Origin of the sequence: Micromonospora sp. NPDC048170 (genome assembly GCF_040652795.1) — a bacterium.
Taxonomy (GTDB): domain Bacteria; phylum Actinomycetota; class Actinomycetes; order Mycobacteriales; family Micromonosporaceae; genus Micromonospora.
On sequence record NZ_JBEZMR010000021.1, the window covers coordinates 1 to 57324 of the forward strand.

Consider the following 57324-nt stretch of genomic DNA (forward strand, 5'->3'; position numbering starts at 1 on the left):
GCCGACACCGGCGCCGTCGCCACCGCGCCCCGCCCCGGACCGGCCCCCGGCACCGAGGCCGGGGAGGCCGGGACCGGGCCGCTGGAGGCACGGCTCAGCGACCTCGTCGACCGCCGCCACCGGGCCGAGCGGGCCCGGATCATCGACCTCCTCGACGGCCTGTGGGTCTCCGGCGACGACGTACGCGGCTGCCTGCGGGTGCTGGACACGCTGCCCTTCCTGGTCGCCCGCAGCCTGGTGCACAGCCTGCCCGCGCCCCGACGCACCGACCTGGGCCGCACCCTCGACGACGGCCACCACCACCTCTACCCGCGCGCCGCCCTCGCCGCCCTCGGCGGGCAGACGCCCTACCTGCTGCGCGAGCTGGACGCCGGCAACGTGCACGGGCTGGACACCGCGGGGCTGGGCCCCGTCGAGCGGCGCACCGCGCTGGACGTGCTGCGCGCCCTGCGCACCAGCGTCCTGCGGGAACTGCTCACCGGCGACCGCAAGGCGCACTTCCGGGAGCTGCTGACCGGGACGCCGCCGCGCGGCACCGACGCCGACGCCCTGCGCGAGCAGATCGCGGCGCTCGGCGGGACCGACGCCGAGGCCGGCCGCCTGGACCAGGACACCGGGCTGCGTGACCAGCTGCGCCGCGTCGAGCGGCTGATCGGCCAGCGGCAGGGCCGCCAGGCGCTGGAACTGCTGGCGGGGCTGGCGCCGGCCCCACCCACCGCCGGCGACCCGGCCGGCACCGCCACCGCCGGCCCGCCCGAGCCGGGCACCCGGCTGCGCCACGTGGTCCACCGGCTCGACGAGGCCGGCCGGATCGACGCCCTGCTGGGAGAGCTGCCGTGGGAGGAGAAACGGGTCGGGGCGCCCCTCGGCCCCCGGCTGCTCGTCGTACTCGCCGCCCGGGAGGAACACCAGAACCTCACCCGGATCGAGGGGCTGTTGTCGTACGGGGTCTTCGACTGGGCGGTGCGTGACCACGAGGCCCGCTTCGCGTACCTGCTGGTGCGCAGCCTGCCGCTGGCCGCCCAGGACCGGTGGCGGCGGCGGGAACAGGGCCACTGGTTCGCGCGGCTGGAGGAGAACATCCCCGCCGAGGACGTCCTCTCCGGCCGGTACGCGGGCGTCGGCAGCCTCGCCGAGCCCCTGGACCGGGCCCGCCGCAGCGCCGGACAGGTCGACGCGGACGCCATCGTCGCCGACATCCACCGGGTGGTGCGGCACGGCCTGGACGGCGTCACGTCCGTGGAACTGGTCCGCCGGTTGATCGGGTACCAGCACCCGACCGGCACGGCGACGGCCTCGGGCCGGGAGGCCCTGCGGACCGCCGTGCACCGCCTCGACGCGCTGCGCGACCTGGACCGCATCCTCGACGCGCTGCCCGACGCGTACCTCACCCACGAGATGTGGCGGGCCGAGCTGCTGGACCTGCTCGCCCTGCGCGACCCCGCCCACCTGGAACGGCAGGCCCGCCAGCTGCTCGCCATCGGCCTGACCGACTGGGCGGTGAACCCCCGGGAGGCGTGGCTGGCCTTCCAGTTGGTGCGTAACCTGCCGGTCGCCGACCAGGCCCGCTTGGAGGCGGAGGATCCCGACCGGTGGGCCCGGCTGCGCTCGGCGATGACGCCGCAGATGCGGGCCTCCCTGGCGGTCACCGCGATCTCCGGGCCCCGCCGCGTCGAGGCCCGCGACCAGCTCCGCGACCGGCTGCGCGACGACCGCCTGTGGCGGGCCGACCGCGCCACCGAGCTGCGCTCGCTGATCGTCCAGCTGTACGCCCTCGACGACCGCCGTTGGGTGTTCCTGCGCTCCCGCGACGTGCGTGCCGACCGGGTCCCCGGGCTGGCCACCCTCGTCGACGAGCTGCGCCTGCACCACCCCGAACGCCGACCCTCCTTCGACCCGGAGACGCTGCGCACCGACGACGCCCCGACCGTCGTCGGTGACCTGGCCCGGCTGGTCGCGGTCGGGCTGAAGCTGCTCTTCCTCAGCCGTACCGGCCTGAGCCTGTTCACCCGGGAGGTGACGCTCCGCGAGTTCGACCTGCACGACGCGCAGTGGATCAGCGGCGACCTGGGCGGCGCCCGGCTGCGCGACACCGACCGCGAGCACACCAACCGGCTGTCGATGTCGGTCGACGCCCGGCAGGGCATCCTGCGCATCCGGCTGCCCCGCCTGGAGCTCGACGGGTTCAACCGGACGTTCACCGGCAGTTCCCTGCGTACCGGCCGGGTCACCCTCACCGACCTGGACGTCGTGGCGTCCTTCTCCGACCGGGGCTACGAGCGGCCGGTCGGCGCGCAGGCCGGGGTGGGCGGGCTCAGCGTCTCCGACGTCGTGTACGCCGGCGATTCCCTGCCGGGCGGGCTGCTCGGGCTGACCAGGTTCGGCCTGTCCAGGCTGTTCTTCCGGACCGGGGCGACCGGCCGGGAGGACGTCACCGAACCGGGCCGGCGGGGCTGGATCGGCATCCCGCTGATCGACCCGCTGATCCACCTGCTGCACAACGTCATCTCGTTCTACGGCGGGCTGCCGTTCCTGTCGAAGATCAGCGACGCGTTGCTCGCCCCGTACACGGCCGGCGCACCCTTCCTGGCCCGGCAGTTCACCTCGCTGACCGCCGGGGAGCTGTTCACACCGCTGGCCAACGCCACCCTCGGCCTGCTCACCGACGGGGTGTTCCGGCCACCGCGCACGGTGGGCGAGCGGGCCACCGACGCCGTCGCCATGCTGCACTCGCTCCAGGTCAGCTTCGCCAGCGCCACCGCCGAGGGGCTCTCCTTCGCCGGCATGCAGCAGATCGGCCGGATCGAGGTCGGCCGCACCCTCATCGGCCTCGGCAACAGCCTGCCGGCCCGGCTGCGCGCCGAGCAGCGGTCGCTGCGGGAGCGGCTCGGCCGGGCCGCCGGGCCGGAGCGCGCCGCGCTGGACCAGCGGCTGGCGGCCGTCACCACCGAACTCACCGCGCTGGAGCCGCTGGAGCGGGAACTGCACGCGCTGGAGGCCCGGCACCGCTGGCACGCCGACTCGCTGACCGAGGCGGAACGGCGACGGCTGATCGGCCTCTCCGACCAGCTGCGCCGGTCCGCTGGCGGCACCGTCGACGTCGGCGGCATCCGGGTGACCGGACTGACCGGCCGCGTCGAGGCGGCCGGTCTGGAGATCGACCCGATCCACGCCGAGGGGTCGCTGCCTTCCCGGTCCGGGGAGTACCTCCCCGACGACGAGCTGATCGACCGGTTCCGCCGCGACCGTACCCCCGCCGACCCCGCCGCCGTGGCCCGCGCCAGCACCGCGTCGGCCAGCGTCGCCGGCGTACGGCTGCTGCCCGGCCCCGCCGGGGAGCCGGCCCTGCGGATCACCGCGACGGACCTACCCACCCGTGAGCAGGTCGCCGAGCAGTTGAGGGCTCTGCCCGACGAGCCGCGCTGGGCTGCCCGGCGGGCCGAGCTGACCCGCTGGCTGACCGACCTCGACCGGCTCCGGACCCTGGAGTCGCTGCCCGCCGAACCGGTCGACGCGACCGGGAGGTACCTGCCCCGACACCGCACCGCCGCACAGGAGCGGGAACTCCAGGAGCTGCGGGAACGGGCCCGCCGGTACTTCGGCCTGTCGGTCGGCGGGCTGACCGCCACCGGGCTGAGTGCCACGCTGGCCCCGGACACGCTCGGCGCGGAACTGCGGCTGGCCGAGGTCACCGCCACCGACCTGCACAGCGGCGCCACACACGTCGAGCGGATCGAGGCGCACCGGCTGCGGGTTCGCGCCGATCTCGACGTCACGGGCGGCGGAGCGCTCCCCGCCGAGTTGGCCGGCGCGGCCGCCGCGCAGGGGCTGCCGGCGGGCCGTACCGCGGTCGGTTTCGGCGTCGGCGACCTGACCGTCACCGGCCTCTCCGGCCCCGGCGCCGAGGCCCGCCGGATCGCCTTCACCGCGCCCACCCGCGCCGACGGCCGACCCGGCGAGGCCATCCACGGCCGGGTGCTGCCCGACGGCGACGACCTGCGCCTGCCCGACCTGGTGGTGGAGCAGACCGAACTGGCCGGGGTCGGCTTCCACTCCCCGGGCCGCAGCCTCCACTCCCGGGGCAGCACCCGGATCGGCCGGATGAGCCTCGACGTACGGGTACGCACCGGTCCCACGGCCGCCGGCCGGCAGGTGCGCGGCGCACTCGTCCGCAGCATGGTCATCGACCGGATCGACGCCGACCAGATCGGCATGGACGTCACCGACCCGGCGCCCGGCTACTCCGTCGAGGTGGTCTCCGGTTCGCTGGTCGGCGTCCGGCTGCGCGACCTCGACGTGGACCTCACCGGCGCGGAGCTGACCTACGCCGGCCGGCTCACCGTCGGCCAGATCGACCAGCTGCGGTTCAGCGTGCTCTCCCGCGCGTTGCAGGGCCCGCCGACCACGATCACCGGCACGCTCGACGGCCAGCCGGCCGGCCCGGGCGCCGCCGCGGTCACCGTCGACCTGATCCGGGCCGGCGCGCACCAGGTCGACCCCGCCACCGGCCGGATCGTCAGCGACCCCACCGACAGCCAGCGGATCCAGCTCGACGGGCTCACGCTCACCGACACCACCGTGCGTACGCCCGACGGGGCGGTCACCGTGCGCCGGGCCGGACTGGGCGGCAGGATCGTCACCGAACGGGCCGGCGGGCTGCGCTTCGAGGACGTCGGTCCGGCCCGCGTCGAGCTCGGCGCGATCGACTGGCGGGCCGGCGACGGCCGGATCGTCTCACGCGGGCCGACCGTGCTGGACGGGCTGACCGTCAGCGGCCGCTGGGACAGCACCCCCGAGGGACGCGACGCCGCCGGGCGGGTCGTCCCGTCCACCGCCGAGCTGCACGTGCAACGGCTGCGCATCGACCGGGTCACCGGCCGCGACCTGCGCTACCGCGATCCGACGCTCGACGTCGGCCTCGGCCGCGCGGAGCCGGTGCCCGCCGGGGAACCCGACCTGCCGCCGTTGGAGATCCTCGACGTGGACCTGCGTGGCCTGCGCTGGTCGCGGGCGGCCGGGCTGACCGCCGGCCGGCTCACCACGGGCGCCACCCGCCTGGAGATCGCCGGCCGGGTCAGCGACGCGCTGCACGTCGACGGCGCGCTGTGGGCCGCGCAGCTCACCCTCGCCTTCGGCCGCGGCGGGCGGGTGCAGGCCCGGGTCGTCGGCGGCGAGGGCCACCTCGGCGTCGGCCCCCGGCCGGGCGAGCACACCCAGCACGTCGGCATCCAGGGCCTGGACACCGGACTCATCAGCATCGGCCCGGACCGCATCGAGATCGGCCCGGACGGCCAGCCGGGACTCAGTCTCGCCAGCGTCTCCGTGGACGCCCTCGACTGGCAGGGCGAATCCCTCGGCCTGCGGATCCGCCCGGGCGAGGGGGCGATCACGCTGCTGGGCGTCACCGCGCGGGCCCGGGTCGACCTGCACCCGGCCGGCACCCCCGGCGGCCGGTTCCGCCGGCTGCTGCTGCGCGAGCTGGTGGTGCAGCAGACCCGGGCCAGCGGCCTGCTGGTCGACCTGCACGACGGCAACACCATCCGGCTCAGCCCGGAGATCGAGGCCGTCCTCGGGGAACTGCGGCTGCGTCCCGCGGCGGGCCAGGAGGGCTTCCTCGTGGAGGCGACCCGGACGGCAGCCGGCATGCGGATCCTCGGCGGCCTGAACATCGGGGCGATCGACGCCGCCCGCGTCGGCTTCGACATCGGCACCTTCCTCTCCGGCGGCTCGGCCGACTTCGCCGCCGCCGGACTGACCGTCGACTTCCTCGACCACGGCGGTCTGCGGCTCAAACTGGCCGATCCCTCCCTCACCGGGATCCGGGCGCAGGTCACCGCCGACGCCCGCCGGGAGCTGCGGTTCCTCGGCGCGCCGGCCGGCCGGCCCGAGTACGGGCTGCGGTTCACCTCGATCGGCTACGAACAGGATCCGACGGCCCCGGACAGCACCACCGCTCCCAGCCGCCGCGTCTCCGTACGCGGGGGCGAGGCCACCGGCCTGACCTTCACCGACACCGGTCTCGGGCTGCACATCTTCGTCGAGCAGGCCCTCCTCGGCGACATCACGCACGACCTGAGCACCGGCGGCGGGGAACTGCCGTCGCTGGACATCCGCAACGCCACCTTCAGCCTGGACCTGGCGACGCTGCTCGGCGGTGCGGCCCCGGCCGCGCCGACCCGGACCACCAGCGCCCGACGGCGGGCCGCCATGGCGTCCCAGTGGGACGCGCTGCTGCGGATCCTCGACACCTACAACCTGAGCGAGGTCATCGACAGCCTCAACGGGCACGTCGACTTCGACGTCGCCCACGACGGTTTCCTCTGGGGCACCCGGACCTGGGAGGTTCGGCTGGCCCTGCGCGACGGCGCGGTGGACCACCGGCGGCTCACCGGGGCCCTGCCGTGGTGGACACCGGGCCGGTTCGTCGTCGAGGGAAACGCCCTCGTCTACCGGGTGCACGTGCCCGCCATGGCGCCGGAGGGGGCGCCGCCGCCGGACACCGACATCGACGTGCTGCGCTGGCAGCTCACCACCGGCGAGGTGGAACAGGCCCGCACCGCACACCTCGTGCGGCTCAACCGGCTGCTGCGGCCGCCCCCCGGATCCCGCGACGACCTGTTGCACACCATCGCCGACCTCGGCGACGACGAGCCCTCGACCGACCCGCCGGGCCGGCTGGACATCCGCAACGTCGACGTGGACCTCTCGATCGACAACCCGCGCGAGATCACCCTGCCGCTCGGCGGGAGCAACGAGATCGTGCTGGCCCCCGACGCGCTGCTCCACCTCACCGTCGGCGGCGGGATGCGGCGCGCCGCCGGTGGGGCTGGCCGCCCCGGCGCACTGCGCCCGATCGCGCTGGAGCGCGCCACCGTGGCCCGGATGAACCTGCTCTTCGACTCCGTCGGCGTGTCCACCGGGCAGATCCGGATCACCGACCTCACCGACGCGCGACTCACCTTCGACGGGCTCACCCCGCAGCTGCTGACCGGACGGATCACCCGCGCCGTCGCCGAGCGGATCCGCTGGCGGCGCACCACCGCAGGAGGCACCCCGTGACCAGCCCGCTCAGCCCCCGCCTGCTCCGCGCCGGCCTGGTCGTCCTCGACCCGGACAGCGGCCGGACCCGGCGCGTGATCACCCTCCAGTACAACCCGGACGCGCTGACCCGGGGCTTCCAGCTCAAGACCGGCGGCGCGGAGGGCGGCGCGAAGGGCGAGGCGCTGCGGATCACCGGCCCACCCGTGCAGACCCTCACCCTGGAGGCCGAACTCGACGCCGCCGACCAGCTCGCCGAACGGGACGTCACCGAACTCGGCCTGACCGCGCAGCTCGCCGCCCTGGAATCACTGGCCTACCCGAGCCTCGCCGCCGTGCAGGACGCCGCCGCGCTGCTGGCCGCCGGAACCCTGGAGGTCGTACCCCCGCCGGCTCCGCTGCTGCTGCTGGCCTTCGGGCGACGCCGGCTCTGGCCCGTACGCATCACCGAACTGACCATCACGGAGGAGGCGTTCGACCCCATGCTGAACCCGATCCGCGCCAAGATCCGGCTGGGTCTGCGGGTGCTGACCGTCAACGACGTGGGCACCGCCGGGCGGGCCGGCGGCCTCGCCATGGCCGCCCACCAGCAGCTCGAACAGCTCGCCGGCCGGGCCCGCGGCGGCCGGCTGGGCGACCTCGGAATCGACCGGCTGCCGTGAACGGGCCGAACGACACCGACCCGGCCCTGGTGGCCGCCCACAGCCGCGTCGCGGAGACCCTCTTCGCCGCCACCGGCACCGGCGGCGTCGGCGAGCCGTCGCCCGGGGCGATCCCCCCGCAGAGCCGGTACGCGGGCGTCGGCACCACGGTCACCGTGGACCCCGACACCGGCCAGGAGATGGTCCACCTGCGCCGCCGGTTCGTGCCGCCCGCCGAGCGGCTCGCCACCGCCGGCTGGGAACAGGTCGCCGACGGTGACCGGGTCGACCTGCTGGCCGCCCGTACCGTCGGCGACCCGACCGCCTTCTGGCAGCTCTGCGACGCCAACGGCGCCTTCGATCCGGCCGAGCTGGAGCAGCCGGGCCGGGTGGTGCGGGTGGCGCTGCCCGAGGGCTTCCCGGGAGGCGGCGATGTCTAGGGGCGTACGCCTGCAACTGCTGGTCGGGCCGCTGACGTTCCGCCCCGCCCCGTACGGGCTGGTGGAGGCGTTGCAGGAGGCGCAGGTCACCCAGAACGCCGGGCAGCGTTCCGGGTTCCAGCTGCGTTTCGCCCTGGGCCGGGGCTCGCTGGTGGAACGGATGCTCGCCGACGGCAGCCTCGACCCGCCGACGCGGGTGCTGCTGGTGCTGCACCTCGACGGCCGGCCGCAGGTGCTCTCGGACGGGGTCGTCACCCGGCACGACGTGGCCAGCAGCAACGACGCCGGGGCGTCCACGCTCACCCTCACCGGCGTCGACGTGAGCCAGATGATGGACCTGATCGACCTGTCGGACCTGCCGATGCCGATGCCGGCGGAGGCCCGGGTGCTGACCCTGCTGGCCCCGTTCGCCGCGTACGGGGTGATGCCGATGCTGGTGCCCAGCGTGCTGGTCTTCGCGCCGAACCCGATCCAGCGGATCCCGGCGGTACGCGGCACCACCTTCGCGTACGTGTCGCAACTGGCCGACGAGGTCGGCTACACCTTCTACGTCGAGCCGGGGCCCACGCCCGGCATGAACACCGCCTACTGGGGGCCGGAGGTCCGCGCGGGCCAGCCCCAGCCGGCGCTGACCGTGAACGCCGACGCCGGGTCCAACGTGGAGTCGCTGTCGTTCTCGTTCGACGGGGTGCAGAAGAGCCTCTACCTGCTCACCATCTTCCCGGAGCAGGTCCGGGTGCCGATCGTGCTCCCGGTGCCCGACGTCACCCCGCTGAACCCGCCGCTGGGCCGCCGGATCCCGATCCCGCTGTCGTACCGGCGGATGAACGTCGGCCGGTCGAACGCGAGCGGCACCGACGACGCCACCGCCCGGATGGACGTGGTGCAGACCCTCGCCCGGGGCCTGGCCCGCGCCGCCCAGTCGGCGAACGTCGTCACCGGCTCCGGCTCGCTGGACGTGCTGCGCTACGGCCGGCTGTTGCAGTGCCGGCGACTGGTCGGGGTGCGCGGCGCCGGGCGCGCCTACGACGGCGAGTACGTGGTGAAGAGCGTGACCACGACCGTCAAGGCGGGCGAGGTGAAGCAGCGTTTCACCCTCGGCCGCAACGCCCACATCTCCACCTCCGGGAGGGCACAGGCATGACGACCAGGTACTACGGCAAGTATCGCGGCACGGTGGTGAACCACATCGACCCGTTGCAGCAGGGCCGCATCCAGGTGACCGTCCCGGACGTCACGCTGCCCCCGTCGAGCTGGGCGATGCCCTGTTTCCCGCTCGCCGGCATCCAGGCCGGCGTGTTCACGGTGCCGCTGCCCGGCACCGGCGTGTGGGTGGAGTTCGAGCAGGGCGACGCCGACCACCCGATCTGGACCGGCTGCTGGTACGGCTCGAAGGCGGAGATTCCCGCGCTGGTGGCCGCCGCCCCGCCGCCCACCCCGCCGATCGTGTTGCAGACGCCCGGCCAGGCCACCCTGATGATCTCGGACGCGCCCGGCCCGGCCGGCGGCATCCTGCTCAAGACGCTGACCGGGGCGATGATCTCGATCAACGACACCGGGATCGTCATCTCCAACGGCAAGGGCGCCTCGATCACGCTGGTCGGGCCGACCGTGGCCGTCAACCAGACCGCGCTGACGGTGACGTGATGCCCGGCCCGCTGCTGCACGTCGCCGCCGTCGTCTCCTGCCCGCACGCCGGGCCGGTCACCGCGCAGACCGGCAACTCCCGGGTGCTGGTCGGCGGGATGCCGGTGGTCACCGCCGCCGACGCGTACCCGGTCGGCGGCTGCCCGTTCCAGGTGCCGGTCGGCGCCGGCACCAAGCCCCAGCCGTGCGTGCGAATCCAGTGGACCACCCCGGCCGCCCGGGTGCTGGTCAACGGCCAGCCGGCGATGCTCGCCACCAGCGTCGGGCTGGCCGTGAGCGCCGAGGGCATCCCGCAGGGACCGCCCACGGTGGCCGGGTTCCAGGTGAGGGCGGTGGCGACGTGACGTACCCGGCCTTTCCGTGGCGCCCCGACAACCGGGGCCGCTCCGGGCTGGCCGGCCCGGAGCGGCACGTCGCCGACCTGGTGGAGGCGGTCCTGTTCACCGCGCCGGGTGAACGGGTCAACCGGCCGGACTTCGGCACCGGTCTCGGCCAACTTCTCTTCGCCCCCGTCGACGAGGCGGTGGTGGGGGCCGCCGAGTTGCAGGCCCGCAGCGCGTTGCAGCGCTGGCTCGGCGAGCTGATCGAGGTGGACGAGGTCCGCGTCGACCTGGCCGAGGCGGCCGTACGGGTGCACGTCGGCTACCGGTTGCGCGCCACCGGCCGCCCGGCGCGGGTGCGGATCTCGAGGGGGACCGGATGAGCGTGCGGTGCACCGACGACGAACGCCGGGCCGAGGTCGCCCGCCCCGGCAGCGCCTTCAACGGCGTCGACTGGGTCGAGGTGGACGCGGCCGACCAGAAGCTGCTGCGGGTCGGGTTCCTGCACCCGCTGCCCGGCCAGTCGGGCGGCGTGCCCGGCGGCGCGGCGCTGGTCGCCGGCAACGTGGTCGTCGACGGGGGCGTGCGGATCACCGGTGTGCGGGTGCTCACCGTGGCCGCCGCCGGGGCGGTGCTCACCGTGCGGGTGGACCGGGCCGGCGACTTCTCCCCGTACACGCTGCGGCTGGTGCGTTCGGCGGTGGACGACCGGGTGCCGCCCGGGTTCGATCCGGTGCTGGCGGCGGCCAGTTTCTCCTTCAAGGCGAACTGCCCCAGCGACCTGGACCCGGCCCCCGCCGCGCCGGCCGTGCCCGCGCCGCCGGCATCCCCCGCGCCGACCGACTACCTCGCCAAGGACTACGCCGGCTTCCGGCGGCTGATGCTCGACCGGCTCGCGGCCCTGCCCGGCTGGGCCGAGCGCAACCCGGCCGACCCGCTGATCACCGTGGTGGAGGCGTTGGCGCACGTCGCCGACCGGCTCTCCTACCGGCAGGACGCCGCCGGCACCGAGGCGTATCTCGGCACCGCCCGCAGCCGCGTCTCGGTGCGCCGGCACGCCCGGCTGCTCGACTACGCCGTGCACGACGGCTGCGCCGCCCGGGCCTGGCTCAGCGTGCGGGTCGCCGCCGGTTCCGACGCCGAGAGCCGGGGTGTCCCGGCCGGCACCCCGGTCCTGGCCGCCGACCGGGCCACCCCGGCCCTGCCGCCCGACGACGCGGCGCCGCTGCTGGCCGACGGCGCCACCGGCTTCGAGACGCTGACCGCGCTCGCCCCGCGCGCCGCCCGCAACGAGATCCCCCTGCACGTCTGGGGCGGCCGGGACTGCTGCCTGCCGGCCGGCGCGACCCGGGCCACCCTGGTCGACCAGCCGGCCACCGGGCTGGCCGCCGGCGACCTGCTGCTGCTGGAGGAGGTGCTCTCCCCCGCCACCGGCCGGCGCGCCGACGCGGACCCCACGCACCGGCAGGTCGTCCGGCTGGTGTCGGTGCGTCCGGGCACCGACCCGGTGGAGGGGGTGGACGTGCTGGAGGTGCGGTGGAGCGCCGCCGACCGGCTGGCGTTCCCGCTCACCGTCACGGCATCCGTCGCCGGTACGGGCACCGGCCAGCTCGTCACCTGCGCGGTCGCCCGGGGCAACGTGGTGGCCGTCCAGCACGCCATCGCGGTACGCGGCCAACTGCCGCCCGCCGCAGAGGCGCGGTGGCGGCCGGTGCTCACCGCCGAACCGGTGGCGGCGGCAGCCCCGTTCCCGGTGGACGCGCCGGCCAGCCAGGCCCTCGGCCAGGACCCGCACGCCGCGCTGCCGCTGATCCGGCTGGAGACCGCCGAGGGCAGTTGGCGGCCCCGGCGGGACCTGCTCAACGCCGACCGGTTCGACCAGGGCTTCGTCCCGGAACGGGAGCGTGACGGCCGGGTCGGCCTGCGCTTCGGCGACGACGTGTCGGGCCGCCGGCCGCCGGCCGGCACGGTGTTCCAGGCGACCTGGTGGCGCGGGGGCGGCGCGGCCGGCAACCTCGGCCACGACGCGCTGACCACCCTGGTCACCGACCGCTCCGGTGTCCTCGGCGTGACCAACCCGCTGCCCGCCGTCGGCGGCACCGACCCGGAGGACATCGAGCACGCCCGCCAGCACGCGCCGGTCGCCTTCGCCACCCAGCAACGCGCGGTCACCACCGCCGACTGGGTCGCCGCTGCGCTGCGGCTGCCGGAGGTGGCGGGCGCCACCGCCCGGATCCGCTGGACCGGTTCCTGGTGGACGGTGTTCCTCACCCTCGACCTGCTCGGCGGCCAACGGCTGGCCACCGAGGCGGGACTGGCCCGCCGGCTGGCCGGCCGGCTCGACCGGTTCCGGGTGGCCGGGTACGACCTGCAACTGCGTGACCCGGTGGACCTGCCGGTGGAGCTGCGGCTGTGGGTGTGCGTGACGCCCGGGGCGTTCCGCTCCGACGTCCGCCGGGCACTGCTGGAGCTCTTCTCCGACCGGGACCTGCCCGGCGGGCGTCGCGGCTTCTTCCACCCCGACCGGTTCAGCTTCGGCACGCCGCTCTACGTCAGCCAGTTGCTCGCCGCCGCGGTGACCGTCCCGGGCGTCACCGACGTCCGGGTCACCGAACTGCACCCGGTGGGCGTGGCACCGGGCGGCGAGCTGGCCGCCCGGGTGCTGCGTACCGGCGGCACCGAGGTGATCCGCCTCGACAACGACCCCAGCGTGCCGGAGCACGGCATCCTGCACCTCGACCTGGTGGGTGGACTGTGACGACACGAGCGGGCCGGGGGCCCAACCCGCCCGGCCGGGGCGGCATCGACTACCGCCTCGGCCGGCAGGCGGACTTCGTCGCCGACATGCTGGCCCGGCTCGGCACCCGGCCGGAGCTGGCCGGGCTGACCACCCGCGAGGCCGACGACCCGGCCGTGGCCCTGCTGCACGCCTGGGCGGGCACCCTGGACGTGCTCGCCTTCTACCAGGAGCGGATCGCCAACGAGGGCTTCCTCGGCACAGCCACCGAGCGCGGCTCGGTGCTGATGCTGGCCCGGGCCATCGGCTACGAGCTGCGTCCCGGGGTGGCCGCCACCACCTGGCTCTCCTTCACCGTCACCGCCACCCCCGGCGCGCCGGACGGGGTGCCGGTCCCGGCGGGCAGCCAGGCGCAGAGCGTGCCCGGCCCCGGCGAGCTGCCCCAGGTCTTCGAGACGGTCGAACCGCTGCTCGCCCGCCCCGAGCTGAACGCCGTGGGGCTGCGCGTCACCGAGCCGCGCGCCCCCCGCCCCGGGGACGACACCCTCTTCCTGGCCGGCACGGACACCGTGCTCGTCCCCGGCAACGCGCTGCTGCTGCTCGGCCCCGACTGGTTCGACGTACGCCGGGTGCGGGCCGTCACGGCGGTGCTGCCGCAGGCGGCGACCGCCCTCGACGGCGGGCAGGTGGTGCCCGCGTACACCGTGGTGGGGTTGGACGCGCCGGTCACCGCCCGGCTCCTCGGGGCGGAGCTGCGCCACCAGGTGCCCGGGGTGCAGGTGCACCTGCTGGCGCAGCGGGCCGCGCTGTTCGGCTACCAGGCCCAGCCCTGGTCGGCGCTGCCCGTGGCGCTAAGGGGGGGCGAGCTTGACCCGGGCACCAACCAGGTGCTGCCCGGGGCGTACGCGAACCGGGAGGCCAGCTGGGTGGACGCCCCGTTCGCCGCGAACGTCCGCGAGCTGCACCTGGACCAGTCGTACCCGTCGGTCGTGGCCGGGTCGTGGCTGGTGCTGGAGACCGGCGGGACGCCCCAGCTGCGCCGGGTGGGCGCGGTCGCGGAGCTGCCGGTGGCGGACTTCGGCATCGCCGCCCGCACCACCCGCGTCACCGTCACCGGCGGCGACTCGGACACCTTCTCCCGCCGTTCGACGACGGTGCTCGGCGACAGCCGGCTGCTCCCCCTCGCTCCGCTGCCGCTCACCGCACCGCTGGCCCGGGCGTCGACCCTGGAGCTGGCCCGCCCGACGCCCGGGCTGGAGCCCGGCCGGCGGCTGGTGCTCACCGGCGTCGACCCGGCCGGCGCGGCGGTCTGCGAGGTGGTCACCGTGCAGCGGGTCCGCGACGCCGGCACGGTCGACCTCGAGGCGGGCGTCGCGCACACCTACCGGCGCGACAGCGTCCGGGTGCTGGGCAACGTGGCGAAGGCAACCCACGGGGAGAGCCGGGCCGAGGTGCTCGGCGGCGGCGACGCCCGGCAGGCGTTCCAGCGGTTCGCGCTGCGGCACGCGCCGCTGACCCACGTCTCCGCCGCCACCGCCAGCGGGTCGCGCACCACTCTCGCGGTCTGGGTGGACGGGGTGCGCTGGCAGGAGGTGCCGGCCCTGCTCGGTCAGCCCGCCACGGCCCGGGTCTACACCGTGCGCCGGGCCGACGACGGCACGGTCACCGTCACCTTCGGCGACGGCCGGACCGGGGCGCGGCTGCCCACCGGGCAGGACAACGTGGTGGCCACCTACCGGTCCGGGATCGGCCGCCTGGCCGACCTGGCGCCGGGCCGGCTGACCATCCCGCTGTCCCGGCCGCTGGGCCTGATGGAGGTCACCAATCCGGTGCCCGCCGCCGGCGCCGACGACCCGGAGGGCGTGGACCGGGCGCGCCGCAACGCCCCGCTGGCCGTACGGACCCTGGGCCGGGTGGTCTCCCTGCACGACCACGCCGACTTCGCCCGCGCGTTCGCCGGGATCGGCAAGGCCCGCGCGGACCTGGTCTGGGACGGGCACCGGCAGATCGTCCTGCTCACCGTGGCCGGCCCCGACGGCGCGGTGCTCCCGCAGGACGCACCGGTGCGCGCCGACCTGCTGCGCGCCCTCGACGCCGCCCGGCAGCCCGCCGTGCCGGTGCGCATCCTCGGCCACCGCCGCCGCCGGGTCGCCGTGTCCGCCCGGCTGCTCGTCGCGCCCGGGCACCGGTTCGCGGCGGTCGCCGCCGCCGCCCGGTCGGCGCTCGTCGCCGGCCTGAGCTTCGACGCCCGCGACTACGCCCAGCCGGTACGCGCCAGCGAGGTGCAGGCCCTGCTGCACACGGTGCCCGGGGTCGCGGCGGTGGTGCTGGAGCTGCTGTACGACGCCGAGCAGCCCCCCAGCCGGGCCGAGGTCATCGCCGCCGCACCGGCGCGCCGTACGGGCGACCTGCTGCTCCCCGCCGACCTGCTCACCGCCGACGCCGGTGACGTCACCCTGTTGGAGGCATCGTGAGGGCCGAGGAGATCTGGGCGCTGCTGCCGGCCGCCCTGCGCAGCCAGGACGAGGCGGCCGGCGGGGTGCTGCGGGCCCTGGTGGAGGTGATGGCGGAGCAGGCCGCCGCGCTCGCCGCCGACGTCGACCAGCTCTCGGACGACTGGTTCGTCGAGACCTGCGCCGAGTGGGTGGTGCCGTATCTCGGTGAGCTGGTGGGCGCGGGCCGGCTGCACCCGCTGGCCGACGGCACCGGGTTCTCCGACCGGGCCCGGGTGGCCGACACGATCCGGTTCCGGCGGCGCAAGGGCACCACCGCCGCGCTGGAGGAGCTGACCCGGGCGAACACCGGCTGGAGCACCGCCGCCGTCGAGTTCTTCGAACGCCTGGTGACCACCCAGCACGTCAACCACGTCCGGACCGCGCCCGCCACCGCCGCGATCCGCGACGCCGGGCCACTCGAACTGGTCGGCGGCCCGTTCGAGCCGGTCTGCCGGACGGTGGACGTGCGGGCGATGGACGCCGGGCAGGCCCGCCCCAACATCCCCCACATCGGCATGTACGTGTGGCCGCTGCCGTCGTACCGGCTGGACCGGGCCACCGCCGCCCCGGCCGCCGACCCACCGGACGGCCGGTGGTGGATCGACCCGGTCGGGGTGGGCCGGCAGCTCACCGGGCCGACGGTGACCGAGCCCGACATCGACCACCGCGCCGACGAGGCCAACGTGCCCGGTCCGCTGCGCCGCCGCCCGCTGCGCGACGAGCTGGCCGCGCTCGCCTCCGCCGCCCCGCCCGCCCCGCAGGAGCTGCGCTGGTTCCGGGAGGACGACCCCTCCTTCGTCGTGTGGATCCAGCCGGCCCCCGGCGACGAGCTGCGCCCTATACCGCTGGAACACCTGCGGATCTGCGACCTGGCCGGCTGGGAGCGGCCGACCGGCAGCCTGGTGCGGGTCGACCCGGTGCGCGGCCGGGTAACGGTCGCGGCCGGCCGGCCCGTGCACCGCCTCGCGGTCTCCTGGTGGTACGCCTTCGGCGCCGACGTGGGCGCCGGCCCGTACCCCCGGCGGGGCGACCTGGGCGCGGCCGACGGCCCGGTCGACTGGCAGCTCGCGGTGAGCGTGACCGAGCCGCCGCGCCCCGGCGAGGTCGTCGCCTCGATCGGGGAGGCCGTCACCGCCTGGCACGACTGGCAGGCTGCCCACCCGGGCACGGCCGGGCGGATCGTGCTCACCGACAGCCACCGCTACCCGGAGGACCTGACCGTACGGGTCGGGCAGGGCAGCCGGCTGAGCCTCCTCGCCGCCCGGTGGCCCCGGCCGCCGGACCGGCCGCGCCGGCAGGCCGACCTCGACCCGGTCGGCGTCCGGCCCTGCCTGCTCGGCGGCCTGTCGGTCGCCGGCACCGGCACCGGCGAGCGCCCCGGCGAGCTGGTCGTCGACGGGCTGCTGCTCTCCGGGCCGGTGACCGTTGCCGCGCCCGCCGACGGCGGACCCGGCCTGGGCCGGATCGAGCTGCGGCACTGCACGGTCGGCCCGGCGGCGACCGGCCTCACCGTCGCCGCCGGCAACGACCGGACGCGGGTGGGCGTGCACCGCTGCGTCACCGGCGCGCTGGCCGCCGGCGACGGCCCGCTCACCGTGGCGGACACCCTGGTCCACGGCGGGATCGCCGCCCCGGACGCCGAGGCCGACCTGGCCGGGGTGACCGTTCTCGGCGGCACCGACGTGCGGGTGCTGACCGCCACGGACTGTCTCTTCGACCAGCCGGTCACCGTGGCGAGGCGGCAGCAGGGCCACGTCCGCTTCAGCTACCTGCGGCCCGGGTCGGTCACCCCGCGCCGCTACCGCTGCCAGCCGGACCTGGCCCAGCAGGCCCACCCCGGCGACCCCGACGTGGCCACCCGGGTCGGGCCGGCGTTCGCCAGCACCCGCTACGGCGACGCCACCTACGGCCGGTTGGCCGGCTCCGCCGCCACGGAACTGCACACCGGCGCGGAGTCCGGCGCCGAGATGGGCGCGTTCCGGCGCGCGGCGACCCCGCAACGGCTCAACAACCTCGCCCTCGCCCTGGCGGAGTACCTGCCGCTGGGGCGGGTGGCCGCTGCCCTGCCCGTCCTGCCGACCGGAGGAACCCCATCATGAAGGGCGACATCAGCCGCTCCACGTTCGACCAGCGGCGGCACGCGACGAGCGTACGCAAGCAGCAGGGCCGGGTGGACCTGGACGCCGACTGGAACGAGCAGCAGGACATCCAGGCGCACCTGCGGGCCACCGCGCTGACCGACGTGGTCGGCCCGGTCGGCGCGCCGCTGGCCGGCGGGGCGTTCGCGCTCACCGGCGGGGCCGACCTGAAGCTGTCGGCCGGCCGGTACTACCTCGACGGGGTGCTCTGCGAGAACGACGCGCAGGTCTCCGTCCTCGCCCAGCCCGACCTGCCGGCGGCCGGCCCCTTCGTACGCCGCCTCGACGGCACGTGGCTGCCCACCGGCACGCCGGTGCCCGCCGGCGTCTACGTCGCCTGGCTCCAGGTGTGGCCGCAGCACGTGACCGCCATCGAGGACCCGGGTCTGCGCGAGGTCGCCCTCGGCGGACCGGACACCGCCACCCGCCTGCGCACCGTATGGCAGGTGCGGCTGGTGCAGGCCGGGCCGCCGGGCACCCCGGTCGGCTGCGCGGACGCCCCGCCCGGCTGGGCCGAGCTGACCGCCGCCTCCACCGGCACCCTCGCCGTACGCGCCGACCCGACCGGCGCCGCGGGCGGCGACTGCGTCATCCCGACCGGCTCGCCGTACACGGGCCTGGACAACCAGTACTACCGGGTGGAGATCCTGGCCGGCGGCGGCCCGGGCGCGGCCACCTACGTCTGGTCCCGCGACAACGCCTCGACGGTGGCGACGTGGGAGAGCATCGACGTCGACGTGCTGACCGTGAAGGTCCCCGGCCGCGACGGCAGCGCCGGCTTCGCCAACGGATCCTGGGTGGAGCTGACCGACGACGGCCGGGAGCAGAACGGCCTGCCCGGCACCCTCGTCCAGGTCGACCGGGTCGAGGGTGACCGGATCGTGATCCGCCCCGCCACCGCCACCGGCAGCCTCGACCGGGCCGGTTTCCCGAGCCGGCCGCGGGTGCGCCGCTGGGACGGGCGGGGCACCGTGCCGGCCGGCGGCGCCGAACTCGACCTGGAACTCGGCATCAGGATCCGCTTCGGCGCGTCGGGCGGCTACCGCACCGGGGACTGGTGGTCGTTCCCCGCCCGGGCGGCGGTGCACGACGTCCAGTGGCCGCGGGTCGGCACCACCCCCGTGCCGCAGACCCCGCACGGCCCACGCCGCTCCCACGGCCGGCTCGGCGTCGTCGCGTACGACGGCAGCCAGTGGAGTGTGCTGCGCGACTGCCGGCCGGTGTTCGCCCCACTGACCGGGCAGCTCGCCCTGAGCCTGCTCGGCGGGGACGGCCAGGAGGCCGTTCCGGTGCCGGCCGGCCCGGCGACCCTGGTGCCGCTCGGCCACGACCTGGTGGCCGGCGTCGCCGTCGGCGGCCGGCCCGTCGCCAAGGCCCGCGTCAGGTTCAGCGTCACCATCGGCCAGGGCCGGGTGACCTCCGGCGCCACCACCGCCGCCACCGTCACCGTCGAGACGGGCACCGACGGGCGGGCCCGCTGCGCCTGGCAGCTCGACTCCGCCGCCGCCACCCAGGAGGTCACCGCCGTCCTGCTCGACGAGGCCGGGCAGCCCACCGGCCTGCCCCTGACCTTCACCGCCGCCCTGTCCCGCGCCGACCGGGTGTCGTACGACCCGACCGGGCACCCGGCGCTGGCCGGCTCGGCCACCGTGCAGGCCGCCATCAACCAGCTCGCCGCCGCCACCACGGGCGGCTGGGCGACGGTGACGGTCCGGCCGGGCATGGACTGGGTGCAGGCCCTGAACACCCTGCCCGCCGGTGACGTGCTGATCTGCTTCGCCCCCGGCCTCTACACCAGCAACACGCCGGTCACCTTCACCGGGCGGGCCAACATCCGGCTGCTGGGGAGCGGCCCGGCCAGCCGCGTCCGGGTGCAGGGCCACGAGCACGCGCTGATGTTCGTCAACTGTGGCACCGTGTCGGTGGCCCAGCTGGCGGTGGAGACCCCCGGCCCCGCGTACGACTCGAACCGGCTCGGCCCGGTCACCGCCGTGAATTGCGCCGAGGTCAGCGTCGAGCACGTCCAGCTCACCGGGGTGGCCGGCGCGTCACCGCAGAGCACCTGCCTGACCGTCCGCAACGACCAGGGCACCCCGCCGGGTCGGGTCCGGGTGCTCGACTCGGACTTCCGCATCGGCCACGGCCAGCAGGGCGTGCTGCTGGTCAACCCCGACCACGCCATCGTCACCCGCTGCCGTTTCTCCTGCCCGCCCCGCCCGGCCTCGCTCACCCTGGCCGAGTTGGTCAAGGACGAGAAGTTCCGCAGCCAACTGGCCACCCAGCTCGTCGGCCGGCTCGCCCTGGACCGCGACGACCGGCTGGAACGCGGCGAGTGGAACACCGTCGTACGGGTCGGCCAGTGGGGCGTACGGATGAACTCCACCGTCCCGGAGAGCGAGTGGCGGACGCTGACCACGCTGCACCCGCCCACGGCCGAGGACCTGCGCGGCGAGGAGGCCGCCGGGGCGTACGTGCTGCGCCTGGCGGACCAGGCCACGCAGGACCCGAGCCGGCTGCCCAGCTACAAGCGGCAGCTCACCTCGCTCAAGGGACGCCTCGGCGAGGGTGCCGGACGGATCTTCGACACCGACGAGGGCCGCCAGACGCTGCGCGACTACCTGGTCGGCGAGGGGGTCGACGTGCGGCGGGCCGACGACATCGCCCGGGACCGCCGCGAGGTCGCCCTGCCCGCCCCGGGCGCCAGCCTGCGCTTCGACTCGGCGCTGGGCCAGGGCGCGTGGGAGGCCGCGGTCGCCGCCTCGCCGCCGTCCCGCCCGGTGCAGACGCCCTCCGCCGCCGCCCGGCACCTGCGCAGCGTCGCGAACCGCATCCTGGTGGAGCCGGCCTTCGGCGACAGGTACGCCCGCGCGTACCGGCTGGAGCTGGCGGCGGCGGCCGAGACGTCGGTGGGCGCCTGCGGGGTGGTGATCGGGGGCGGAACGGCCGTCGGGGACGTCGAGGTCTCCGACTGCCGCTTCGACCAGGTGGCCGAGGGCATCCACATCGGGGTGTCGTACCGCCCAGGGCCGCCCATCCACGGCCGCACCGTTCGGGTCACCGGCAACGACATCCACCTCTACAAGGCCTGGTGGCGCGGCTCCGGCACGATCCGCGGCATCAAGATCGGCAACCTGCGCCACGTGTTCGTCTCCGACAACCGGATCTCGGTGGCCGCCGGCACCGGTCTCGGCGTCTGGGCGTACGGGGCCGGCGGTCCGATCATGGCGATCCGGGACAACCTCGCACAGAACTGCGACCCCGGGATCATGTGCAACCCGTCCTGGTCCGGCGCACCGGCCAAGCGCCTGTGGTCGGTCACCGACAACGTCTCGACGGACGGGCCGATCCTGGTCGGCGGCGGTGCGCGGAACTCGGGCAACGTGAGCTGAGCTGTCACCTGGGCGACTGCGCGGTCGTCCGGTCCGGCCTACGCTTTCGGTGACTGCCACTCAGCACGGTTGCAGATCGCGGATGTGGTCTAGGGGTTCAAATCCTCTGGTAGTCGTCAACAGCGGCAAGGCGGGTCCTCACGGGCCCGCCTTGTCCCTTTGTCCGTCACCTTCATCCCACCCGTGCCCTGCTGTCCGGGCAAGGTGTGCTCGGGTGGCGTCACGCTCCGGGCGAGCCGGGCCGCGCGACAGCATCCAGCCTGCGTCGCAGCAGGGCGCGTTCGGGTTCGGTGCCGGCCAGGGCGAGCGCCGCCCGGTACGCCTCGGCGGCCTCGGCGTGCCGGCCGAGCCGGTGCAGCAGGTCGCCCCGGGCAGCCGGGTACGGGTGGTAGGCCCGCAGCAACGGCTCGTCGGCCAACTCGTCCAGCAGCGCCAGACCCGCCTCCGGGCCGTCGCGCATCGCCACGGCGGCGGCCCGGTTCAACGCGACGACCGGCGACGGCGTGAGGGCGAGCAGCACGTCGTAGAGGGCCACGATCTGCGGCCAGTCGGTGGTGGCGAGTTCGGCCGCCTCGACGTGCAGGGCGGCGATCGCGGCCTGCACCCCGTACGGGCCGGGTGGGCCGCCGGTCAGCGCGACGGGCACCAGGTCGAGGCCGTCGGCGATCATCGGACGGTCCCAGCGGCCGCGGTCCTGCTCGTCGAGCAGCACCGGTTCGTCGTTCGGGCCGGTGCGGGCGTCGCGCCGGGCGTGGATCAGCAGCATGAGCGCGAGCAGCCCGGTGACCTCCCGTTCGGCGGGCAGCAGCCGGCGCAGGATCCGGGCCAGCCGGATGGCCTCCTCGGCGAGGTCGAGCCGTTGCAGACGCGGGCCCCCGCTGGCCGCGTACCCCTCGGTGAAGATCGAGTACACCGCCTGGAGCACTCCCGGCAGCCGCTCCGGCAGTTCCGGCGCGCTGGGCACACGGAACGGAATGCGGGCCTCGTGGATCTTCTTCTTCGCCCGCGTGATCCGCTTGGCCATCGTCGCCGTCGGCACGAGGAAGGCCCGCGCCACCTCGGGCGTGGTCAGTCCGGCCAGGTAGCGCAGGGTCAGCGCCCCACGGTCCTCGGCGGCGAGGGCCGGATGCGCGCAGGTGAAGAAGAGCTGGAGCCGCTCGTCCGGCAGGTCGTCGCCCGGCTCCGGCGCGGGGGCCGGGCCCGCCCGGTCCGCCTCCGCCTGGAGGATGGCCAGCCGCGCGGCGAGGGTCCTGTCCCGGCGCAGCCGGTCGACCGCCCTGCGGCGTGCCGTGGTCATCAGCCAGGCGCCGGGCCTGGGCGGAACGCCGTCGACCGGCCACCGCGCCAGGGCCGCCTCGACGGCCTCGGAGGTGACCTCCTCGGCCAGGTCGAGGTCGCCGAAGCGGCGGACGAGGGCCGCCAGCAGCCGGCCGTGTTCCTCGCGGAACACCGCCTCCACGACTGCCGCCGGCGCCTCGTCCGTCCCCCCGTCGCCGGCGGGCGCTCCGCCCACCGCGCTCAGCCTCCGAACTCGGCGACCGGCCGGACCACGACGGAGCCGCCCCCGCGCGCGCCGGGGCAGCGCGCCGCCCAGTCGAGCGCGACGTCGAGATCCGGCACGTCGATCACGTAGAAACCGCCGAGGACCTCGCGGGTCTCCGCGAACGGCCCGTCCGTGACGGTCCGCCTGCCGTCCTCGCCGACCCGGACCGTCGTGGCGGTGACCAGGTCGGCCAGCGACTCGCCGGAGACCAGGATGCCCGCCTCCCGCACCTGCTTGTCGTACGCCATCCAGTCCCCGACGTCACAGCCGGCCGCCCCGCCGTCCTCGCCGACCGCACCGGCGTTGATGAGCATCATGTACTTCACGATCCGACTCCCTCGATGTCGTCCCACCCTCGTACGGCGCGACCGCCGTACGCCATCACGACGGACGGGAAGCCGTCGAATGGACACACCCTCCCAAGATTTTTGCGCCGTCGCCCGGCGGCCCTCCCTCCGGCGCTCCGGCGGGCCCCGGGCCGGCGGCTGGACGGCCGGTGGCTACGGTGACCGGATGGCCGTACCCCGACTGATTCCCATTGCCCACGAGCCCGACCACCGCACCGACCGGATCGGCCGGTACGACGGCGGAATGTTCCTGGCGTCGGCGTGGGACCACCACGCGTACGTGCACCTCTTCGACCACGACGGCGCGTACCGGCACTCGACGGTCCGGCGGGTCACGGACCGCCGCACGCTGGACGACGCGGTCGCGGAACTCGTCGCGGACCTGCCGGGCCGGGTGTACGGCGACATCGCGGTCCAGCTGTTCCAGACCCGGCAGGACGGCGTTCTCTTCGGCCTGGTGGACGAATCCGGCGACCGGGCCGGCGACGGGGGCCATGTCGACTGGGTCGAGTTGTATCCGGACCGCCTCGGCTTCGGCGCGCCGTGGGACGGGCTCTACGACACCTGACTTCGCGCGGCTGCCGACGTCGGGCGTCGCGCCGCACGGCGGTCCTTGACCGTGCCGGCCGATTGGTCGTAGGTTCCAGCCTTACATCGACTTCCATAAGTCGATGTAACCGGTGTCCCGGCCCGGTTTCCCACGTCCGCGGCCCCACGGGACCCCTCGCGACAAGGACGGCCATGACCATCACCCGCCGCTCGCTGCTCGGCACCCTCGCCGCAGCCGGTGTGGCCACGGCCGTCGCGCCGGCCCTCGCCCCCGGCACGGCTCACGCCGCCACCTGGAAGAAGCGCCTCACCGGCGCCGACCTGGACACCAACCACCGGTGGCGGGTCGCGGGCACCGATCTCGGCATCCCGTACGTGCTGGAGAACGGCTCGATCGGGTACCTGTTCGGCGACACCTTCGACACCCCGTGGCCGGAGGGCCCGCCGGTGCCCAACGACTGGCGTTCACCGGTGATGCTGCGTTCCAACGTGCATCCCGGCGACGCCGGCGGGGTCGTCTTCGACAGCGCCGCCCGCGTCGCGGGCAACGGCCGGGCCCCGGAGCTGATGCACAACGGCCACCACGGGATCGGCATCGACGGTCTCTGGGAGGTGACCGTCATCCCCAACGACGGCATCGCCTTCCCCGAGACCGGTCGCCAGCTCGTGTCGTACATGAGCATCGAGAACTGGAACTCCGCCGGCCCGGCTGGGCCGCACTGGCGGTCGCGCTACGCCGGGCTGGCCTACAGCGACAACGGCAACGACTTCGTCCGTACGCCGCTGAAGTGGTGGAACGACGGCACCAACACCGACCCGTTCCAGATGTGGACGATGCAGCGCGACGGGGACTGGGTGTACGTCTTCTCGGTGCGTTCCGGCCGCCAGCACGGGCCGATGATGCTGCGCAGGGTCCGCTGGGACCGGCTGTTCTTTCCCGAGTCGTACGAGGGCTGGGGCTTCAACGGCAGCGACTGGGGCTGGAACCGCCCGTGCACGCCCATCCTGACCGGCCGCTTCGGCGAGCCGTCGGTGCGGCGGCTCGCCGACGGCACCTGGGTGATGTCCTATCTCAACTGCGCCACGGGGTGCATCGTCACCCGCACGGCGAGCGGGCCGGACCGGGTCTGGACGCCGGAGAAGATCCAGGTCACCTCCTGGCAGGAACCCGGCCTCTACGGCGGCTTCGTCCACCCGTGGTCGAGCCGGCGGGCCAACGACCTGCACCTCATGGTCTCGAAGTGGACCAGGACGCCCGACAACCGGAGCACCGCCTACCACGTCAGCCAGTTCGCCGGATCGGTGTGAGCGGGCCGGCGCCACCCCGCGACGGGCCGGCGCCACCTCGCCGGTCAGGCGACGACGGGCAGCGCCGGAAAAGATGCCGACAGCATGTTGGTACGATCCTGACATGCAGTCGATAAAAGCTGGCCCACGGTGGTGGGCATGTTCCTAGCGGTACGCGAACTTCGGTTCGCCAAGGCCCGGTTCGGCCTGATGGGGGCGGTCGTCGCGCTCATCGCGGTGTTGGTGGTGCTGCTGTCGGGGCTCTCCTCGGGCCTGGTGAACGACGGCGTGTCGGGACTCCAGCGCATCCCGGCGACCTCCTTCGCCTTCGCCGACGGCGTGCAGCACGACGCGGCGTTCTCCCGCAGCGTCGTCGACATCTCCGCCGTCGACTCGTGGAAGGCGCAGCCCCGGGTCGCCGACGCGGCACCGTTCGGCAACGCCCTGATCAACGCCCGCAGCGGCTCGGGCGTGGAGATCGACCTCGCGTTGTTCGGCGTGCCCACCGACTCGTTCCTGGCCCCGCCGGTGGACGAGGGCTCCCGGCTCGGTGCCGCGAACGGCATCGTGGTGAGCCGGACCGCGATCGACGCGGGGCTGCGGGTCGGTGACACGGTGACCGTCGACCGGATCGGCACCCGGTTGACGGTGGTGGGCGCCATGGCCGACCAGCACACGTTCGGTCACGTCGACGTGGCCTACCTGCCGCTGCCGGTCTGGCAGGAGATCAAGGCCGGCGTACGCCCCGGCGAGTCCGTCCCGGACGGCACCTACGACGAGATCACCGCCGTGGCGGTGCGGAGCGTCGACGGTGCCGAGGTCGACCTGGCGGCCGGCGACCGGGCCGCCGGCACCGAGAGCCTGACCCGCACGGAGTCGTTCGGCGCCTCGCCCGGCTACACCGCCGAGACGTCGACCCTGCGGCTGATCGAGTGGTTCCTCTACGCCATCTCCGCGCTCGTGGTCGGCGCCTTCTTCACCGTGTGGACCATCCAACGCCGCGCGGAGATCGCCGTGCTGCGGGCCATGGGCGCCCCCACGGGCTACCTGCTGCGCGACGGGCTGGCCCAGGCCCTCGCGCTGCTGCTGCTCGCCGTCGGCGCGGGCGTCGCGGTCGGCACGGCGGCCGGCAGCCTGGTCGGCGGCGGCATCCCGTTCGCGCTCAGCGCGCCGGCGATCGCGGTGGCCGCCCTCCTCCTGCTCGTCCTCGGCCTGGCCGGAGCCGCCGTGGCCATCGTCCGGATCGCCGCAGTCGATCCGCTGACCGCACTGGGAGCGAACCGATGACCGACACCGGCCTGGTCATGCGCGGCGTGACCCTGCGCTTCGGCGACGGCGACGACACCGTGCTGGCGCTGGACGGGGTCGACCTGACCGTCGCCCCCGGGCAGTTCGTCGCGGTGGTCGGCCCCTCGGGGGCGGGCAAGTCCAGCCTGCTCGCGGTGGCCGGCGGGCTGACCGTCCCGACCTCGGGTTCCGTCACTCTGGCCGGGCAGGACATGACCGTGCCGAGCGCACGGGCGCGGGCGGCCCTGCGCCGGGAGTCCGTCGGCTTCGTGTTCCAGTCCGGCAATCTCATTCCCGCGCTGACCGCCGTGGACCAGATCCGGCTGCCGGCCAGGTTCGGCGGTCTCGGCTCCCGGGCCCGCGACGCGGTGGCCCTGCTCGACGAGGTCGGGATGGCCCAGAAGGCGAACCGCCGCCCGCACCAACTCTCGGGGGGCGAGCGGCAGCGCGTCGGCATCGCCCGCGCCCTGGTCAACCGGCCGCGGCTACTCTTGGTCGACGAGCCGACCGCCGCCCTCGACCGCACCCGCAGTCACGAGGTGGTGGAGTTGCTCGCCCGCGAGACCAAGGAGAACGACGTCGCCACCGTCATGGTCACCCACGACCACGACGTACTGCGCCACTGCACGACGGTGTACGAGATGATCGACGGGCGACTCATGCCCGTGCCGTGACGACAGGGAGACCCGTGCCGAAGATCCAGGCGCCCACGGTGGCCGAACACCGCGCCCGGCAGCGACGGGCGATCCTGGCGGCGGCCCGCGAGATCCTCGCGGAGAACGGGACGCAGGCGCCGAGCCTGGCCGAGGTCGGCAAGCGGACGGGCTTGGCGCGCCCCAGCGTCTACCAGTACTTCAAGTCACGGGAGGACCTGCTCAACGCCGTCATCGCCGACATGTTCCCCGAGTGGTCGGCGTACGTCACGCAGCAGATGGACCAGGCCACCGACCCCGGCGGACGGGTTCTGGCCTACGTCGAGGCCAACCTGCACCTCGTCGCCCAGGGGGAGCACGCGGTCATGCGCGGCCTCGCCAGCAGCGCGTCGGGCACCGTCCTCGCCGAGGAGAGCCGGACACTGCACCACCAGTTGCGTACGCCCCTGGTGGCGGCCCTCGCCGATCACGGCGCCACCGACCCGGACAGCGCGGCGGAACTGATCCAGGCGGTGGTCTACGCCTCCTCACAGATGATCGAGAACGGCACACCGGAAGCCACCGTGGTCGCTCACACCCGGGAACTCCTCTGTCCCTACCTGCGACAACCACACTGACCCACGACCGCGCTCACACCCGTCGACGGTTGGCGTGGTCGCGGACGGGGCAGCCGCCCCGCCCCGGTTCGCGGGGCGGGGCGGGATGGCGTCGCCACGTCACCGTCGCGCGGCGGGCTCCCTGTCGGGGACACCGGGCTCGGTGATGTTGACGTCGAAGACGTCGAGCAGGCCCAGCAGCCCGGCGAGGACGACGGCCTCGTCACGTCTGAGCGTGATGCTGCGGGTGGCGTCGGGGTCGTCGCCGTCGTGGTAGACCAGCTCGCGCCGGCCGCCGGCGTAGTGGGTCACCACCCCGATGCGCAGTCCCGCGTCCGTGGTGAACATGCGGCGGAACCCGATACCGGGCAGGGGGGTCAGTTCGACGTCCATCGGAACTCCAGGTGGTGCGGAAGGTCGGGGCGGTTCGGTCCCCGGCCGGGCGGCCGGTGGGCGGCGGTGGACAGCCGCGCGGCACCGCCACCGGGAGGCCGTGCGGTACCGCCCCGGTCAGCCGGTGAGCAGCAGGCGCAGGCCGGCGAGCGTGGCCAGGTGCGGGTCGGCGGGCATCGTGACGATCCGTCCGGTCAGCGCGGCCAGTCGGGCCCCGAGTTCGGGATGTGCCGCCCCGCCGCCGGTGATCAGCAGCCGGCGTCGTCTCGGCCAGCCCGGCCGGGTTCCCAGGCGGCGCACCGCGGCGGCGATCAGCGGGATCTGGTCGATGGCGTTGGGCACGTCGACCCGCTCCGCCGCCTCCACCGCGCGGTCGGCGATCCGGGCGATCTCGGTCCGGCCGTGTCCGATGTCGACGGCGACCACGTCGTCGCCGTCGAGGTCGGCCCGGCAGGCCAGGGCTGCCGCCAGCGGCTCCTCCACCGTGGCGACGCGCCCGCCGAACGCCCGGTGGACGACCTCGACCAGGAAGTCCTTCTGCCGCAGCGTGGCGGTGGCCGGCACGCCGACCACGACCGGGGAGACGTCGTCACCCGGCCGCCCGGAGGTGGCGGCCACCACCCGCAACAGGTGTACGCAGGCGAGGAAGTCGGCCACCACGCCGTAGCGCACCGGCCACAACAGCTTCGCGCCGCCGTTGTCCCGCAGGTCCATGGCGGCACGCCCGACGGCGTAGCCACCGGACGGCATCCGCGCGAGGACGGCGGGCTCGGCCACGATCGTGCCGGAGACCGGAGTCCACAGGCGCACCGTCGAGGTGCCCAGGTCGAGGGCGACAGGATGCCGCAGGCCGAGGCGGGCGTACGCACCGGGGGACAGCATGGTCACCACCCCCGCTGCGGGATGTGCGTGCCGGCGTACGCCGCGGCACGGGGTCCGTCGGCGACGGACCGGGACAGGGTGGGTCGATCATGATGCGGGGTCGGCATGGTGCTCCAAGCCACAGGCCCCGGTCGTACGACACGGGGAGGCGGACAGGCTTCAGACGGCGAACGTCAGCCTGGGCGGAGCGCGGTCGGCCGACCACGCCGGCACGCAGCCGGGGACGGCCCGGGCGCACCGGAACACTATGCACAGCCCGACGGCCCGGGCCCCGGACAGCACCATGACCAACACGGCCAGCAACAGCAGCGCCGGCAGCGAGACCCGCTTGCCGGCGCGGCGGAGGCTGTGCCGATCCTGCATGCTCGACACCATAGCCGGGCGACCGCCGTTCGGCCACGCCGTTGCCGCGTGCGCAGGACGCCCACCGGGGCACGGGCGGGGCGGGCCCGTCGTCCCGGTGCGCCGGGCCGATCGGCCCTGCCTGCGGTGCCTGCGGTGCGCCGAGGATGGAACCGGACCTCGTCGTGACCCTGGAGATGATCAGCATGTGCAACTACTGCGGCTGCCGGGAGTTCCCCCTGATCGGCCGGCTTTCCGCCGAGCACGAGGCGATCGCCAACGCGGCCGGGCGGGTACGCGACGCGGTGCGGGCCGGCGCGGACGCGCAGGCGGCCCTCGACGCCCTGTTGGCCCTGCTGATCCCGCACACCGCCACCGAGGAGCAGGGGCTCTTCGTCGAACTGCGGGCCGAGGGCAGCCTGACCGACGCGGTAGAGAAGCTCTGCGCCGAGCACGACGACATCCACGGTGTGCTTACGGGCGTCGACCGGACGGCGCCGGACTGGCCCGCGGTGCTGGCCGCGCTGGACCGGCTCCACCGGCACATCGACAACGAGGAGCACGGGCTGTTTCCGGCCGCGGTGATCGCGCTGCCCATCCCGGCCTGGGACCGGATCACCCCGACGGCCGGCGCCGCGCGGTAGGTCCCGCCGGGTCGCTTCGCCGTGGGGCGCGACCGCCGGAGCGCTGGCGCGACCGATAATACCTGACTAAGGTCAGGCATCATGGAAGCCCAACTCATCGCCGCCGTACGGCGGTTCAACCGGACGGTGACCCAACGCGTGGGGGCGCTCGACGACGAGTACATGGCGCGCGCCCGGCCCCTCGCGCAGGCCCGCCTGCTCTGGGAGATCGGCCCCGGCGGCGCCGAGGTCGCGGCGCTGCGGTCCCGGCTCGGGCTGGACTCGGGTCACCTCAGCCGCCTCCTGCGCGCCCTGGAGGGCGACGGGCTCGTGGCCGTCGGGCCGTCCGACCAGGTTTGCGGCGACGGGCGGGTCCGGGTCGCCACGCTCACCGACACCGGCCGCGCCGAGTGGGCCGAGCTCGACGAGCGCTCCGACGAGTTCGCCCGGTCGATCCTCGCACCGCTGAGCGGTCGACGCCGCGAGCGGCTCGTCGCGGCGATGGCCGAGGTGGAGCGGCTGCTCGTCGCGTCGATGGTGCTCATCGAGCCCTGCCCGCCGGGCGATCCCCGGGCACGTGCCTGCGTCCGGGCCTACGCCAGGGAGGTGGCGCGGCGCTTCGACAGCGGGTTCGACCCGGCACGCAGCAACCCGGTGCACGACGAGGAACTCGTCCCCCCGGCCGGCGTGTTCCTGCTCGCCACCCTCAACGCCGAACCGGTCGGCTGCGGCGCGGTCAAGCTGCACCGCGACGCACCCGCGGAGATCAAGCGGGTCTGGGTGGCGGACTCCGTACGCGGGCTCGGGATCGGCCGGCGGATGCTGGGCGAGCTGGAACGGCACGCCGCCGAGCGGGGCTGGACCGCCGTCCGGCTCGACACCAACCGCAACCTCACCGAGGCGATCGCGATGTACCACGCGGCGGGCTACCGCGAGATCGGGGCGTACAACGCCGAGCCCTACGCCCACCACTGGTTCGAGAAGCGCCTGACGCCTGACGACGCGACCGGCGGGACGGCCTGACGCGCCATCCGGCCGACGCTTGCCAGCCCCTTCAACACGATAGAGAATTGCCGATGTTCCTGAGCCGGACGTGATCGGGCAGCCGGGCAGCCCTCGATCGGAACCCCGCCCTGTCCGCCGTGCTGGAGAGGAACCATCCATGAGAACCAGACTCCGACTGCTGGGCGCCGCCTTTGCGGCCGCCGCGCTGACGACGCTCGCGGCGGTGTCGGTCGCCCCGCCGGCATCCGCCGCGACCCTGACCGAGGTGACGAACTTCGGGCCCAACCCGAGCAACCTACGCATGTACCTGTACGTGCCGGACTCCGTCGCGCCCCGGCCCGGGCTGCTGGTCGCGGTGCACTACTGCACCGGCACCGGCCCCGCGATGTACGCCAACACCCAGTACGCGGCCCTGGCCGACCGGTACGGCTACATCGTCGTCTACCCGTCGGTGACCCGCAGCAGCCAGTGCTTCGATGTCTCCTCCCCGCAGGCGCTGCGCCGTGACGGCGGCAGCGACCCGGTGGGCATCAGGTCGATGGTCGACCACGTCCGGCAGCGGTACGCCGTCGACCCCGACCGGATCTTCGCCACCGGCATCTCGTCCGGCGCCATGATGACCAACGTCCTGCTCGGGCTCTATCCCGACGTGTTCAGCGCCGGTGCGGCATTCTCCGGGGTGCCCTTCGGCTGCTTCGCCACCACGAACGGCTCCGAGTGGAACAGCGAGTGCGCCAACGGGCAGATCACCAGGACCCCGCAGGAGTGGGGGGACCTGGTCCGCAACGCGTACCCGGGGTACACCGGGCGCCGGCCCCGCATGCAGACCTGGTACGGCACCAACGACGAGGTGCTGCGCTACCCGAACTTCGGCGAGCAGATCAAGCAGTGGACCAACGTGCACGGGCTGAGCCAGACGCCGACGTACACCGACAGCCCGCAGGCCGGCTACACCCGCACCCGCTACGGCGGCAGCGGCGACCGGGCGCCCGTCGAGGCGATCAGCATGCAGGGGGTGTCGCACAACCTGCCGGTCGACGCCGCGCAGGCGGTCCGCTTCTTCGGTCTCGACACCACCACGTCACCCACCACCCCGCCCCCGACCACTCCCCCGCCGACCACTCCCCCTCCTTCGCCGGGCGCCTGTCGGGTGGAGTATGCCGTCAACGCCTGGAACACCGGGCTGACCGCCTCGGTGACCGTCACCAACACCGGCGGCACGACGCTCACCGGCTGGTCCCTGGCCTTCACGCTGCCCGCCGGCCAGAGCCTCACCAACGGCTGGAACGCGACGTACGCCCCGACCAGCGGCGCGGTCATCGCCCGCAACGTCTCCTACAACGCCGTCCTCGCGCCCGGCGCGTCGGTCAGCATCGGCTTCCAGGCCACCCACACCGGCGACACGACACGACCCGCCACGTTCACTCTCAACGGCGCCACCTGCGCGATCACCTGAACCGGTCGGGCCGGCGCCAGCCAGGGCGCACCAGCCTTTCACCGTGGTTGGCGCCGGTCAGCCGCAGCCGAGTCCGGTCATCTAACATCGGCGACCGTTGCGGCGTACGACATAGGGGTTGGGTTGCATGTGGCCGTTCGCGAAACGACCGAAGGATCCGGTCCTGGACCCGTCCTATGGAGACCCGCACCGGAAGGCCCTCATCCGGGCGTTGGAGAAGCGCAAGTGGAAGTTCGCCCGAGAACTGCTCAACATGGCGGCCGATCCGGACGAGACGGCCTTCCTGATGGAGGCGGTCGGCGGGGTCGACGGGGTCCAGGACTGGATCGGCGACTGGGTGGACGCCGAGCCTGATTCGACCCTGCCCGTGCTGGTCGCGGGTTGTCACGCCGTGCACTGGGCGTGGCAGGCGCGCGGCGGCAAGCGGGCGAAATACACCACTGCCGCCCAGTTCAAGGGCTTCCATGAGCGCCTGCAGTACGCCGAGGCGTTGTTGCAGAGGGTGCTCGAACGCGAACCCGACAACGTGACAGCGCGGGCATGGCTGGTCACCAGTTCCCGAGGCCTGGGCGTCGGGTCGGCGGAGGCCCGGCAGCGCTTCGAGGCGGTGACTCGACTACACCCGGGGCACCTGGTCGCGCACGAGCAACGGTTGCAGTATCTGTGTGCCAAATGGTCCGGCAGTCACGAGGAGATGTTCGACTTCGCCCGGGGCGCCGCCACGGCGGCCGGACCGAACAGTCTCCTGCACCAACTGGTGGCCGTCGCCCACATCGAGAAGTGGCACGCCGCTGAACGGGAGGAGGGCAACGAGTACATCGTTTCGGACGAGGTCCGCGCCGAACTTCTCACCGCGGCGGATCACTCGATCTTCCACCCGGACTACGTCCCCGCCGGCCCCGGCTGGGCGCCCCGGGTGGCGGTATTCGCGATGGCCCTGGAACTGGCCGACGAGTTCGACGCGGCAGGGCGCGCGTTCGCGCTGCTGGACGGAGTGGTCACCGAGTGGCCGTGGCAGATGCTCGGCGACCCGGTCGAGAAGTTCACCGCCTCCCGCGACTATGTGACCGCGAACCTCAGCTGACAATCCAGGCAGAGACGGCCCGGCGCGGAAGGTGTTCCGCGCCGGGCCATGGGCGAATCAGCTCGCGGTGCAGGTGGGCGTGCCGGTCGGCCCGGTTCCGGTGCCCTGGAAGCCGAACTCGGTGACGGCCCCGGCGGAGAGCCGGCCGTTGTAGTCGACGTTACGGAACGTCACGGCACCGCTGGTGCCGCTGCCGCGCGCGCTCCACATGTTGGTGATCGTCGCGCCGGCGGGCAGGGTGAGGGCGACGGCCCAGCCGTTGATCGCCGTGGATCCGGCGGTGACGCGTACCGTCGCGACGAAACCGCCGGTCCACGAGTTCAGCGACACCGTCGCGGCGCACCCACCGGAGGGCGGCGGGGTGGTGGGCGGCGGGGTCGTCGGGGGCGTGGTGGTGGGCGGCGGGGTGGTGCCGCCGTTCAGGGCGTCGAGGGTGGCGGTGTACGCCGGCTTCTTGTTGCCGCTGCCGTCGAAGAGCAGCGGGGTACCGCTGGCTCGCCAGGAGTCGGTGTCCCGGATGCCCCACACGGTGATCCCCGTGCAGCGGGACACCGCGAGGCAGGCGCGGACCACCCGGCCGTAGTTGTCGGCCTGCGTCTGGCCCGATCCCTCGATGTCCAGCTCGGTGATCTGCACGTCCACACCGAGGTTGGCGAAGCGTTGCAGGTTGGCCTGGTAGTCAACGGGCACCGGCGAGGCGCTGTTGAAGTGCGACTGGAAGCCGACGCAGTCGATCGGCACGCCTCGGGCCTTGAAGTCCTGCACCATGGCGTACACCGCGTTGCTCTTCGCGTTCTGCCCGTCGGTGTTGTAGTCGTTGTAGCAGAGCTTCGCGTTCGGGTCGGCGGCGCGCGCCGCCCGGAACGCCACCTCGATCCAGTCGCCGCCGGTACGTTGCAGGTTCGAGTCTCGGCGCGCCCCGGTGCCGCCGTCGGCGAACGCCTCGTTCACCACGTCCCAGGAATGGATCTTGCCTCGGTAGTAGGTCGCCACCTGGGTCACGTGGTTGACCATCGCCTGGCGCAGCGCGCTGCCGTTGAGGTTCTGCGCCCACCCCGGCTGCTGGGAGTGCCAGGCCAGGGCGTGGCCGCGTACCTGCATCCCGTTGGCGCGGGCGTGGTTGACGATCCGGTCGGCGTTGGTGAACGTGAACTGGCCCTGGGACGGCTCGGTCGCATCCCACTTCATCTCGTTCTCCGGGGTGACCGAGGTGAACTCCCGGTTCAGGATCCCGACGTACGTGGTGTCGGAGAGCTTGTTGGCGGCCACCGCGGCGCCGAAGTAGCGCCCCTTCTCGGCGGCGGACGCCCCCAGGGTCGTCCCGGCGTTGGCGCCGGACGCCACCGCGAGCGTCGCGGCGACGACGGAGAGACCGACCACGACCGACGCCAGCGCGACGCGCTGCCGCCTGTGGGCTACCGGGCGCCCACGGTGATGGGCGAGCATGTTGTCCATGGCAGAGCCTTTCGATGAACCGGATGGATGGGGAAGGTCGCCTCGGCAACCGCCCGCCACGGCGCGGAGCCCATGGAGCGGTCGCCCGGAGACCACGCCGCCGTGAGCATCCTCGACACCGTGAGTTGATCGAAGCCCTTCCATCGGACCGTATCGGAACGAGTCCGGAAGCTCAACGCCCAGTTATCGGATTCTTCCGGCGGATCTTCCCTGATTTTCTCGGTCCACTGCGGATCCGCCCTGCCCGCCGCCGCCATCCTGCCGCCCACGGCACCGGAAGTTTCGAAAGCCAGTGGCTCGGCCGGGAGCCTTGCGTCCATGACACCGAGGGTCTCGCCACCACTCTGCTCGCCAGCCGGCCGGAAGCCGACACGACCCGGATCGGCGCACCCGCGGTGGGCGCTGAAGATCGGTTGACGTTCCGCCGGGCTCCGGGCCGCGTTCCGAGGCCAACCGGTGGTGATCAGGACACCATGGACGCTAAAACGGCCGGGTAAGGTCCATGGTGTCCTGATCCGGGACACACTGGGGGGTGACGGGTGCGTCGTGTCGGCACCCGTCCACGCCGGGCGCACCCCGACACCGCGCGGCCCCCAACACCACAGCCCACCGCGTCAAAAGCCGCACGCCACCGATCCGACAACGCAGTTGCCCGCCGGCAAAGCGCACCGACAAGACTTCTCCCGTCGGCGTACGCCAACTGAGGATCAGCCGCGACGGGGAGTGCCGCTGCTGGCGACCGTCCGGTAGCCAGCAGCGGCGTGCGCCCCGCCCGGCCCAGGCCGTCAGCCGGCGCAGTTGTTGTTGCGCACGGGCCGGGTCAGCTTCTCCTGGGTGCCGAACTTCGCGTAGACCCGCAGGTAGCACGGCAGCTCGACGTCGCCGTAGTAGCTCTGGACCGCGTTGTCGTAGTGCGTGGTGCCGCTCTGCGCGACCTGCCAGCCGCCGCCGTCACCCGACTGGATCTCCCAGTAGACGTCGCCGGAGCAGCCCTGTAGGCCCTGCGACCAGGCGATGATGTTGGCCCCGTTGTAGATCTCGGACTGCACGAGCGTGCAGCTCGCCGCCTGCGCCGGGCTGGCGCCGACGAGCAGTCCCACGGTCAGCATTGCTCCGGCTCCGACCGCCGACATCAGCTTGCGCATGCTCGATCTCCTCCACGATGGACGGTAGGTGACCCACAGGAGGGTAACCCGTTCCGGAGATTAGTTCCACGATCGCCGTCGATGAAGGCGATAACTTTTACCGAACTCCCGCCCGCCGCAGATTCGGCCTCCGCGTCGCATCCCGACGCTTACGCTTAACAAAGTTAACTGATAGCCTCCCGCCATCGACGAGGAGGAATGCCATGCGACTTCGACGCACGATGCCCGCACTGCTGGCCGGCGCGGCGCTGACGGCCGCCCTGGCGGCCGTACCCGCTGTGGACGGCCTCGCCGCCGCGAAGACCGGCGCCCCGCGGGCCGCCCTCGCGGCCTGCACCGCCCCCGCCTGGGCCGAAGGCACCAGCTACCCCGCCGGCAGCCGGGTCAGCTACGCCGGGCGGTCGTACCAGGCGCGGGTGACGCACACGCCCCCATCGGGCGCCGGCTGGACCCCCGCGGCGACGCCCTCCCTCTGGACCGACCTCGGGGCCTGTGACGGCGGCGGCACGCCGTCACCGACCCCCACCGGCACGTCGGGGCCCTCCCCCACCCCGACACCGACGCCGACCGTGACGCCGACGTCGACGCCCACGCCGCCCGGCCCGGACACCTGCGCCGGCAAGCCGAAGCCGACCGGCAAGGTGCTCCAGGGCTACTGGGAGAACTGGGACGGCGCCGCGAACGGGGTGCACCCGCCACTGGGCTGGATCCCGATCACCGACGCCCGGATCCCCGCGCACGGGTACAACGTGATCAACGCGGCGTTCCCGGTGATCCGCGCCGACGGCACGGTGCTCTGGGAGGACGGCATGGACGCCACCGTCAAGGTGCCCACCCCCGCCGAGATGTGTCGCGCCAAGGCGGCCGGCCTGACCATCCTGATGTCGATCGGTGGCGCGACCGCCGGAATCGACCTCAGCTCGGCAACGGTCGCCGACCGGTTCGTCGCGACCGTGGTGCCGATCCTCAAGCGGTACAACTTCGACGGCATCGACATCGACATCGAGACCGGGCTCACCGGCAGCGGTAACATCTCCCAGCTCTCCGCGTCGCAGGCGAACCTGATCCGCATCATCGACGGGGTGCTCGCGCAGATGCCCGCCGGCTTCGGCCTCACCATGGCGCCGGAGACCGCGTACGTCACCGGCGGCAGCGTCACGTACGGGTCCATCTGGGGCGCGTACCTGCCGATCATCAAGCGGTACGCCGACAACGGTCGCCTCTGGTGGCTCAACATGCAGTACTACAACGGCAGCATGTACGGCTGCTCCGGCGATTCCTACGCGGCCGGCACCGTGCAGGGCTTCACCGCCCAGACCGACTGCCTCAACGCCGGGCTGGTCATCCAGGGCACCACCATCCGGGTCCCGTACGACAAGCAGGTCCCCGGGCTGCCGGCGCAGCCCGGCGCCGGAGGCGGCCACATGGCACCGGCGACGGTGGCCCAGGCGTGGAACACCTATCAGGGCGGCCTGAAGGGCCTGATGACCTGGTCGCTGAACTGGGACGGGTCGAGGGGCTGGACCTTCGGCGACAACGTCCGCGCCCTACAGGGCCGCTGACGCACAGAGCACCACAGTCCCCGACCGCGCGGTCCCGCCCCTCCCCACGGAGGAAGACCGCGCGGTCGGCGCGTCCGGCCGCCGGTTGCTGACTGCCAGGTGCCGACAGGGGCAGCAGCGACCGTCAGGAGGAGCGGCCCATCTCGGCGAGAATGCCCGTGGCCTGACCGAGTTCGATCAGGTAGCCGTCCGGATCCCGCAGGTAGCAGCGGATCTCGGCGCCGTGGTCCTTCGGCTCGGTCAGGAAGCGGGCGCCCCGTGACCGCCACCGTTCGTAGACCTCGTGGACGTCGGTGACGCGGACGTTCATCGCCCCGCTGAGAGTGTCCGGGTCCGGCGGCGCCTGTGCCCGTACGGTCGGCTTGTCGTCGGTCGGGCCGCCCTCGTCGTTGATCACGATGTAGCTGTTGTGGAACCGCAGGATCGCCGGCCGGCGCTCCCGCACCACCGTCGCGCCCAGCACGCTGCGGTAGAACTCCCGCGAGCGGTCCACGTCCCGCACGATCAACAGGTGCGTAAGCACCAGCCCGCCCTCGGGCTGAAAGTAGTCCGGCGCCTCGCTGGCCATAACCCGCCTCCCCCGGTCGGACCGCCACGGCGTACCCGCTGGCGGCGTCGGCACACCCACGCCCCGGCCCGGCCTGCCGAGCGCGCAGGAATCCTTCGGCACATCCATTGACTTCGATTGTTTACGCCACAACAATCACTTCCATAGGAATAGATCGATGTCGATCAAAGACCTGGAGGGAGGCACCATGGTGGCACTGAGAGGCGAGGTGTCCTGGTTCTGTTGCGGCAGCGCCTGGGGTCCCTGCGGCACAGCCGGCGGCGGCGCCTGCGGCACCTGCTCGTCCGGCAACTACCAGCACGCCTGGCCGAACACCTCCGACGCCTGCCTGGCCATCACCCGGCCGCACGCGTGCGGGATCACCGGGATGAGCCGCCGCGGCTGCGGCTTCCGGCACTACACCACCAACCTCTGCAACGGCGCCCGGGTCGGCACCGCCATCGCCGACTGCGGCCCGCAGACCGACCTGTTCTGCGGCGAGCGCACCTGCTGCGGCTCGGCCTGCGGCACCAACCGGATCATCGACCTGACGCCCGCCGCGTACAGCGCGATCGCCAGCCTCTCCACCGGGCTGCGGCCCTGCTCCGTCGACTCCGTCTGAACGGGAGGACCAGCCATGCACCAGACCCTGGACCGGCGCCGGCTGCTCGCCACCGCCGCGCTCGGCGGCGTGGTCGGCGCCACCGGGCTCGGCTCGCTCGCCCCCGAGGCGGCCTTCGCCGCCGAGGCCGCCGCCGTCGAACCCGGCACGCCCGACCCGAACTTCGCCGAGGGCCGAATCAGCAAGATCTCCGGCAGCATGCTGCTGGTCACCGGCTCGGACACCGTGCTGCACTCGATCCGGATCACCGACGGCACGAGCATCTGGAAGCTGCACCCGACGACCTTCGACCGGGTGGCCGTCGGCGACGGGCTCTACGCCCGCGGCGTCCGCCTGCCCGACGGCACACTCGCCGCGGACTCCGTCTGGGTCAACATCGTCAACCTGCACGCGCACATCGCCGCGGTCGGCCGCAACCTGCTGCACCTCGACCACAAGGGCCGCCGGATCGTCGCACACGTCGTGCCGGACCGCTCCGCCGCCGTCTACAACGGCACCCCGGCCGTCAGCGACCTGTCGCTGCTGCGGGTCGGACGGCACGTGCAGGTGCTCGGCGCCTGGCATCCGGACACCAACGAGATCGACATCGCCACCGTCTACGCCGCCGCCTAGCCCGCAGGTCCCGGTGGCGCGGGCCGCGACCGCCGGGACCTGCGCCGGACCACCCGATGGAGATGCCATGGTCGACATGCTCGCGGCGCTGCAACCGCTGGTCGTCGGTGCGGTGCTGATCTGGTCCGCCCGTGTGAAGCTCGTCAGCCGCCAGGCCGCCGCGTCGGCCGGGCGGTCGGCGCTCGCCCCACTGCTCGGGCAGCGCCGGGCGCTGACCGCGTACCGGCTGCTCGGCGGTGTCGAGCTGACCCTCGGCGCACTGCTTCTGCTGCCGCCCGTCCGGCGCCCGGAGGCGGTCGCCGCCACCGTGCTCGCGGCCGGCTTCCTCGCCTACCTCACGTACGCCCGCCGGGCCGCCCCGGCGTCGTCCTGCGGCTGCCTTAGCGCCGCTCCCACCCCCGTCACCGGTCGGAGCCTGGCCCGAGCCGGGCTGCTGCTGGTGGCGGGCGCACTGGCCTGGACGGCCACCGGCGGCTGGACGGCCGCGCTCGCCGAACGGCCGGTGGCCGGTGGCGTGGTGGTGCTCGTCGAGCTGGCGGCGGTGGTGGCGCTCTCGCCCGAGTTGGACCGGTTCTGGCTGCTGCCGCTGCGCCGGCTGCGCGCCCGACTGACCCACCCGCTGCGCGGCGGCGCCGGCCTGCCGCTGCTGGCCACCGTGCAGCAGCTCCAACTCAGCGACGCCTACCGGCGTGTGGCGCCACTGCTCCGCTCCGACGTGCGCGAGCACTGGGACGACGGTGGTTGGCGCTTCGTCGGGCACGCCGCGCGCTACCAGGGTCGCCCGATGACCGCGGTGTTCGCCGTGCCGCTGGCCGACCGGCAACCCGACGCCGTACGGGTCGCCGTGGTCGACGACGCCACCGGGCACACCCTGCTCAGTCTGGCCGCCACGGCGTCCCCCGCCGGTCCCGGGTTCCCCTTGGTCCGGGCGTCCCCGGGCGGGCCTGACCCGGCCCCGGCGTGACGGCGTCAGTCGACCAGCCAGCTCCGGATCTCGTCGCCGTGTTCGTCGAGCGCGGGCGGCGGCAGGTCGTAGCGCGGCGGGGTGGCGGTGAAGCCGATCGGGTTGCGGATGCCGGGCACGTCGCCTGCGGTCACCACGGGGTCCAGCCCGAGTTCCCGGGCCAGGTCGACACCCTCGGCGACGGTGTTGATCGGGGCGCACGGCACGCCCGCCGCGCGCAGGTCCCGGAACCACTCGTCGCGGGTCCGCCGGACCAGCCGTGCGACCAGGATCGGCCGCAGGACCGCCCGGTTGACCGTACGGTCCTGGTTGCGCCCGAACCGGGGATCGTCGGGCAACTCGGGCAGGCCGAGCACCTGGCACAGCTTCCGGAACTGACCGTCGTTGCCGGCGATGACGACGAGATCGCCGTCGGCGGTGGGCAGCGGTTCGTACGGGAACAGGCTCGGGTGCGCGTTGCCCATCCGGAACGGCGTCGCGCCGCCAGCGACGTGGCCGCTGGTCTGGTTGACCAGGCCGGACAGCGCGGAGGAGAGCAGGTCCACCTCGACGTGCTGGCCGGTGCCGGAGCGTTCCCGGTGGTGCAGGGCGGCGAGGATGGCGACGGCCGCGTGCAGGCCCGCGATCACGTCGAACACGGCGACCCCGGCCTTGTAGGGCGGACCGTCCGGCTCGCCGGTGAGGCTCATCAGACCGGACGCGGCCTGGACCACGAGATCGTAGCCGGGCAGGTTGGCGCCGGCACCGGCACCGAAACCGCTGATCGAGGCGTAGACGATCCGCTCGTTGACGGCGGCGACGCTGTCGTAGTCGAGGCCGAAGCGCCGTAGGCCGCCGGGTCGGAAGTTCTGGATCATGACGTCGGCGCGGCCGGCGAGTCGCCGGGCGACGTCCAGGTCGTCGAGGTCGGCGAGGTCCAGGGCGATGGACCGCTTGTTGCGGTTGACGCCGAGGTAGTAGGTGGAGGTCCCCTCCCGCACCGGCGGCGTCCAGGTCCGGGTGTCGTCCCCGCCGGGCCCCTCCACCTTGATCACGTCGGCGCCGAGGTCGGCGAGGAGCATGGTCGCGTACGGCCCGGCGAGGATCCGCGAGAAGTCCGCGACGAGGACGCCGCTGAGCGGCCCGGACCGTTGCTCCCCCACCGTCGCGTTCCCCTTCCGCGTCGACGCCCCGGCCGGCGCGGTGGCGTGGCACCTTCCGGAGTGCCGGCCTCCGGCGCGTCCGGATGGAAGGACCACGATGGCACAGCGGTCACCACGTACGTCGGTCACCCCGACGGTCCGGGCCGGGACGGTCACCGGGCTCGCCCCGCCGGCCAGCCGTCGCTTGACCCTGCCCCCGGGGGCAGGGTTTAGGTTCAGGTCGTCCGACGTGGAGGTTGTCGCGATCATGAGAATCGGTGAGCTGGCGCGGCGTGCCGGGGTGACTCCGAAGGCGGTCCGCCACTACGAGTCGTTGGGGCTGATCGTGGCTGCCCGGAAGGCGAACGGCTACCGGGACTTCCGCGAGCACGACGTGCGGCTGGTGCGTGAGATCCGGCTCCTGGGCCAGTTGGGGATCCGTGCCGACAGGACCCGCCCGTTCCTGGAGTGCCTGGCCGCAGGCGGTGAGCACGCCGACGACTGCCCGGCCTCCCTGGCCGGCTACCGCGACGCGATCGACGATCTGACGGGGCGGATAGCCGAACTGACGGCCCGTCGTACGGCCCTGACCCGACGGTTGCGGGAGGCCGCCCACCGCAACGGCCACGCGGAGCGGACCGCCGCCGTCCTCGCGGACGTCGCGCTGCACCGACCGCCCACGGACCTGCCCGTGCCCGTCGACGACGGTGCCGCGGATCATCTTCCCGGCCGCCGGATGCCGCAGCTCACGCTCCCCAGCACCGCCGGCGACAGCGTCCGGCTGCACGCGCTGGGTGCGGGCCGGTCGGTCGTCTACCTGTACCCGCTCACCGGCCGACCGGAGGTGGACCTCCCGCGGGGATGGGACAGCATTCCGGGCGCGCGAGGCTGCACGGCGCAGGCATGCGACTTCCGCGACCACCACCACGAGCTGGTCGCCGCCGGTGCGGCCCGCGTCCACGGCCTGTCCAGTCAGGACACGGACTACCAGCGGGAGGTGGTCCGCCGGCTGAAACTGCCGTTCACGATGCTCTCCGACTCCGACCTGCGCCTGGCCTCGGCGCTCGGCCTGCCCACCTTCGAGGTCGCGGGAGCGACGCTGTACCGGCGGCTGACGCTGATCGTCCAGCACGGTGTGATCGAACACGTCTTCCACCCGGTCTTCCCACCGGACGGTCACGCCGAACAGGTGCTGCGCTGGCTCCGACAGTCCTGCGCCCGACCGCCCTCGACGACACCGCCACACGCCGCACCCGCCCGACGATCGGAGTACTCGTGACCCGCGACGCGCACACACCGCTGCTGGTGCTCTGGGACATCGATCAGACCCTGATCGAGGGCGGCACCGTCACCCACCGCGCCTACGCGGCGGCGTTCCACACCGCCACCGGCCGCCGGCTGGAGCAGCCCTGGCGATTCGACGGCCGTACCGAACTGGCGGCCGCCACCGAGGTCCTGCGGGCCCACGGTCTCGATCCGGACGGCGGCCTGTTGGAGACGTTCCTCGAGCTGATCGTCGCCGAACTGCACCGTCGGGCGGACGAACTGGCCGCCACGGGTCACGTCCTGCCCGGCGTGGTCGACGCGCTGGCCGCAGTGGGAGCCGTCGCGGGAGTACACCAGTCCGTCCTCACCGGAAACCTGTATCCGCTGGCGTTGCTGAAGCTGCGCCTGTTCGGGCTGGACGGCCACTTCGACACGCGGATCGGGGCGTACGGGGGCGACGCGTGGGAACGGCGAGACCTGCCGCAGTACGCCTTCGGCCGGGCGGAGCAGCACCTGGGCCGACGCCTGGGCGGTTCGGACACCGTCATCATCGGCGACACGTGCCGCGACGTCGACGCGGCGCACGCGGTCGGCGCCCGGGCCGTCGCGGTGGCCACCGGAACGACCAGCGCCGCCCGGTTGACGGCGGCAGGGGCCGACGTCGTGCTGCCCGACCTCGCCGACACCACCGCCGTCCTGCGCGCCGTCACCTCCCGTGATCCGGCGATCCCGCATGACGAGGCGGAAAGGGCACCCGGTCGTGGCGGCGTCGTCCATGCGGAAACGCAGCCGGCCTGAATCGACGGCCGGATCCCGCCCGATGACGGCGGGCCGTCATGCCGGGTCGGCACCGCCCCAGGCTGCCTGCACGAGGGCGGGGAGCACCTCGGCGGCCGGACCGCGCAGGTTCACGTCGGCGACGGCGTCCAGGGGCGTCTCCTGCGGGTTGACCTGCATCACCGTGGCCCCGAAGCGGGCCGCCACCTGGGGGATCTCGGCGGCGGGATACACCAGGCCGGAGGTGCCCACGGTCACGAGCAGGTCGCAGGCCGACGCCGCCTCCACGGCGGCTTCCAGGGCCGCGGACGGCAGCGCCTCACCGAACCACACCACCCCGGGTCGTACGAGGCCCGCGCAGTGCGCGCAGCGGGGCGGAGCCAGCCGCCGGCCGTCCCCCGGTTCCTCCGCCGCCTCGTCCGGCAGCGGCGCCGGCTGGGCACACGCCGAGCAGCGCGGCGCGAACAGGCTGCCGTGCAGGTGGATCGGTGCGACCGAGCCGGCGCGCTCGTGCAGGTCGTCGACGTTCTGCGTGACGACGACTCCGCTGGGGACGCGGGCCTCGATCGCGGCCACGGCCACGTGACCCGGGTTCGGGCGAGCCCGCCGCACGGTGTCGCGTCGCCACTCGTACCAGCCCCAGACCAGTGCGGGATCGTCGCGGAAGGCCTCCGGTGTGGCGAGCCGCTGCGCGTCGAAGCTCCGCCACAGGCCGGTGAGGGCGTCACGGAAGGTCGGCACCCCACTCTCCGCGGAGACGCCCGCACCGGTGAAGACCACGACGCGACGCGCCTGCGCCAACATCGCCCCGGCCTCCCGCACCACCCGCTGCTCCATCTGACCCCGTTTCCTCGACACGCTCACGGCCAGGTAAGGCTAGTGCGGCCGGCCGCCCTGGTTTCCACCATCCCCACCAGCAGTTCGCCGGCAGCGACGCGACCACGGTGCGGACACCGCCCGGCTCGCCGCTGCCGGCGACGACGAGACCTCCCACGGACTGGATACGGTGAGCCGCATGAATCTCCGATACACCCGCAGCGCATCGGTCAGAGCGATGGGCAACGTCGCCCTGGCCGCCGGCCTGCTGACCTCGTTGCTGATGGTGAGCCCGGAGAACCCCTCGACCGGCGGGTACGTCATCGCTGGCCTGCTCGTCCTGACCGGGCTCGGACTGCGGGTGGAGGCCGCACTCCTGGCACTGGGTGAACGAGGACGTGGGCAGGGTGACGCAGGCTGACGGCCCGGCCCCAACCTGCCGGGCGGAGATCGAGGTCGATGTCGGCTATCGCGGCTGGTGGCTGGGGGCGGGGCGCAGCGCTTCGCCATGGAGCGTGGTCTGGCCGGCGAGGCTCCACCACAGCTCGTCGTCGGCGTTCAGGTAGGGGTGCCAGTGGCCGACCGACCCGCCCGCCGTCAGGGCGTCGGCGGTCGCCGTGAGGTAGGCGGCCAGCGACGGCCACGCGTCGGAGAAGTCCCCACCGTTGTCGTGCACCGCCCGACCCAGGCGGCCGTGGCCGGGCCCCGGCCGCAGGTCGATGACCTGGGAGTCGCCGTTGTCCTCGGCGACCGGCAGCCATCGTTCGTGCCACCACGGCTCGGCTCCGGGCTCCGTCGGGATGAAACCGTCGACGCTCTCGGCGACGTCCATGCACATCTGCCGGTGCTCGACGATCTGGGCGACCGAGAGCAGTGGCGCCTCCGGGAAGACGTTCGCCCACGCGGTGAGGCCGTCGTGCCGCCGCAACGACTCGACGAGCTCGTCCGGGAAGGTCAGGCCGAGAGTGACCTGCGCGGCGGTGATCTCGTCCGGGTCCGCAGGCGGCGCCAGGAGGGCGGCGCTCCGCGGCGCGTGCCGGCGCAGCCAGTCCTCCAGCCTGATCCACGCCTCGGTGACCGTGCCCACCCGCTCAGGTCCCAGGCTCAGTGTTCGGCGCGGGCGGCGAGAAAGCTGTCGACCGCGGCGAGGAACTCCGCCGGCCGGCTGGCGTGCACGTCGTGGCCGGCCGCGATCGTGACGAGAGCGGCGTCGGGCATCCGGTCGACCATCTCCGCGAGCAGGTGCTGCGGGATCTGACTGTCCGGGCCGCCGCCGATCACCAGGGTCGGAACCTCGATCGTGTCCGTACGGTCCCACCAGGCCGGATCAGGGTCATTGAGCTGGGCACGGATGGCGTTGACGGCGGCGAAGTCGAACGGCGTGGGCGTGTCCGGCGGCGTCAGGGGCGGTCGTTCGAGCGCGCCCCGCCGGGGGGCCACCGCGTCCTCCACGATCAGGTGGGTGAGTCGGTGCGGAGCGGCCTCGGCGAGCAGGATCGCCACGGCTCCACCCATGGAATGGCCGATCACCACACACCGCTCGACGTCGACCGCGTCGAGGAACCCGATGACGTCGTCGCGCATCAACTCGAACGAGTATCGGCCCGGACGGTCGCTGCGGCCGTGGCCCCGCAGGTCCAGCGCGTACACCCGGTATCTGTCGGCGAGCGCGGGCAGCACGGTGTGCCAGTCGCGTCCGTCTTCGCCGAGGCCGTGCAGCAGCACCATGGGTGGGCTGGTCGGATCGCCGGCGACCCGACAGGCCAAGGCCACTCCGCCGCTCGTGTGGGCCCGCAGTGCCCCGATGTCCGACTCGGTCACGCGCAACAGCGTATCGCCGGGCCCGCGGGTCCCCGCCCGAGGTGAGTGGGCCCGGTACGGTTCCGTTGCACCCGCTGCCGCGCTTGGGCCGGATTCGCCGCGTCCGTCGCCCTCGGGCCCTTGTGGCGTCGGATGGGGAGGAAACTTTCTTCGGTGATGCGCACTTCACTGACGTGTGCCCGCGGCACGGGCCGGAGACTGGTGCGACCACGCATCGGCCGATAAGAATGGTCCAGGCGCTCCAGCGGAAAGGCGTGTCGTCCATGATTGATCTGAAGGTCGTGTCCCGGGACGAGTGGGTCGACGCCCGCAAGGAGCTGCTCGACCACGAGAAGGAGATCACCCGTCTCCGGGACAGGGTCACCGCGCTCCGGCGTCGACTGCCGGCGGTAGCGATCGAGAAGGACTACTCCCTGACGGGCCCCACCGGCCCCGTCCGGCTGGCGGACATGTTCGAGGGACGACGGCAGTTGATCGTCTACCACTTCATGTTCGACCCCGAATGGGTCGAGGGATGCACGAGCTGCTCCCTGCTGGTCGACAACTTCGGGCACCTCGCGCATCTGCACGCCGGTGACACGACGCTCGCCGTGGTCTCCCGCGCGCCGTTCTCGTCCATCGCGTCCTTCAGGACCCGGATGGGCTGGCGCTTTCCCTGGTACTCCTCGCACGGCAGCGACTTCAACTACGACTTCCACGTCACCAACGACCCGGCCGTCGCCCCGGTGGAATACAACTACAAGGACGAGGCGACCCTGACGGCGGAGGGCCTCACCCACCACCTGCGGGGCGAGGCGCACGGCCTGAGCGTCTTCGTCCGCGACGGCGAGCGGATCCTGCACACGTACTCCGTGTACGGCCGCGGCCTCGACCCGGTGTTGAACACGTACAACTACCTGGACCTCACGCCGCTGGGCCGGCAGCGCTACGTCAACGAGTTCCCCCACCACGACACCTACGGCACGGACGCCGCCGGCGGCCACTGCCACTGACCTTCCGCGGGTGGTCGGCGGCGGTCATCCGGTGACGCAGTTGTTGCTCTTACGCCTGACCGTGTACTCGGTGTCGTCGTGGGTGATGCCCGACGGCGCGCCGTCGAAGTAGGCCTCGACCTTCTCCCAGCCCCGGCGCTGCTCGTAGTGCAGGTGCGGCGCCCCGGAGTTGCCGGTGCTGCCGACCCGCCCGATCTGCTCCCCCTGGGCGACCCGCTGACCGACCCGGACCAGCGGCGGTTCGAGCAGGTGGAGATACTGCGTCTCCCACCTGCCGCCGTGGTCGATCTTCACCCAGTAGCCGCCGCCCCGGCCACGCGGCCCGTTCGGGTCGTCCGGCGTACGGCCACCCAGCGACCCGTTGATCCCCGCCACGGTGACCTTGCCGGCGTAGGAGGCGAGCACCGGCCGCCCCCACGCCTTTCCTTCGGTGGGAAACAGGTCGACGTCGTAGTCGTCGTGACCGGGGTAGGTGCCCAACTGCCACGTCTCGCCACAGGCGACGGGAAGCTGGAAGAGCGGACGCGGACCCGCCGGCCGTACCAGTGGCACGACGAGCACCGCGACGACGGCGACGGTGACGAGAACCGCCGCGACCACCACGGAGACGAGCACGGTCCGGGTACGGCGGCTGCGGACACGGCGGTGGGTGCGGGGGCTGGTGGGGCGGCCGGTCGTCACCGGCCCGAGCATGGCAGACGCCGGCAAGACGCCAGCAGCCCGGGCTATGCCGAGGCGCTGATCATCACCGTGTCGAGCCGGTCCAGAACCGCCCCGATCCGGGAGAGCCCGACGTCGCCGCACGCCACGACCTGCAACCGGCGCAACCGGGGCAGGCGGGCCAGGCAGTCGACGTCGGTGATCCTGCGGCAGTAGCGGATCTGTATCTCCTCCAGCCGCTCCAGGTGCCCGACGGGTGCGATCGTCGTCAGCGACGGCAGGTTGTGCAGGCGCAGCCGGGTCAGGCTGGTCATGCCCTCGATGCCGTCCAGGGTGGGCAGCCTGCCGCCGAGCAGGCCGAGGCCGGTCAACGGCAGGTGCCCGATCCGGGTGAAGACGTCGCGGGGCACCGTCAGCAGGTGCAGTTCCCGCAGGTCGGGGCAGGACAGCGCCGCGTCGAGGTTCGTGCCGCTGGCGGTCGGTTTCAGCGACACCGCCCGCAGGTTCGGGAAGTTGTCGCGGGTGAACCGCAGCGCCGCGTCGGTACGCAGCGTGGTCACCCGGGGCAGCACCACGGCCTTCGGCCAGGCGGCGGGGGTGCCGCCGGTGAACACGCCCAGGGTGGTCACGGACGGCGGGATCGCGTCCTGGTCGATGCCGGCCACCAGTTCCCGGCCGGCGTCTGGCCCGATGGACAGCCGCCGGAGACCGCCGAACTGCCGTACACGCGCAAAGAGCCGGGTCAGCGGTGCGGTGCCCGGCGCGTAGAGGCGCAGCGCGTCCACCTGGGCGTCCCGCGCCGGGTCGCCGGGCGCGTCGGCGTGCAGGACCTTCCACGGCGGGTCGGGACGCAGGGCGATCAGCTCCTCGGCGTGCCGCTACTCGGCCATCACCCACCCGATGCGGTCGAGCGTGTCACCGGCGTCCGCCGTCATGCGGAGGCTCGTTGCGCGACGCCCACGCCGTGCCGCCCGGCCCGGGCGGGCCGCTGCCGTGACCCGTCGAACGACGGCGGGTGCGGCTGCTTCGACTGCCCTGACGGCGGGTGCACCGGAGAGATCATCGGGACAGTATGTCGTCGGGTCGTCAACGTTCGGCGGGGATGTCCTCCGGCAGCAGCCCTCGCAGCTGCTCCGCGGTCGGCGCCGGCACGTCCGCCAGCCGTCCCGCCTGGCATTCGATCATGGCGTTGAACAGCTTCCGCGCGCCCCGGCCGTTGCCGAACCCCGGGTCATCGACGGCCTGCTGGAGCCGGCCCAGCAGGGCGTCGGCGGTCGGCGCGGTCAGGTCGTAGCCGTGTTGCCCGGCCAGGGCGGACATGATGGCGAGCAGTTCGTCGGGGGTGTAGTCGACGAACTCGATGCTCTTGGTGAACCGTGACGCCAGGCCCGGGTTGGTGTCCAGGAACTTCACCATCTCGTCGGAGTACCCGGCGACGATGACGACCGTCTCGTCCCGGTGATCCTCCATCAGCTTCACCAGCGTGTCGATCGCCTCCAGGCCGAAGTCCGAGTTGGTGCCGAACGTGCGGGCCAGCGCGTACGCCTCGTCGATGAAGAGCACTCCGCCGAGAGCCCGCTCGAAGGCCGCGGCGGTCTTCAGCGAGGTGCTGCCCAGGTATTCGCCCACCAGGTCGACCCGGGCCACCTCGACGACCTGCCCCTTGGCGAGGACACCCAGTTGCGCGAGCAGCCGCCCGTAGATCCGCGCGACGGTGGTCTTGCCGGTGCCCGGCGCTCCGGCGAAGACGAGGTGCCGGCTCACCGGCAGCACCGGCAGGTTGGCCCTGCGGCGTTGCTCGCCGACCCGGATGAGCTGGATCAGCGTCCGCACGTCCCGCTTCACCGCGGCCAGGCCGATCATGCTGTCCAGCTCCGTCAGCACGGCGTCGACGTCGACGCCGTGCTGACGAGGCATGCCGGCCGGGCCCTGCGAGCCGTCGGACCGGGCCCGGTCGCCGGGAGCCGCTCCGACCGGCTCCTCCGGTTGCTCCGGGGCGGTCACCGCCACCTGCGTACGGTCACCGCCCCGTACCGCTTCGCCGGTGACGTCGACGAACTCACACCGGTCGACCAGCACCGGGGCATCCGTCTCCACCTGCACGCCGTCCCCGCCGCAGTCACGTAGCGTGCTTCTGCGCAGGGTCAGCCTGGACTGCTCCCGCAGCAGCACCCCGGAGCCGGTGGTCCCGGTGACCGTGCTGTCGGAGAGGTGCAGGCCGGCCTGGCCCGCCCCGGCCACGCCGACGGCGCCGCCGGAGAACACCGCATCGGTGAGGGTGATCGAGATCGTGCCGGCGCCGGCCAGGCCCACCGGTGCGTTCTCCACGCGGAGGCGCGTACCGGTGAGCCGGCCCGGCCCTCCGGCGGCGATCCCGCTGTTCGCCGCGCCCCCGATGGTGGCGCCCTCGATCCGGACGTCCGCCTCGACGGTGCCGTCGAGCACCACGCCCGCCTCGCCACCGCTCGTCGTCAGGTCCGTGAAGGTCGGGTCGCCGCCCTCCACCACCACCCCGTACCGGCCGGGATCCTCGATCCGCAGGTCGGTGTACCGGCCGGCGGCGGCCCGGACGAGCAGCGCGTCCTCCCGCGCCCCGTGCAGGACGCCGCCGCGGACCAGCGGTGCCGCCCCGTCGACCACGGCGATCGCGGGCAGCCGGCTGGCCGTCACGTCGCAGTCGGAGAACGTCCCGCGCGCGGCGCTGACATAGATGCCGTTCCGGCCGGCCCCCTCGATCCGGCAGCGGCGGACGTCGGGCTCGGCGCCGCCGGAGATTTCGATTCCGCAACCCTGGAGGTCCGTCAACTCGCAGTCCTCGACCAGGCCGCCGACGGACCCGCTGAACACCAGCCCACTGCCCCGGCCGCCGGTGACCCGACACCGCCGCACCGTCGGCCGGGACCGTCCGCCCGCCGTGACGGCCCCCACGCGTACGCCGGTGAAGTGGCAGTCCTCGACGGCGCCGCCACCGCCCTCGAAAGCCTCGAAGCCCCGGTCCACGTCCCGGACCTGGCAGTGCCGCACGGTCGGTCGGCTGTCCCGCTTGGACAGGACGGCGTACTCGTCGAGGTCCCACAGCCGGCAGTTCTCGACCACCCCGCTGCCGTCGACGAACGCCACGCCCCGGCGCATCCCGCTGACGTCGCACATCCGCAGGTGGGTGGTGCTCCGCTCGCAGAGCACGGCGTTGAAGGCCTGCCCGGTGACGACACAGGACTCGACCGTCAGGGCAGCCCGGAGCGCCGACACCGTCGCCGGCGAGTCCGCGCTCCACGTGCGCAGCACCAGTCCCTGGAGCACGACCTGAGCGTCCTCGCAGTACACGGCGGGTGCGGCGGCGCCCGTCTCCACCACCACCGGCGGCCCGCCCGGCACGGCCGCCCGGATCGTGACGGCCTTCGCCCGGACGACCACCTGCCCGTCGTAGCGGCCCGGTTCCACCACGACCACCGCGCCGTGGGGTGCCGCCGCTACCGCCGCCCCGATCCCCCGGTAGGCATTCGCCCTGGTCAGCGAGACCAGCAGCGTCGGTGCACCCACTTCGAACCGTCCCCCCGCCCCGGCCGCGCCACCGACGGCGGCGAGCCACCAGGAGCATAGATCGCCCACCTCGCGGCGGGACAGCCGCACGGACCTGCGCCGTCGCCGCGCCCCTGAATCGTCGGCGCCCCCGGACCGTGCCCGGCCAGCCTGACGCCCGGGCCGCCGCGCGGCGGCCCGGGCGTCACGACCACCTCAGAAGTCGTCGTCGAAGGCGACCGTGCCGCTCACCCCCACCTGGTACGCGGACACGCGCCGTTCGAAGAAGTTGGACAGCTCCTGCACGTCCTGCAACTCCATGAACGCGAACGGGTTCGACGACCCGTAGTGCACGGGGAGGCCGAGCTGCGCGAGCCGCCGGTCGGCGACGTGTTGCAGGTACTCCCGCATGTCGGTCAGGGACATCCCCGGCACGCCCTGGCCGAGCAGGTCCTCGGCGAACTGGACCTCGCACTCGACGGCCTCGGTGAGCATCTGCCGGACCTGACCGGCGAGCTCGTCGTCGAACAGGTCCGGCTCCTCCTCTCGGACCGTCTCCACGACGTCGAAGGCGAAGGCCATGTGCATGGACTCGTCGCGGAACACCCAGTTGGTGCCGGACGCCAGGCCGTGCAGCAGCCCCCGGGAGCGCAGGAAGTAGACGTAGGCGAAGGCGCCGTAGAAGAACAACCCCTCGATGCAGGCGGCGAAGCAGATGAGGTTGAGCAGGAACGTCCGCCGGTCCTCGCGGGTACGCAGCTCACGCAGGTCGTGCAGGGAGTCGATCCAGCGGAAGCAGAACTCGGCCTTGCGCCGGATCGACGGGATGTTCTCGATGGCGTCGAACGCGGCGAAGCGTTCGGTCTCGTCGGGCACGTACGTGTCGAGCAGGTTGAGATAGAACTGGACGTGCACGGCCTCCTCGAACAGTTGCCGGGACAGGTAGAGCCGGCCCTCCGGCGAGTTGACGTGCTGGTAGAGGTTGAGCACGAGGTTGTTGGCGACGATGGTGTCGCCGGTGGCGAAGAACGCGACGAGGCGGCTGACCAGATGCCGCTCGGCCGGGGAGAGCCGGTCGAGGTCGGCGAGGTCGGCGTGCAGGTCGACCTCCTCCACGGTCCACGTGTTGCGGATGGCGTCGCGGAACCGGTCGAAGAAGTGCGGGTAGCGCATCGGGCGGAGGGTGAGATCCATCCCCGGGTCGAGCAGCATGTGAGTGGTCCTCGGGTCGCTGGTGGTCGTGGTGGTCACTGGCAGGCCTCGCACGACTCGGGGTTCTCCAGGGAGCAGGCCAGCGCCTCGTCCACGGCCGCGGGTGCCGTGACCACGCCGGCGGCACGGGCCGGTCCGGCGGGCGCGACGGTGGCCTGCTGGATCCGGGTGGCCGGGCGGGAACGCAGGTAGTAGGTGGTCTTCAGCCCGGCCTTCCAGGCGTACAGGTACATCGAGGAGAGCTTGCCGATCGTCGGCGCGGCCAGGAACAGGTTCAGCGACTGGGACTGGTCGATGAAGGGGCCACGGGCGGCGGCCAGGTCGATCAACGCCCGCTGCGGCAGTTCCCACGCGGTGCGGAACAACTGCCGCACCTCGGCCGGCAGCTCCGCGACGTCCTGCACCGATCCCTCGGCACGCTTGATCGCCGACCGGATCCGCTCCGTCCACAGGCCCCGGGCCTTCAGCTCACGTACGAGAGCGGTGTTGACCTGGAGAAACTCCCCCGACAGGGTCTCGCGCTTGAACAGGTTGGACACCTGCGGTTCGACGCACTCGTAGCAACCGGCGATCGAGGCGATGGTGGCGGTCGGGGCGACCGCCACCAGCAGCGAGTTGCGCAGCCCGTACGCGGCGACCCGTTCCCGCAGCGCGGTCCACCTCGCCGCCTGGGTTCCCGCCACACCCCACAGGTCGGGCTGCAACTGCCCGCGCGCCGCCCGGGTCTGCCCGTACGCCGGGTGGGCACCCAGCCGTTGCGCCAGGTCGGCGGAGGTCTCCAGGGCGGTCAGGTACAGCTCCTCGCTGATCCGGGTCGACAACTCCCGGGCGGCCGGGGAGTCGAACGGCAGCCGCAGCGCGAAGAACACGTCCTGCAGACCCATCAGCCCGAGCCCGACCGGCCGCCAGCGGGGGTTGCTCGCCGCCGCCTGCGGCGTCGGGTAGTAGTTGATGTCGATGACCCGGTCGAGGTACGTCACGGCGGTGCGGACGGTGGCGCGCAGCCGCTCCCAGTCGATGCCGCCGCCGGTGAGGTGGGCGGCGAGGTTGACCGACCCGAGGTTGCACACGGCGGTCTCGGCGTCGCTGGAGACCTCGACGATCTCGGTGCACAGGTTGGACAGGTGCACCACGTTGCCCGGCTCGGCGGTCTGGTTGCACAGCCGGTTCGCGGCGTCCTTGAACGTCATCCACCCGTTGCCGGTCTGGGCCAGGGTCCGCATCATCCGCCCGTACAGCTCCCGCGCCCGGACCTGCCGCACGTACCGGCCCTGCCGCTCGGCCTCCCGGTACGCCGCGTCGAACTCCTCCCCCCACAGATCCGGCAGCTCCGGCACCACGTCCGGGTCGAACAGCGACCACACCCCGTCGGACTCGACACGCCGCATGAACTCGTCCGGGATCCAGTTGGCCAGGTTCAGGTTGTGGGTGCGCCGGGCGTCCTCGCCGGTGTTGTCCCGCAACTGGAGGAACTCCTCGACGTCCGGGTGCCACGGCTCCAGGTACACGCAGGCCGCGCCCTTGCGCCGGCCGCCCTGGTTGACCGCCGCCACCGAGGCGTCCAGCGTCCGCAGCCACGGCACGATCCCGTTGGACTGCCCGTTGGTGCCCCTGATCAGCGCGCCCCGGGAACGGACCCGGGAGAACGCGATGCCGATCCCCCCGGCGAACTTCGACAGGTTCGCCACCTGCGCGTACCGCTGGTAGATCGAGTCGAGCTCGTCGCGCGGCGAGTCGACCAGATAGCAGGAGGACATCTGGGTGTGCCGGGTGCCGGAGTTGAACAACGTCGGCGAACTCGGCAGGTACGCCAGGCTCGACATCAGCCGGTAGAACTCGATCGCCTCGTCCACGGCGTGGGACAGGCCGCACGACACCCGCAGCAGCCAGTACTGCGGCGTCTCCATCACCAGCCGGCTCGTCGGGTGGCGCAACAGGTACCGGTCGTACACCGTGCGCAGCCCGAAATACTCGAACCGCAGGTCGCCGCGCGGGTCCACGGCGTCGTCGAGGGCGGCGGCGTGGGCGGCGACGAACGCGGCGGTGTCGTCGCCGATCAGGCCCTCGGCGTGGCCCCGACGGATCGCCTCGCTGAAGGAGCCGATGCCCTGCCTGCGGACCTCCTTGTCGACGTACCCGGCCAGCAGGCGGGCGGCCAGCCGCGAGTACTGCGGCTCCTCGCCGATCATCTCCGCGGCGGTCTGGATGGACAGCCGGTCCAGTTCGGCCGTCGTCGCCCCGTCGTACAGGCCGCTGATCGTCCGGGTCGCCACCCGCAGCGGGTCGATGTCGGCGAGGTCGCCGGCCCACCGCTCGACGGCCCGGACGATCCTGTTGACGTCGACCGGTTCGGTGCCGCCGTCGCGCTTGCGGACGTGCATCTGCGGTCGCCGCTGGCCGGCCAGGGCCGTATCGTCGGCCGCCGTGCCGGCGGTCGGAACAACCTCGGTGACAGTCACCACTCACTCCTCGCGAGCCTTGATCCCAGACGGACTTCCTGGGCACGCGGGGAGCGGACACCGACGACGACGCGCCGCAGGGCACGCGTCAGCATGGCGTCGGCCGTCCCACGCGGCCTCGGACCGCCGCGCACCCGGACGCGGGCGTACGGCGCACTGGCAGGTCTTCGGACTCGCGGGCGCGACCGGGCTCGCCGGTCTCCTACTGGCCGTCGCTTCCCAGGCCGATGGCGGCCCAGTGCTGATGACGGCGGTCGTTCCCACTCACCGCTGCGGGGCAGTCCCGGATTCCCACCGGGTTCCCTCTTGCCTCGACCGCCCCGGATGAGCGGCCGAACCAGCTGCGCTCGACACCATATATAGGGACGGCGGCGTTGTCACACCCCACATGTCGGCCTCGGGCGTGTCGTGGGGACCTGAGGCTACGCCCGTCGATCGCGAGCCGACGCCTGCGTCGATGCCCACCCACGGCGGCTCGGAGAGCTCTCGTCTCCCCGGTACGGTGGTGTCGGCGCGCGCCACCGGCGGTACCGTCGCGGCCATGCGGACTCGACATGCGGGACGGCTCTCGCTGCAACTGGACTCGATCTACTGCGCGGTCGCCGCGGCGTCGCTGATCCTGTTCGTGGCCCCACTGTCCGAGCGGTTAACCGTGCCACCGGTGGCCGTCATCGCGATCGCGGTTGCCGTGGGCGGCTGGGCGTACGCACTGCACCGCGTCGCCCGTCGTCCCCGGCTGCGCGGGTGGCTGGTCGGCGTGCTCGCCGTCAACGTCGTCGCGGCGGCGGCAATCGCGGTGTTCACGGCGGTCCGGCCGTGGGACGGCGCGTTCACTGTGCTCCTCGTCGCCGTGGCCGTCGAGGTCGCGGCGTTCGCCGTCAGCCAGGCCGCGGCCCTGCGTCGGCAGGCACCAGCCGGTTGAGCGAACTCGGCAACCGGCACTGACAGCGCCCGACGGGTCGAGCGGTGGGTGGATCGGGATCGCGTCGACCCGCGATCCCGATCCACCCGCGGTACGGCTAGACCCGGGTGACCCGGACGGCGTCGGCGACCACGTAGCCGGTGGTGCTGGTCCACCGGCTCACGGCGACCAGGTTGCGGTCTCCGGCGGCCAGCCCGAAGGTGCCCAGCGAGCGCCAGGCGCCGCCGCTGGAGCGCTGGTCCACGTTGACCGTACGGTTACCCGAGGCGGTGACGACGACGTGCGGGGCCGAGCTGTTGTAGCCGGGGTCGGCCGGGTGCCGCACCTCGACCCGGTAGTTGCCGGCCGCCGGAATGTTGACCTTGAACCAGGCGGCGTCACTGGCGGGCGTGGGGTTGGCGAACCGGTAGTCGGCCCCGTAGCGCTGGGCGGAGTACGCGGAGGTGCCCCAGTTGGTGCTCGCCGTGAACCGCCCCGCCGTGGCGTTGTCCACTATGGTGCTGAAGGCGGGCGGGTTGGGCGCGCTCAGACCGAGGTAGGCGGCGATGCCCTGCGCGTGCCCCCGGGCGGTGGCCGTGATGAAGTCGGCCCGCTTGAGCAGGTTCGCGTCGGCGAGGGTGTCGATGAAGAGATTCTCGGTGAGGACCGAGGGCATGGCCGCCTCGCGCAGCATGTGGAAGTTCGCGGTCTTCAGGCCCCGGTCGGTGACCGAACCGATCGTCCGCTGGGCGGCGATCACCCTCGGGTGCAGCGCGTTGTGCAGGTTGACGGTGGCGGCGCTCGCCGTCGGGTACCGATAGCTCTCGAAGCCGGTGCCGCCGCCGGAGTTGATGTGCACGCTCACGAGCAGGTTCGCGCCCCACGCGTTGGCGTCGTCGGTGCGGTAGGCCAGGCTGCGGGTGATGTCCGTCGTCCGGGACATGCGGACGTCGACGGCCCAGTTGGCCAGCAGGATGCTGCGCAGTTGCAGGGAGATGTCGAGTGTCAGGGCCTTCTCCTGCAGCCCGTTGCCGACCGCCCCGGGGTCGGTGCCGCCGTGGCCGGGGTCGATGTAGACCTTGGGCAGCGCGGCCCACGCGGGGCCCGCGACGATGGGGGTGGCCGCAGCACCGGCAACGGCCGCCAGCAGGGTACGCCGCCGGAGCGCTGGGTTATCGAGCATGTGCACCTCGTTCATCAAGAATCGAAGAAAGATCGACAGTGCCCGCAATATAGCGGCAGGTCGATGCTTGATGAAAGATGTCTACGCGACTTGGTGTGGTTGACGAAGATTTCCGCCTCAGGAGCCGGCGCGTTCTGCCGGCGTACCCCTGCTCCAGGTGGCGCTTGTGCTCACCGGTCGGGAAAAGACTGGGCCGCGTAGCCGGGGGCGGCGACGGTCTCGGCGATGCGGGTGAGCCAGTACAGGTCGTTGGCGCGAGATTCTGGACTGGCCCCGGGGCTGAGGATGCCGCGCAGGAACGCAGTGACGTCGTCGAGGTGCCGTTCGCTGCGGTAGTAGCTCAACAGGGCCCGGTCCGGTTCCAGCGGCCCGTAGCCTCGACGGAAGAGCTCGGCGCGGTGCGCGTTGATCGGGTGGTCGCCGAAGTCCTGGCTGTAGACGAACAGCAGGTCCCGCTCGCGCGGCGCGAGGATCGGCGCATCCCAGTCCACGACGTGCAGGTCACCGTCGCCGCTGGCGATCAGGTTGCCGGGGTGGATGTCGGCGTGACAGATCACGTGTTGGGTTCGCGGCACGCGAGAGGCGAGGTCAGCGACCGTTACCGACAGCCGATGCAGCGCGGCACCGTACCGGTCCCAGAAGGCGCCGAGGGCCTCGCTCGCCGCAGCCTGCCCGCCGAGGGCCCGCAACCGCTCGCCCGCGCTCGATCGGTACGTCTCGACCGGCAGGACCGCGGCGAGGTCGGCGCTTGGCGTCACCGCATGCAGCCGCCCCAGGAACTCGCCGTACTCGATCCAC

48 protein-coding genes and 1 riboswitch (1 of these 49 only partly in view) are annotated in these 57324 nt (G+C 73.4%); of the genes, 29 read left to right on the plus strand and 19 right to left on the minus strand.

The window, feature by feature from the left end:
* The 11 genes from AB0D32_RS22805 to AB0D32_RS22855 all read left to right on the plus strand — a co-directional run.
* A partial coding sequence (locus tag AB0D32_RS22805) for a hypothetical protein (protein WP_357093533.1) occupies positions 1-7059 on the plus strand: 7059 nt, incomplete at its 5' end.
* Positions 7056-7700: a hypothetical protein gene (locus AB0D32_RS22810; RefSeq protein WP_357093536.1), complete on the plus strand. Its 645-nt coding sequence runs from the start codon at positions 7056-7058 to the stop codon at positions 7698-7700. The genes AB0D32_RS22805 and AB0D32_RS22810, both read left to right, overlap by 4 nt.
* Complete coding sequence (locus AB0D32_RS22815; RefSeq protein WP_357093539.1) at positions 7697-8119, plus strand: hypothetical protein; 423 nt, start codon at positions 7697-7699, stop codon at positions 8117-8119. Before AB0D32_RS22810 ends, AB0D32_RS22815 begins: the two co-directional genes overlap by 4 nt.
* Positions 8112-9263: a hypothetical protein gene (locus AB0D32_RS22820; RefSeq protein WP_357093542.1), complete on the plus strand. Its 1152-nt coding sequence runs from the start codon at positions 8112-8114 to the stop codon at positions 9261-9263. Before AB0D32_RS22815 ends, AB0D32_RS22820 begins: the two co-directional genes overlap by 8 nt.
* Positions 9260-9766 (plus strand): phage baseplate assembly protein V, encoded by a 507-nt coding sequence (locus AB0D32_RS22825; RefSeq protein WP_357093545.1) that lies wholly within the window; start codon positions 9260-9262, stop codon positions 9764-9766. The genes AB0D32_RS22820 and AB0D32_RS22825 overlap by 4 nt, the downstream gene beginning before the upstream one ends.
* Positions 9766-10110 (plus strand): hypothetical protein, encoded by a 345-nt coding sequence (locus AB0D32_RS22830; protein ID WP_357093548.1) that lies wholly within the window; start codon positions 9766-9768, stop codon positions 10108-10110. The genes AB0D32_RS22825 and AB0D32_RS22830 overlap by 1 nt, the downstream gene beginning before the upstream one ends.
* A complete protein-coding gene (locus AB0D32_RS22835) occupies positions 10107-10469 on the plus strand; it encodes a GPW/gp25 family protein (protein WP_357093551.1) in 363 nt (120 codons plus the stop codon). The genes AB0D32_RS22830 and AB0D32_RS22835 overlap by 4 nt, the downstream gene beginning before the upstream one ends.
* Positions 10466-12844 (plus strand): baseplate J/gp47 family protein, encoded by a 2379-nt coding sequence (locus AB0D32_RS22840; RefSeq protein WP_357093554.1) that lies wholly within the window; start codon positions 10466-10468, stop codon positions 12842-12844. Before AB0D32_RS22835 ends, AB0D32_RS22840 begins: the two co-directional genes overlap by 4 nt.
* On the plus strand, positions 12841-15297 hold the full coding sequence (locus AB0D32_RS22845) for a putative baseplate assembly protein (RefSeq protein WP_357093556.1): 2457 nt from the start codon (positions 12841-12843) through the stop codon (positions 15295-15297). The genes AB0D32_RS22840 and AB0D32_RS22845 overlap by 4 nt, the downstream gene beginning before the upstream one ends.
* Complete coding sequence (locus AB0D32_RS22850) at positions 15294-17417, plus strand: phage tail protein (RefSeq protein ID WP_357093559.1); 2124 nt, start codon at positions 15294-15296, stop codon at positions 17415-17417. Before AB0D32_RS22845 ends, AB0D32_RS22850 begins: the two co-directional genes overlap by 4 nt.
* Positions 17414-20845, plus strand: a complete 3432-nt coding sequence (locus AB0D32_RS22855) for a DUF6519 domain-containing protein (RefSeq protein WP_357093562.1) — start codon at positions 17414-17416, stop codon at positions 20843-20845. The genes AB0D32_RS22850 and AB0D32_RS22855 overlap by 4 nt, the downstream gene beginning before the upstream one ends.
* Before the next feature lie 220 nt (positions 20846-21065).
* Here the strand turns inward: AB0D32_RS22855 and AB0D32_RS22860 are convergent, their stop codons facing one another.
* Together AB0D32_RS22860 and AB0D32_RS22865 are read right to left on the minus strand one after the other, a co-directional pair.
* Positions 21066-22358 carry a sigma-70 family RNA polymerase sigma factor gene (locus AB0D32_RS22860; RefSeq protein ID WP_357093565.1) on the minus strand — a complete coding sequence of 431 codons (1293 nt, stop codon included), beginning with the start codon at positions 22356-22358 and terminating at the stop codon, positions 21066-21068.
* A 5-nt stretch (positions 22359-22363) separates the two neighbouring features.
* Positions 22364-22705 carry a YciI family protein gene (locus tag AB0D32_RS22865; protein ID WP_357093822.1) on the minus strand — a complete coding sequence of 114 codons (342 nt, stop codon included), beginning with the start codon at positions 22703-22705 and terminating at the stop codon, positions 22364-22366.
* 196 nt (positions 22706-22901) lie between these two features.
* On the opposite strand from AB0D32_RS22865, the gene AB0D32_RS22870 reads away from it, so the two are divergent.
* The 5 genes from AB0D32_RS22870 (at position 22902) to AB0D32_RS22890 (ending at position 27128) form a co-directional block, all read left to right on the plus strand.
* Positions 22902-23303, plus strand: a complete 402-nt coding sequence (locus tag AB0D32_RS22870) for a hypothetical protein (protein ID WP_357093568.1) — start codon at positions 22902-22904, stop codon at positions 23301-23303.
* A 173-nt stretch (positions 23304-23476) separates the two neighbouring features.
* Positions 23477-24592: a DUF4185 domain-containing protein gene (locus AB0D32_RS22875; RefSeq protein ID WP_357093570.1), complete on the plus strand. Its 1116-nt coding sequence runs from the start codon at positions 23477-23479 to the stop codon at positions 24590-24592.
* 138 nt (positions 24593-24730) lie between these two features.
* Positions 24731-25858 carry an FtsX-like permease family protein gene (locus AB0D32_RS22880; protein ID WP_357093574.1) on the plus strand — a complete coding sequence of 376 codons (1128 nt, stop codon included), beginning with the start codon at positions 24731-24733 and terminating at the stop codon, positions 25856-25858.
* On the plus strand, positions 25855-26532 hold the full coding sequence (locus tag AB0D32_RS22885) for an ABC transporter ATP-binding protein (protein ID WP_357093577.1): 678 nt from the start codon (positions 25855-25857) through the stop codon (positions 26530-26532). The genes AB0D32_RS22880 and AB0D32_RS22885 overlap by 4 nt, the downstream gene beginning before the upstream one ends.
* A 14-nt stretch (positions 26533-26546) precedes the next feature.
* Positions 26547-27128 carry a TetR/AcrR family transcriptional regulator gene (locus AB0D32_RS22890; protein ID WP_357093581.1) on the plus strand — a complete coding sequence of 194 codons (582 nt, stop codon included), beginning with the start codon at positions 26547-26549 and terminating at the stop codon, positions 27126-27128.
* Between the two features lie 99 nt (positions 27129-27227).
* Here the strand turns inward: AB0D32_RS22890 and AB0D32_RS22895 are convergent, their stop codons facing one another.
* From AB0D32_RS22895 to AB0D32_RS22905, 3 genes are all read right to left on the minus strand, one after another.
* Positions 27228-27500 carry a potassium transporter TrkA gene (locus tag AB0D32_RS22895; protein WP_357093584.1) on the minus strand — a complete coding sequence of 91 codons (273 nt, stop codon included), beginning with the start codon at positions 27498-27500 and terminating at the stop codon, positions 27228-27230.
* A gap of 117 nt (positions 27501-27617) precedes the next feature.
* Complete coding sequence (locus AB0D32_RS22900; protein ID WP_357093587.1) at positions 27618-28382, minus strand: rod shape-determining protein; 765 nt, start codon at positions 28380-28382, stop codon at positions 27618-27620.
* A gap of 159 nt (positions 28383-28541) precedes the next feature.
* Positions 28542-28745, minus strand: coding sequence for a hypothetical protein (locus AB0D32_RS22905; protein WP_357093589.1), 204 nt, complete (start codon positions 28743-28745; stop codon positions 28542-28544).
* Positions 28746-28930: 185 nt separating this feature from the next.
* Here AB0D32_RS22905 and AB0D32_RS22910 point away from each other — a divergent pair, with 185 nt between their 5' ends.
* The 4 genes from AB0D32_RS22910 to AB0D32_RS22925 all read left to right on the plus strand — a co-directional run bounded on the left by AB0D32_RS22910 (position 28931) and on the right by AB0D32_RS22925 (position 32892).
* Entirely contained in the window at positions 28931-29368 is a 438-nt protein-coding gene (locus tag AB0D32_RS22910; protein WP_357093826.1) for a hemerythrin domain-containing protein, read from the plus strand.
* Positions 29369-29449: 81 nt separating this feature from the next.
* Complete coding sequence (locus tag AB0D32_RS22915) at positions 29450-30370, plus strand: bifunctional helix-turn-helix transcriptional regulator/GNAT family N-acetyltransferase (RefSeq protein ID WP_357093592.1); 921 nt, start codon at positions 29450-29452, stop codon at positions 30368-30370.
* 139 nt (positions 30371-30509) lie between these two features.
* A complete protein-coding gene (locus AB0D32_RS22920; protein ID WP_357093595.1) occupies positions 30510-31808 on the plus strand; it encodes a PHB depolymerase family esterase in 1299 nt (432 codons plus the stop codon).
* A 127-nt stretch (positions 31809-31935) separates the two neighbouring features.
* Positions 31936-32892, plus strand: a complete 957-nt coding sequence (locus AB0D32_RS22925; protein ID WP_357093599.1) for a DUF4034 domain-containing protein — start codon at positions 31936-31938, stop codon at positions 32890-32892.
* A 57-nt stretch (positions 32893-32949) separates the two neighbouring features.
* Here the strand turns inward: AB0D32_RS22925 and AB0D32_RS22930 are convergent, their stop codons facing one another.
* Positions 32950-34347 (minus strand): endo-1,4-beta-xylanase, encoded by a 1398-nt coding sequence (locus tag AB0D32_RS22930; protein WP_357093602.1) that lies wholly within the window; start codon positions 34345-34347, stop codon positions 32950-32952.
* Positions 34348-35132: 785 nt separating this feature from the next.
* A complete protein-coding gene (locus AB0D32_RS22935) occupies positions 35133-35492 on the minus strand; it encodes a hypothetical protein (RefSeq protein ID WP_357093605.1) in 360 nt (119 codons plus the stop codon).
* A gap of 203 nt (positions 35493-35695) precedes the next feature.
* Here AB0D32_RS22935 and AB0D32_RS22940 point away from each other — a divergent pair, with 203 nt between their 5' ends.
* Entirely contained in the window at positions 35696-37054 is a 1359-nt protein-coding gene (locus tag AB0D32_RS22940; protein WP_357093608.1) for a glycosyl hydrolase family 18 protein, read from the plus strand.
* A gap of 124 nt (positions 37055-37178) precedes the next feature.
* Here the strand turns inward: AB0D32_RS22940 and AB0D32_RS22945 are convergent, their stop codons facing one another.
* Positions 37179-37622 carry a VOC family protein gene (locus tag AB0D32_RS22945; protein WP_357093611.1) on the minus strand — a complete coding sequence of 148 codons (444 nt, stop codon included), beginning with the start codon at positions 37620-37622 and terminating at the stop codon, positions 37179-37181.
* Positions 37623-37809: 187 nt separating this feature from the next.
* Between AB0D32_RS22945 and AB0D32_RS22950 the strand changes: the two genes are divergently transcribed.
* The 3 genes from AB0D32_RS22950 (at position 37810) to AB0D32_RS22960 (ending at position 39799) form a co-directional block, all read left to right on the plus strand.
* Positions 37810-38223: a hypothetical protein gene (locus AB0D32_RS22950; RefSeq protein ID WP_357093614.1), complete on the plus strand. Its 414-nt coding sequence runs from the start codon at positions 37810-37812 to the stop codon at positions 38221-38223.
* A 15-nt stretch (positions 38224-38238) separates the two neighbouring features.
* Complete coding sequence (locus AB0D32_RS22955; protein ID WP_357093616.1) at positions 38239-38835, plus strand: cell wall protein; 597 nt, start codon at positions 38239-38241, stop codon at positions 38833-38835.
* A gap of 67 nt (positions 38836-38902) precedes the next feature.
* Positions 38903-39799: a MauE/DoxX family redox-associated membrane protein gene (locus tag AB0D32_RS22960; RefSeq protein ID WP_357093619.1), complete on the plus strand. Its 897-nt coding sequence runs from the start codon at positions 38903-38905 to the stop codon at positions 39797-39799.
* 5 nt (positions 39800-39804) lie between these two features.
* Here AB0D32_RS22960 and AB0D32_RS22965 read toward each other — a convergent pair whose 3' ends face one another.
* A complete protein-coding gene (locus tag AB0D32_RS22965; RefSeq protein WP_357093623.1) occupies positions 39805-40941 on the minus strand; it encodes a CaiB/BaiF CoA-transferase family protein in 1137 nt (378 codons plus the stop codon).
* Between the two features lie 247 nt (positions 40942-41188).
* On the opposite strand from AB0D32_RS22965, the gene AB0D32_RS22970 reads away from it, so the two are divergent.
* Positions 41189-42199, plus strand: a complete 1011-nt coding sequence (locus AB0D32_RS22970; RefSeq protein WP_357093626.1) for a redoxin family protein — start codon at positions 41189-41191, stop codon at positions 42197-42199.
* Positions 42196-42984, plus strand: coding sequence for a haloacid dehalogenase-like hydrolase (locus tag AB0D32_RS22975; protein ID WP_357093629.1), 789 nt, complete (start codon positions 42196-42198; stop codon positions 42982-42984). The genes AB0D32_RS22970 and AB0D32_RS22975 overlap by 4 nt, the downstream gene beginning before the upstream one ends.
* Before the next feature lie 36 nt (positions 42985-43020).
* Here AB0D32_RS22975 and AB0D32_RS22980 read toward each other — a convergent pair whose 3' ends face one another.
* The gene (locus AB0D32_RS22980) at positions 43021-43800 is read right to left on the minus strand and encodes an NAD-dependent deacylase (RefSeq protein WP_357093828.1); all 780 of its coding nucleotides are present in this window, start codon (positions 43798-43800) and stop codon (positions 43021-43023) included.
* A 178-nt stretch (positions 43801-43978) separates the two neighbouring features.
* Here AB0D32_RS22980 and AB0D32_RS22985 point away from each other — a divergent pair, with 178 nt between their 5' ends.
* On the plus strand, positions 43979-44200 hold the full coding sequence (locus tag AB0D32_RS22985) for a hypothetical protein (protein WP_357093632.1): 222 nt from the start codon (positions 43979-43981) through the stop codon (positions 44198-44200).
* Between the two features lie 45 nt (positions 44201-44245).
* Here AB0D32_RS22985 and AB0D32_RS22990 read toward each other — a convergent pair whose 3' ends face one another.
* Positions 44246-44866, minus strand: a complete 621-nt coding sequence (locus AB0D32_RS22990) for an SMI1/KNR4 family protein (RefSeq protein WP_357093636.1) — start codon at positions 44864-44866, stop codon at positions 44246-44248.
* A 17-nt stretch (positions 44867-44883) separates the two neighbouring features.
* On the minus strand, positions 44884-45507 hold the full coding sequence (locus AB0D32_RS22995; RefSeq protein WP_357093832.1) for an alpha/beta fold hydrolase: 624 nt from the start codon (positions 45505-45507) through the stop codon (positions 44884-44886).
* A gap of 356 nt (positions 45508-45863) precedes the next feature.
* Between AB0D32_RS22995 and AB0D32_RS23000 the strand changes: the two genes are divergently transcribed.
* Complete coding sequence (locus AB0D32_RS23000) at positions 45864-46592, plus strand: DUF899 domain-containing protein (protein ID WP_357093639.1); 729 nt, start codon at positions 45864-45866, stop codon at positions 46590-46592.
* Positions 46593-46616: 24 nt separating this feature from the next.
* On the opposite strand, the gene AB0D32_RS23005 is transcribed toward AB0D32_RS23000, so the two are convergent.
* From AB0D32_RS23005 to AB0D32_RS23025, 5 genes are all read right to left on the minus strand, one after another.
* On the minus strand, positions 46617-47273 hold the full coding sequence (locus AB0D32_RS23005) for a M23 family metallopeptidase (RefSeq protein WP_357093642.1): 657 nt from the start codon (positions 47271-47273) through the stop codon (positions 46617-46619).
* Between the two features lie 44 nt (positions 47274-47317).
* Complete coding sequence (locus AB0D32_RS23010) at positions 47318-48037, minus strand: leucine-rich repeat domain-containing protein (RefSeq protein WP_357093644.1); 720 nt, start codon at positions 48035-48037, stop codon at positions 47318-47320.
* A gap of 301 nt (positions 48038-48338) precedes the next feature.
* Positions 48339-50882: a right-handed parallel beta-helix repeat-containing protein gene (locus AB0D32_RS23015; protein WP_357093647.1), complete on the minus strand. Its 2544-nt coding sequence runs from the start codon at positions 50880-50882 to the stop codon at positions 48339-48341.
* A gap of 105 nt (positions 50883-50987) precedes the next feature.
* Positions 50988-51983: a ribonucleotide-diphosphate reductase subunit beta gene (locus AB0D32_RS23020; RefSeq protein WP_357093835.1), complete on the minus strand. Its 996-nt coding sequence runs from the start codon at positions 51981-51983 to the stop codon at positions 50988-50990.
* 35 nt (positions 51984-52018) lie between these two features.
* On the minus strand, positions 52019-54364 hold the full coding sequence (locus AB0D32_RS23025) for a ribonucleoside-diphosphate reductase subunit alpha (protein WP_357093838.1): 2346 nt from the start codon (positions 54362-54364) through the stop codon (positions 52019-52021).
* Between the two features lie 218 nt (positions 54365-54582).
* A riboswitch (cobalamin riboswitch) is annotated at positions 54583-54799 on the minus strand.
* A 184-nt stretch (positions 54800-54983) separates the two neighbouring features.
* On the opposite strand from AB0D32_RS23025, the gene AB0D32_RS23030 reads away from it, so the two are divergent.
* Complete coding sequence (locus AB0D32_RS23030) at positions 54984-55364, plus strand: hypothetical protein (RefSeq protein ID WP_357093650.1); 381 nt, start codon at positions 54984-54986, stop codon at positions 55362-55364.
* Positions 55365-55461: 97 nt separating this feature from the next.
* Here the strand turns inward: AB0D32_RS23030 and AB0D32_RS23035 are convergent, their stop codons facing one another.
* Both AB0D32_RS23035 and AB0D32_RS23040 read right to left on the minus strand, forming a co-directional pair.
* A complete protein-coding gene (locus AB0D32_RS23035) occupies positions 55462-56526 on the minus strand; it encodes an N-acetylmuramoyl-L-alanine amidase (RefSeq protein ID WP_357093652.1) in 1065 nt (354 codons plus the stop codon).
* Between the two features lie 170 nt (positions 56527-56696).
* Positions 56697-57324, minus strand: the 3' portion of a protein-coding gene (locus AB0D32_RS23040; RefSeq protein ID WP_357093655.1) for an aminoglycoside phosphotransferase family protein. Its footprint extends 356 nt past the window's final position; only the last 628 of its 984 coding nucleotides appear in the window; its start codon lies beyond the right edge, outside the window; the stop codon is at positions 56697-56699.

What these genes read in the sequence shown, in the direction of transcription:
- AB0D32_RS22950 (WP_357093614.1), top strand. Translation starts at nt 37,810, where the DNA reads ATGGTGGCACTGAGAGGCGAGGTGTCCTGGTTCTGTTGCGGCAGCGCC.
- AB0D32_RS22880 (WP_357093574.1), top strand. Translation starts at nt 24,731, where the DNA reads ATGTTCCTAGCGGTACGCGAACTTCGGTTCGCCAAGGCCCGGTTCGGC.
- AB0D32_RS22995 (WP_357093832.1), bottom strand. Translation starts at nt 45,507, where the DNA reads ATGGTGCTGCTGCACGGCCTCGGCGAAGACGGACGCGACTGGCACACC.
- AB0D32_RS22940 (WP_357093608.1), top strand. Translation starts at nt 35,696, where the DNA reads ATGCGACTTCGACGCACGATGCCCGCACTGCTGGCCGGCGCGGCGCTG.
- AB0D32_RS22895 (WP_357093584.1), bottom strand. Translation starts at nt 27,500, where the DNA reads ATGGACGTCGAACTGACCCCCCTGCCCGGTATCGGGTTCCGCCGCATG.
- AB0D32_RS22945 (WP_357093611.1), bottom strand. Translation starts at nt 37,622, where the DNA reads ATGGCCAGCGAGGCGCCGGACTACTTTCAGCCCGAGGGCGGGCTGGTG.
- AB0D32_RS23000 (WP_357093639.1), top strand. Translation starts at nt 45,864, where the DNA reads ATGATTGATCTGAAGGTCGTGTCCCGGGACGAGTGGGTCGACGCCCGC.
- AB0D32_RS22920 (WP_357093595.1), top strand. Translation starts at nt 30,510, where the DNA reads ATGAGAACCAGACTCCGACTGCTGGGCGCCGCCTTTGCGGCCGCCGCG.
- AB0D32_RS22855 (WP_357093562.1), top strand. Translation starts at nt 17,414, where the DNA reads ATGAAGGGCGACATCAGCCGCTCCACGTTCGACCAGCGGCGGCACGCG.
- AB0D32_RS22930 (WP_357093602.1), bottom strand. Translation starts at nt 34,347, where the DNA reads ATGGACAACATGCTCGCCCATCACCGTGGGCGCCCGGTAGCCCACAGG.
- AB0D32_RS22870 (WP_357093568.1), top strand. Translation starts at nt 22,902, where the DNA reads ATGGCCGTACCCCGACTGATTCCCATTGCCCACGAGCCCGACCACCGC.
- AB0D32_RS22935 (WP_357093605.1), bottom strand. Translation starts at nt 35,492, where the DNA reads ATGCGCAAGCTGATGTCGGCGGTCGGAGCCGGAGCAATGCTGACCGTG.
- AB0D32_RS22960 (WP_357093619.1), top strand. Translation starts at nt 38,903, where the DNA reads ATGGTCGACATGCTCGCGGCGCTGCAACCGCTGGTCGTCGGTGCGGTG.
- AB0D32_RS22915 (WP_357093592.1), top strand. Translation starts at nt 29,450, where the DNA reads ATGGAAGCCCAACTCATCGCCGCCGTACGGCGGTTCAACCGGACGGTG.
- AB0D32_RS22900 (WP_357093587.1), bottom strand. Translation starts at nt 28,382, where the DNA reads ATGCTGTCCCCCGGTGCGTACGCCCGCCTCGGCCTGCGGCATCCTGTC.
- AB0D32_RS22970 (WP_357093626.1), top strand. Translation starts at nt 41,189, where the DNA reads ATGAGAATCGGTGAGCTGGCGCGGCGTGCCGGGGTGACTCCGAAGGCG.
- AB0D32_RS23035 (WP_357093652.1), bottom strand. Translation starts at nt 56,526, where the DNA reads ATGCTCGATAACCCAGCGCTCCGGCGGCGTACCCTGCTGGCGGCCGTT.
- AB0D32_RS23030 (WP_357093650.1), top strand. Translation starts at nt 54,984, where the DNA reads ATGCGGACTCGACATGCGGGACGGCTCTCGCTGCAACTGGACTCGATC.
- AB0D32_RS22955 (WP_357093616.1), top strand. Translation starts at nt 38,239, where the DNA reads ATGCACCAGACCCTGGACCGGCGCCGGCTGCTCGCCACCGCCGCGCTC.
- AB0D32_RS22985 (WP_357093632.1), top strand. Translation starts at nt 43,979, where the DNA reads ATGAATCTCCGATACACCCGCAGCGCATCGGTCAGAGCGATGGGCAAC.
- AB0D32_RS22830 (WP_357093548.1), top strand. Translation starts at nt 9,766, where the DNA reads ATGCCCGGCCCGCTGCTGCACGTCGCCGCCGTCGTCTCCTGCCCGCAC.
- AB0D32_RS22885 (WP_357093577.1), top strand. Translation starts at nt 25,855, where the DNA reads ATGACCGACACCGGCCTGGTCATGCGCGGCGTGACCCTGCGCTTCGGC.
- AB0D32_RS22980 (WP_357093828.1), bottom strand. Translation starts at nt 43,800, where the DNA reads ATGGAGCAGCGGGTGGTGCGGGAGGCCGGGGCGATGTTGGCGCAGGCG.
- AB0D32_RS22925 (WP_357093599.1), top strand. Translation starts at nt 31,936, where the DNA reads ATGTGGCCGTTCGCGAAACGACCGAAGGATCCGGTCCTGGACCCGTCC.
- AB0D32_RS23025 (WP_357093838.1), bottom strand. Translation starts at nt 54,364, where the DNA reads ATGCACGTCCGCAAGCGCGACGGCGGCACCGAACCGGTCGACGTCAAC.
- AB0D32_RS22825 (WP_357093545.1), top strand. Translation starts at nt 9,260, where the DNA reads ATGACGACCAGGTACTACGGCAAGTATCGCGGCACGGTGGTGAACCAC.
- AB0D32_RS22820 (WP_357093542.1), top strand. Translation starts at nt 8,112, where the DNA reads ATGTCTAGGGGCGTACGCCTGCAACTGCTGGTCGGGCCGCTGACGTTC.
- AB0D32_RS22840 (WP_357093554.1), top strand. Translation starts at nt 10,466, where the DNA reads ATGAGCGTGCGGTGCACCGACGACGAACGCCGGGCCGAGGTCGCCCGC.
- AB0D32_RS22905 (WP_357093589.1), bottom strand. Translation starts at nt 28,745, where the DNA reads ATGCAGGATCGGCACAGCCTCCGCCGCGCCGGCAAGCGGGTCTCGCTG.
- AB0D32_RS22865 (WP_357093822.1), bottom strand. Translation starts at nt 22,705, where the DNA reads ATGATGCTCATCAACGCCGGTGCGGTCGGCGAGGACGGCGGGGCGGCC.
- AB0D32_RS22875 (WP_357093570.1), top strand. Translation starts at nt 23,477, where the DNA reads ATGACCATCACCCGCCGCTCGCTGCTCGGCACCCTCGCCGCAGCCGGT.
- AB0D32_RS23020 (WP_357093835.1), bottom strand. Translation starts at nt 51,983, where the DNA reads ATGCTGCTCGACCCGGGGATGGATCTCACCCTCCGCCCGATGCGCTAC.
- AB0D32_RS22910 (WP_357093826.1), top strand. Translation starts at nt 28,931, where the DNA reads ATGTGCAACTACTGCGGCTGCCGGGAGTTCCCCCTGATCGGCCGGCTT.